Raw genomic sequence first — 57,671 nt, 5'->3', positions numbered from 1 at the left:
TCGACCACGGCCAGAACAGCGCAAACCTCGCTAAAACTTGGACAAACTTACCGCAAGAAGTTCAGCAACCTTTAAGTGCCATGCTAGAACATGTTGAAATTAACACCCAACTTGCAGAACTATTCTTCACGCAATGCGAACAAGCCATCGCAGAAAATAATTTAAACCTATTAATTAACAACATGCGTGCGCTTTCAGGTAGCAAAGCACAAGGGTTAAAATCTCAATTAGTCGAGCAAGTACTAGCAAGCGAGTTAGGCAACCAACCAGACGTGTTACTGACTCTAGCGGGGCGTTATTGGTTATGCTTTGAAAAACCAGAAGCCCTATTCAAGCTACTTGATTTAGCAGCTAATAATGAGCAAATGCCTGAGTTATTCCCAAGTATTTTTGCGGACTTAGTTGCAATTCCGTCACTTCGCCCACACGTACTAGGTATTCTTCGAGCAGAAAATCGCAGCGACACACTATCTCGTGCGATAGGTAGGTTATTCTCTTAATGGCAACTCTCTGGCTTTTTATTGTTATCGGCAGCGTTATCGGCTTTTTTTGGTATAGCCGTAAAATTGCAGAAGCCGCAAACGAACATGCACAAAGACAAGCAAAGCAATTACAAGTGCAGTTGCTCAGTGTCGCCTGTAAAAAAGTGCTACCCGGCATTTTAAAAAGTGGCCGTTTGGGAATAAAAAGTCAGTTTTTGTTTGAATTTAGCTCAGATGGCGAGAGTTTATATCAAGGTTATCTCTATCTTGAAAATGAAAAGCTGGTGCAAGCTGATATTCCACCGCATCGTTTGGGCTAACGCTAAAGCAACATATCTTCCGAGCAAGCTATAAAACCATGTAGCTTGCTAATACTAATCTCTTCAATGCCTCCCTTTTACCATTACAAGTGACTTCAAGTCTTAAATTTACAAGCGAATTCCTTGTTTCTGAAACCGTTTTATTTGTAGCTTTTTGTACGGATCAATTAACAAAACCGTAAGAATAGTTAACACTAGCTGCTCAATTTCAGTATCGAGATAAATGCAAACACTATTCAAATTATCTAAATAAACATGCATCGCAGCATAGTGCTTAAACTTAAAGGCAAATAAAAAGAATCAATAAAAGCCACTTTGAAAGCACTCAATTATTAGCAAGCGTTGTATGTAGTATATAATTTAAATTCTATGTGTTCGATTTCTGAAGTTGCATAAAAGAACAAGAATACTTATCCGCTTAACCAAGTGGACGATTTTAAGCAAGTTAGTAACAAAACGACATTTCGTAATTTTACAGCTCAATAAGGTAACGACCAACGCAGTTATGGTTAACAACAATCAGAAAAGCAAACAACATATTAATGGGGGGTCAGTTACATGACGCACCTCAACGGCGTTGCCTTGCTTTTATTTTTAATTAGCCTAACTGTGCTCCATTCTGAGGCCAGTGAAAACACTTCACCCTTTCTAAAAGTAACGCCAACGATTTGCATTATTGAAGGACAACAAAAAGTCTGCGAATTTAACATCACCATTAAATTGCAGATCACCCCTTATGAGCGCTTATGTCTTGTGATCACAAAGCGACCCGAGCTCACCCAATGTTTCGAAGAGCAGCAAGTTGTATCACAACAATTAACACTGAAAACCGCCATACCAATTGCAGTTAAGTTAATTAATCCAGAAGACAACAACATCGTATTACAGCAATTGCTATCAATCGCGAGTTACGAAGCGAAAAATTACAGAATAAAACGGCGCTTTGGTTGGAGTTTATAATGCAGCATCTATTTTTAATTGAAGACGATTTAAAGCTTGCAAACTTAATCAGTAAATTTCTGAACAAACAAGGTTATAGCCTTGATGTTTTTAACACAGTACACGCCTATTTAAACTTCGAGCAAACGGTGCAACCAACACTTATTATTTGCGACATCATGCTGCCAGATGGCGATGGTTTTGAACTGATGAACACGCTGAAACAAAAACACACCTGCCCGATTATATTTCTCACTGCATTAGACTCGGTCGACTCGCAAATAAAAGGGCTGAATATGGGCGCATACGACTACTTAGTGAAGCCCATAAAGCCCGAGTTACTGCTTGCCAAGGTGAAAAACATTATTGCGCACAATAACAAGTTAACCGAACCAGACGACACGCTTAAGATCGACAATCATAAGCAAGAAGTGTATTTGCTCGGCACCGCGCTCCAAGTCAATGAAAACGAGTTTGAGATCATTGCGTACCTTGCTAACAACGCACCAAAACCAGTATCGAGAGAAGTGCTTTTTGAACACGTAATTGGCCGAGAATACGACGGCCTAGATCGCGCCATCGATCTGAAAATCAGCCGTCTAAGAAAGAAAATCAAAGAGCTGCCGATAAGTGAAAGGATCAGCTTCGATATCAAATCAATTCGCGGCAAAGGCTACAGTTTGGATATCTCAAAACCATGAGGCAGCAATTTTTTAGGCTCTACTTAATTATCACAGTGAGTTTAATCGCCTTGGTATTAGCCTTTGGACAGCTCTACAACAGCTTTTTTACCGAACAACAGCCTAGTATCCAACTCAGTGTCAGTGAGCTTGCCCGCTTAGCGCAAAACAAACACAGTACGATTACCGAGCTAACCCAAGCCGATTTACTTTTGCCCGAACAACTGCAACACACTTTTGAACAAGACGGCATAATTTCGGTAGTAGAGAACACACAAACCGCCCTTTACCTCAAAACTGACAGCGAACTGGTGTTACGAATAAGTCCCATTGATTTAATCGAGCAAGATACCCACGACTGGTGGGCGTTTTTTAGCTTTTATACCCTGCTTGGCGTCTTGATTTTGGTTTTTATTCGCCCAGTATTTAAAGATTTGAATGTGCTACAAGCTGCAGCAAAACGCTTTAGTAAAAAACCGCAGCCTATAAAACTTGACATTAAATCCAGCTCTTCCATTGCGCCCTTAGCGCACACCTTTGTTACCATGTCTGAGCGTATCAACCGATTTATACAATTGCATGGTGACTTGTCTCGGATCTTATCTCATGAAATTCGCACGCCGCTAACCCGCATGCGATTTGCTTTATCGATTGCAGATTTACACTCAGAAGAAAACACTCAAATTGAACGAGATATAGAAGAAATTGAACTGAGATTAGAGCAATACCTGACATTTGCAAGGCTCGAACATCAGCATCATTTATTCAAACAACAGCCCTGCAATATCACAGAGTTAATTCACACCGAGATAGCAAAATTTAGCTTGTACAAAGAGCTTAACTTCTTGCCTGAATTGCAAACACAGAATGTGTTGTGTGAGCCCACTTTTCTCGGTATTGCCATTCAAAACCTGCTCATCAATGCCAGTAAATATGCCCAGCAAAACATTCATATCACCAGCACTGACAGCAGCAGCGAATACCAGCTCAGTGTGTATGATGATGGCCCAGGATTGCCCATCAATGCTGGGGTTCTGATCGAGCCTTTTCAGCAAGGTGAAAACGACAAATTAGCCAGTGGTTATGGTCTTGGTTTATATATTGTTCACAGAATAGCTGCTTGGCATGGCGGGACGGTCATGCTTGCCAATCATCCTCAAACAGGCGGGGCCGAGATAACCTTAAGTTGGCCTAAAAATGATAAGTGATCCCAGTAAACCCTGAAAAATAACCGTTTTTACTGATCATATGTGAGTTGGCTAAATTGCTGCCAAGCCAAGTGTGCTTTAAAGAAAAATCAAAACTAAGCTGCTCTGAGATTACATATTCATACGTTACTTTTACATGGTAGTTAATGTTGCTCTGAAGGGCATATTTGCGCAAACGCGTTTTACTCTCTTTCGGCGCAACCGTGTAATAGTACTCAATTAACTCACGGTTTTTGTAATTCGCACCGAGCTCGATCCCCACTTTGCCATAGTCAAACTCAAAGTCGCTATATAAGTTCACGAAGACTTCATGACCGTCGTGCACCTTAGTGACATCCTGCAAAACTGCGGTATTCACCCAAAGCCCTTGGTACAGGTTCAGCGCCCCAGAAAAGCCCGCCATGTATGATATATCACGTTGAATAGGAATTAGATTAATTGGCGTCGCAGAAGGGATTGTCGGCACACCAGGCCCGGCGGTTATCGCACCAGAGGCGAGTAACTTATCTACGCCATCTAGTTCGAAGAAAAACCCGTCATCGTTAAAACGGCCCAACAGATCAATGTAATATGTGGGTGTTTCATACAAGCTGTAGCCCAGCGAAAAATCGTTGAAGTACCAGTCTTCGCCGTAATAAGACAGGCTAGGTAAAATCGGAGTAGTCAGGTTTTCTGCATCTAGAACCGGGTTTTCAATACCACCAAAGCCCAGTGAAACGCTGGCATGTAAGGTCGATTTTTTAATAAATTGCCCCAGCTCAACGTCTGCTTGTGCCCAAGCAGTCGATGCACTGAAACAACATAAAAATCCACACCAGTATTTAACCAATTCTTTCACCTTTGAAACTTACTATGCGTTCGTATTCGTCGAATTAATCGAGAAGTAACCGCATTATACAAGCAATCACCTTATTTTCTTTACTTACTTCAAAGTAACACAAAGAGAAAAATATTAAATACCTTGTACATTTTGCTACAGAGGTAATCGTTGCCACTGCAGATTTGCAATCATTTATCTAAGAAACAAGCAGACATAAAAAAAGGGCCAAAAGGCCCTTTACTAGTAACATACCTAGAGGGAAATTAGTTACGTTTTGGGTTACGACGTCTTAAGCCTGCAAAACCAGCCATCAGCGCCACTAGCCAAGCTAATGAACCACTCGCATCGTCGTCATCAGAATCTGCTTCGGTTACAGACACTTCAACACTTTGCGAGACGCTTGTTGAGCCATCACTCACAGTCACAACATACAGATAGTCACCCGGCACTAATCCTGAGATTTGTGTACTCGCTTCATTTGCTGAAGCTATGTTACCCGGGCCCGTCCACTCGTAAGTCAGGGTATCTGCATCAATGTCTGTTGCAGTCACACTCAGCGTTGGCACTTGACCTTCACGTACATATAAGTGAGTTTCAGCAACTTCAATGACAGGCGCATCATTCACCGCATTAACCGTTAATGTAAATGCAGTTTGCGCAACCGCATTTGGTTCATCGGCATAAGCCACCATCACAGTTACATTAATATCACCATTAAAGTTCGCTTTCGGCGTCAGTTTCAGCATAGAACCAGACTCATGGCCCATCACTTCAACCTCTGCGTTTTCAGCCATCGCGCTGATGATAGTTTGCTTACCTAACTGGTTATCAAACTCAACCATCACTTCAGTGCTGTTATCTTCGTCCACCGATTGATTTGCGATTTCAGAGATAGCTAAACGCTCAGCTTGGCTTACCACTTTCACATTAACCGTTGCCGTAGATTCAAACTCACCGTCTGACACTGCGACAGTAAATACATGGTCGCCTGCACTTAGCCCAGTTACCTGAGTCACTGCCGATGATGGCGCTGCAATAGAGCCATTACCCGACCACTTAAAGCTCACGCTGTCACCGTCTGGGTCCATTGAATCTGACGCATCCAGAGTGATTGTATCGCCCTCAGTCACCACCATTTCAGTCGTAGCCACAGTTACCACAGGCGCATCGCTCACCCCAGTTACCGTTAGCATAAAGGTCGTGCTTGCCGCATCTGATGGATTCTCAATATCAGCCACCACAACCGTGACTTCAGTTTCACCGAAGAAGTTTTCGTTTGGTGTCACTGTTACTGTGTCGCCATCAACCGAGTAGCTAACATGCTCACTTTGCACTGAAATGGCATTTTTCGAGTTTTTCTCATCGATGTAATGCACATCAAAGCTCACAGGTGTTTCTTCAGCGGTCACCATGTCATCAAGTGCAATTACCGTGATATTACCCGGTACACTTAGTTCAGCCGTTTGCGTCATATCGCTTAAACCAGAAATACGCGCATTTGAAGTCACCGTTAAATTTTGACCTGCCGCAGAAGGTAATACTTCAGCCCATGCCGTTACTTCAAATTGAGATGATTCAGGACCCACGTAATCCATACAAACCACATAGTTGTCGCCTATCACTTCATCAAGATTGTTATACGCCACTTGCACACCACGATATTTATCTAGTGGACCACGCTCGTATTGTGCGCCTCTGAAACCTTGCAGACCGATACTGCCGTGCGGGCGTGTCGTACCAAAATCAATGTTGTCGTAGGCATAGTAAATTTCGTGCTCATTTTTACCGAAGCGTGTCTTAGTATTGAAGATCACCTCAAAGTCGAACGAGTTATCACGTTTAGTGTAAGTATATTTACCTGTTTCACGGTCAAGTACCGGATCGTCATAGTCCGCAGCGTTATCCCATTCGATAATACCCCAGCCTGTTGACGTACTCGCCAGTGAAATACCTTCGCTTGAAGATAACCCAACCGACATCACCGAGCGTAATAGACCTTGCTCACTGAACTCCCAACCACGCCATAATGGGCCCATGTTTTCATACGGGAATGACTCGTAAGGGAATGGGTTATGAACAGGGTAGAAATAACGGCTAGGGCCTAAGTTAACCGTACCCATACCGCGGATCTCTAAGAAGCTATTCTGAATATTTGTCAGCTCTGCGTTGTTATACAGGCTGTAAGTATCGAACGCGCCGTTAAAGAAGCTAGCGATTGGAATGATGTAACCATTTCTAAAGTTATATAGATTATTGTCATCAAAACCCGACAAGATAGGCATAATGCCAAACTCAGCGAGGTCAACATAACCACCTGGATTCGAATTACCAAAACTTGGCAAACGGCACATTTCGTCGGTTAAGTTATCAGTAACAATATAGTCAGCTTCAACATCACGCGTATCAGGCTGAGTACCTGTCACAACCACTTTGCCATCAACTACTTCAACATTGATTTCAGAGGCAGTCGAAACAAGCACGTTTTCTGGATTGACTTGAAGGCCTTCAGGCATGTTTAGCTCAAGGCTAAAGTCACGATCAAGACCCGAGTTATTCGCCAATACTTCGAACGTGTAAGGCACCATATCGCCAACTTTCGCGCCAGTTTGTGGCACATCTAAATGCGCTACATCTTTACCACGATTGATCTTAAATGGAATAGAGCCTAAGTTGCCCGGGTTAACCGCTGACGTACCTACATCAATTAGTGAGTAGTAAACGCCATCGGCATCAAACTCCATATCCCAATCAACTTGCATATCAACGGTGTGCATACCATCACTGCCTGGTAAACGCGCCGTCATGCCACTTGCAACCTCATCAGACACAACCGCAGTTGCAATCTTGAACGTTTCTTCTACAGCACCAACACTTGACTTGTTGCTGTTGTAAGCAACTACCCAGTAATCGCCCGCTTCAGGGTTGTTAATGTTACAGAAGTTACTGAAAATCTTATGATTTGATACACAAAGAATCTCATCTTGAGGCTGTACAATGCCGTCGTTATTATAATCTTTACCGATATAAATTAACGCGTTACCAACATTCAATGTGCCTTCTAATTCAGACTCCACGCCTACTTGCTCAGCAATGAAACGTTTGGTGTTTTCTGGAATTTGCACAAATTTAGTGAAAGTCGCTTCATCTAAAATGTCTTCCATAGCAACTTCTTCACCACGATTCATCGCCCAAGGGAAGGTACGTTCATCGTCTTTTGGCAAAGTCACTGTGGTGATATCGGCTTTCACTGGCTGATAGGCTCTTGCAACAGGCTCATCAACATTCGGTAAGATTAATCCTTTAGCAACATAAGAGCCTTTGTCAGAGTGCGCCGTTGTTTCTAAACGCGATGGTAAATCACCACGATCATACTTAAACGCCACTGGCCAATGCGCATCAGAAATACCTTCTTCTTGTGCTTCAAAGATTAAGTTTGTGTGTAATTCAACTTCTGAGTTACTAAACCAATCTTGCGTGTCCATAATCGACGCTTTAACAATAATGGTTTGCGTCTCGCCTTTCTTCAGAGAGAAGGTTTTCGGGAAGATCTCAATGTTTACGCCATTTTGCGCCGACTGAGAGTTAGTATCAAACGCCCAGTTCACCACGTCTTCATGACTTACCGACCATGTACCATCTTCAGTTGCGCGAATTGTTCTCACCCACTGACATTCAGGTGCACACGAGAAGTTAACCAAGTTCGGTAAGTTCAACTTATGCGGTGTACCGCCATTATATGGATCTGCCGCTAAGAAATTATCCGCCGTTTCATCCATCACAAAACCGGCTTTTGCAGCAAGAGCCACATTGATACGACCCGCACCTGCGCGGTAAATTTCAGCGGTATCAACCACATCATCTTTGTTATTTAAACGATGATATTGCACCACATTTTCCGCCGTCATTGACAACGCAGACTGAATTTCAGCCGCCGTCCAATCTGGGTGAATTTGGCGTAATAATGCCATCGAACCTGCAACATGAGGTGACGCCATCGACGTACCGCTGATCCCCGCATAGTCTTGACCATGAGGTGTCACAAACGGATGTTCATCAGAATACGCCGCATAAATGTTAACGCCCGGCGCCGCAAGGGTTGGTGCCAATACTTCGATATTCGAGAACGATGGACCACGAGAAGAGAAGTTCGCCAACCAATCAGCATCATCTTCGTTCACACGACGCTCAATCACCGTTGGGTTAATGGTGATCATATGACCTAGCTCTGAGTAGCTGTCTACCCAATCTTCTAAACCGTCATCTGGGTATACGCCATTCCACTGATCATAGGTAAAATGTACGCCAGGTAACGAATATGCTTCAGGAACCGTACCTTGTGAGCGGTCGCGGTTAAACATAATAAAACCATCTGCCCCACCCGCTTTAATGTGGTCAACTTTAGCAGTACGCGCATTCGCCGCGGCATCGGTTGGCGAGTGACGCTGACAGATAACAATGACATTGGTTGAGCCATCAGCAGCCCCCGGAATTTCAGAGCCATCTTTGAAGAAGTTGAAAGTATTTTCTGGATAATCTGCCGTACAGTAACCGTTGTAATCTTTCTCGCCATTCACATCAGCATAGTCTTTTGCCCAAACAACCACACCGGTGATTTCGGTATTATTGATTGCACCACCAACAAGACCCGTCGTCGACCAGCTTGGTACTTCAGAGCCCAACGACTCATCAATAAAGCCCGCATATTCAACTGCTGTTTCAACCGCAATAGAGCGGCCATGTGTGGTTGCTGCAACTTGTGCTAACCAAGGTGATGAGTTATCAAGATAGCCAAAACATTCAGCAGAACCACAAGCCTGACCACTATTACCCGCCGCTGCCGCAACATTAATGCCCGCTTCGCGCGCCGCTAAGAATGCCAACTGCACCGGATCGGCCCACACGTTTGAGTCTGCACCACCGATTGAGAAGTTAATAACATCAACGCCGTCTGAAATGGCATCTTCGATACCCGCCACCAGCGCTTCACCCGGGCAGCCCGCGTATTCGTTACTGCTTGGATAACAAACCTGATACGAAATAATATTCGCATGTGGCGCAACACCCGAAATTTCAGGGAATAGCGCTTCTTTTAACACTTTACCATTGGTGTCTTCGCCGTAACTTGGCAGCATATAAGGCACGTCTTTAACTACGTTACCCGCAGCCGTTGACGCAACATGCGAGCCGTGACCTTGGTAGTCTTCACCAATTGCAGGCCAACCGGGGATCATCGCATCAAACGCATCGGTGATCACATCGTAAGAGCGCACACCAATCAGTTTGCTATTACATTGAATTTCGTCAGGCTCTTGAACACAGTCACCCACATAATTGCCTTCGCCAAATGGGTTTGTGTGTTTATAGCCATCACCACCCACAGCCGCAAACGAAGGGTGATCTGAGTTAACACCTGTATCTATGATACCGACGATCTGCCCTTCACCTTTGCCCTTGATGCCATTTGGCACGCTTGTACCGTCCCACACTTGGTCTGCGCCAATGAGTTTTGGGCCTTCATCTGACAATAAATCGTATGTTTTCGAGCGCATCACCGACACAACCGAGCCAAGCTCAGCCACCGCTTTTGCTTCTAGCTCCGTCATTTTTACCGAGAAGCCATTGATGGCTTTGGTAAATTGGCGGCGCATTTCAGTACGGCCAGTCACCGCCGTAACGTGCTGCATCACCGTTTGCTGTTTGTTAAGTAGCTTGTTTTGATATTCAGATACCGCCGGGATCGTCGCTCGGCCTTGTTCGAATACTTTTGATACACCCTGCGATTTTAATGTGCGTGCCAATGGTGACTCAAAATCACGCGCTTCTAACGCCACCGCGTTGTCGCGTAAACGCACAATATAAATATGCTCACCGACTAAGCCTTCTTCTTTGAATTTTTTGCTTTGCGCGTTGAGCTGAACGTTTAAGCCGTCGTTTTGTAACATGCTGCTCGCGTCGCCTTGGTGGATCTCTTGGCTTAACGCTTTCACTTCAGCAAAGGTGATATTAGGTGCCTGTAATGTATGTTGTTGTTTGAGCTGGCTGTCGATGCCCGCTGCGTGTGAAGCCCCTGCGCTGTAAATAGCAACGGCAATCGAAACTGCCACTTTCTTCAACTGCATAAGTTTCCCCTGTTAGTTAATTAGTATAGTTATCAGCACACCTTAAAATTCCATTCGGCGGCTGTGCTTACTATCTAATCACAGGGGTAATCTGTACCTAGAACACATTTGTGTAGCCTTTTGTACACACAATTAACAAAAGCTTTACTCTAATTTTTAACCATGAAAATTAGTATTTAAAAGAGAAAGATAGCGTTATGTGGTTATGCTGAGCGTGACGAAAAAAGAAAATGAAGGGTTGGAGTTGAGGTAGGAAATAAGCCGCTAGCGGGTGGGGTGTTTTGTGATATATGAGATTAAACTGGTCTGAGCAAGGGGCGAGTTATGGTGATTTTTTGGGGTTAGAGCTGGAAGATAAATAGCATAAACCTCAAATTATTAGGTGGTAATAATTTGAGGTTTTGAGCAAAGTAATAGGTTTTTAATTGTAACAAGGTGAATAAGCCAAGCAGAGGCCTGTTAAATTGCACCAAGCAAGACCTACTCCCTCATTCTTAAACTACAGCCTCTTATTGTCATCCAATCCAATAATATAAAAATCAGCACCAGACGACCGTATTGCATTTTCAGCGCTAACTAGGAGCACATCTAATTGTGTCTTAATTTTATTTCCTGAATTTGTCAAATATACACTTTTTTGTGTATGTGGTTGAACCACTACAACTCGGGTTCTGGTATATTTGTTATCTTTTAACGAGTCAACAACGCTAAAAAAATCTTCTGCTTTTGCAGTATTTCCATCTAGCCAACACCCTTTATAATTAGAGGCTTCATGACGTTTCTTTAGATCTTCAATTAACGTTTTCCGAGAGCTGTACCTTAGATTTTTCACTGCTTGATTAAGTACTACATCGTGAACACCTACAGAGATGTTGCGATTAGGTGAATCTCCTTTTGCTGCTTTTACATGTATGAGTGAAATTAAGTGCATATTCTTGTGTTCAACATAATGGATAAAGTCTGCTTTTTCACCTGCTCCATCATCGCAATAAAGCCAGCCTTTTGGATTTTCTGTTGTATTAAACTCTTCAGAACTAAGCCAGTTTCCATTCCAACGTTTTTGAATCCAACAAAACAAAGATTTTTCTTTGCCAATATTTTGTAGCTTCGGTTTCTTTGGGTCTATACCTGGTTTTTCTTTTTTAATATTATAATTTTCATAATCTGCCCACAAAAACTTATTGTATTCAACATCTTGATAACCAGTTCTAAATACCATGCCATTTACTATTGCATGCCCTGACTCAAACCAACATTTAACTAAATCTGGGTAGCTAAAAACTCGTTTGTATAGTTCAAAGTGTTTTTTAACAATTGGATTTTCAGACTTGACCTTCAAAATAGCTTTGTAATCATCTACTCCAACTTCGAGAATGATATCCCCCACACGTTTATCCTTGTGAAAAAATTCAAGTGCTATATCACTATCGTTAAGTGTTGGAATTAATTCTGCTCGGTATTCATATTGTAATTTTTTAAGAAGTTCTTTTCTGTATTGCCCATCCTCTTCTGGTAAGAAGTCATAATCTACCAAGGAAAAATCATACGGACATTTAAGATCTGCTGGATGTGATATAGGGTAAGAAAGTATACCTATTGGACTCTCGGATTCTTGGTCATTTTCAGTTAAAGTATCAAGTATATCAATCACTCTATTTTCGAAAGTAGCCCAGTCTTTACAAGGCCCTCTCCATATTGATGATTTAAAAGGGTTTATACCAATCGAAACTTTAGTTTTTTTACCCCAAAGCTCGGTACGAACAGCAGACATCATATATGATTGATCTATTAGGGGGTCTAATGTATCAGCAACACTTTTTCCACCTAAAACTTTTGAATCTGCTTTAAAGTTATCTCGACCATTTATCCCCGAAAGCCACAACATCTTAATTTCATCTTCATTGATAAAATTACCATTAAGTTTACCAATTGGTATTGGAAATAAATTTGGCAACTGTTGTTTACCAAAATAGTCTTTGATCGAATCTTTCTTTCCTTTTTCAGAAAAGTAAAATGCAAAATGGTCTCGTACACAAAAACTTACAAATACGTGATGTTCTAAATCTTTTAAATCTAAATATTTAGCCCAGCTAGGTGTCTTTGATAAGCTGTAAGGAGTTATTTTAGCGATACCTATTTCACCTATTTTTTCTACAACAGTAGAACCAATAAGCATATCCTCTGAATATTCATCATGTATGATTTTTATTATGTTTTCATGAATAGTACATGGTTCAGAATTATCTGACTTAGCCCCTAATAAAATTGATAGATATGGAGCTACATTATTTTTTTCTATTTCTAAAATTTGATCCATGTACTCACCTAAAAATATAATAGTTTTTTCATAGAACAACACCTGACTCTGCCAGTGCGGAATTAGATATCACCACTCCAAATTTCGCTAACATTATATTTATAGTCTTTTAAAATCAATACATTGAGGGCAACTCAAAAATAAGTAACAACATGAATATTTTATTTTTATCAATAAACAACATTTGTGAATGTGAGGCACTTTAAAACGCGATCAACTCAAAATGAAATTGATTAAATTAAGAAAATGGGCAATACAAAGACTTTCGACACGCAGCTACTTACGGACAAATAATAAACATTAACGAAATAATGAAGTGTGAAAAATTAAGAAAAGAAAAATAAAACGCCAGAAAAAACTAAGGCGCAACATAAGTCGCGCCTAAAGTTGACAACATCCATGAGAGCTTCCAAAGCCTAAATCCTGTTTTATCTTCCGCTGAATGGTCGTCTTCCATAGACAACCAAAAATCCATTTAAAATCCTATACACGTCCTGTGTTCCAAATATCCTAAATCCACTTCGCAAAATCCTATGCGCTCCTAGTACACCCTGTACTCCATCCTCATCCTAGGTGTTGTCCTAACACCTTAAACCATCCTAGTTACCGCTTCACCCATCTTTGGGCTGTCCTCACACTCCTGTGTGTATCCTATTCCTGAGTGCAACACCGTTACACCTCATCCTGAGTATCCTGTTGAGCTTCTTGCCCTAGCACTTAATCCATAACCATGTGCTTTTTCCGTTTTTCCTATCCCTTTGCCTTCCTGACATGATTAAGTTTACGGTAATTTGCCGATTGCTAAAGCGACTTACGGCAATTTATTTATTGTCACATTATTTTAAAAATAAGATATTCTTTATTTTTCATAAACTTAAAAACAAAGCACAGCGAAAGCGAAGTGTTTAAAACACCAAAGCCCACAACCATATGGGAAATGTCTCACAGCTAATTTTCCGATCTGTCAGGTTCGGAGATTGCTGATTTAGTTACGACTGTTTGCTTTTTCGCTAAAACAGCCACTGAAAGTTAGAAACCCGACATAAAGTCGGTGCTACCGAAGAAACATTGAAGGTTAAAAACCAGCATAAAATCGGCATCACCAAAAAAATTATATACACAACCTCAAACCAAGCAGCCCTATGCACAAAACCAACAGGCAGCGCCTTTTCCCTTTTATCACACCCTGAAAAGAATTAATTGATGAGTAATGCGCTCGCATGGATGCGAGCCAAGCCATGCTTGTACATGGATGTACCTTCATGGCGTGTACGTTCATATCAATTTATTCTTTGAAGGATCTAGTGTGATGAAGGGCGCCGTGGGGTTCCAAGGGGCGGTCGGCGGCAACCGCCCTTTGGTTGCCGTCGCCAACGCGACAAAGAGTAAAATTGAAGGCAGCTTTTAAACCTGTCGCGCTAAAGCACGACCTACAAAATGAGCTCTTCAAAATAGTGGCATGGATGCCGATAGGCAAAGGCTTCAGGGATGAGTTTCTGCTCAGTATAAAATTAAAATGCTTATCCGCACTTTGGCTGCCATCGCCAACGCGACAAGAGGTTAAATTGAAGGCCTGCTTCAAAAGACGACATTAAAAGCGCGATATAAAATCGCGCCTACAACAGTGCCTGCATTAAATGTAGGTCGAGGCTTTAGCCCGACAAAGCACAGAGCCAAAACTCAAAATGTCACCATAAATGACGACCTACAAAAGCGGTTAAAATTACTCACTTCACATTGCGCAAAACCAACAGGCAGCACCCCTTCCCCTTCTATCGAGCCTGAAAATAAGCAATTGATGAGTAATGTTAGCGCATGGATGCGCTGCAAGGCTGATTTAGTCCATGGATGGACTATTCAGCCGTTTACGTTCACATCAATTGCGTATTTGAAGAAACAGCGAGATAGAGGGGCGCCGTGGGAGTCCAGAGGGCGGTCGGCGGCAGCCGCCCTTTGGTTGCTGTCGCCAACGCGACAAATAGTAAAATTGAAGGCAGTCTTTAAACCTATCGCGCTGAAGCACGACCTACAAAATGATCTCTTAAAAATAGTGGCATGGATGCAGACAGGCAAAGGCTTCTGGGATGAGTTTCTGCTCAGTATAAAATTAAAATGCTTAGCCGCACTTTGGCTGCCGTCGCCAAAGCGACAAAGAGTAAAATTGAAGGCCCGCATCAGAAAACAACATTAAAAGCGCGATATAAAATCGCGCCTACAACAGCACCTGCATTAAATGTAGGTCGAGGCTTTAGCCCGACAAAGCACAAAGCAAAAACTCAAAATGTCGCAATAAATGACGACCTACAAAAGCGCTTAAAATAGCTCATTTCACCTTGCACAAAAGTAACCTTGCTGCACAACGTGTATTTTGCACGATAAGTCGGTGCTACCGAAAAGTCATTTGAGGTGAGAAACCCGACACAATTGAAAAGTTAAGAAAGAAAAACCAAACGCCAGAAAGAACTAAGGCGCAACATAAGTCGCGCCTAAAGTTGACAACATCCATGAGAGCTTCCAAAGCCTATATCCTGTTTTATCTTCCGCTGAATGGTCGTCTTCCATCGACAACCAAAACTCCATTTAAAATCCTATACACATCCTGTGTTCCTACTATCCTAAATCCACTTCGCAAAATCCTATGCGCTCCTAGTACACCCTGTACTCCATCCTAATCCTAGGTGTTGTCCTAACACCTTAACCATCCTAGTTTCCGCTTCACCCATCTTTGGGCTGTCCTCACACTCCTGTGTGTTTCCTATTCCTGTGTGCAACTCCGTTACACCTCATCCTGAGTATCCTGTTGAGCTTCTTGCCCTAGCACCTATCCATAACCTTGTGCTTATTCCGTTTTTCCTATCCCTTTGCCTTCCTGACATGATTAAGTTTACGGTAATTGGCCGATTACTAAAGCGACTTACAGCAATTTATTTAATGTCATATTATTTTAATAATAAGATATTTGTTATTTTTCATAAACTTAAAAACAAATCACAGTCAAAGCGAAGTGTTTAAAACACCAAAGCCCACAACCATGTGGGAAATATCTCACAACTAATTTTCCGATCCGTCCGTATTTAATTTTTTATACATCAACTCACCCGACACTTCACCGAAGGTCATTTGCTCAATCACCTCATATTGGTGCTTTAAAAAGAAGGCTTTTTGCGCCGTTTGCGTAATGAATACCGCCACGCCTGTGATCTCTTCTTCGGCTAGATGCAGTTGTTCAACGCCATTCAATAAATAATGACCAAGACCTTGCCCCTGCGCATTCGGGTGAATGGCAATTAACGACAAATAAAAGCACTCGCCATATTGCTCTAAAGCCGCTCTTATTGCTTGCTCTTTGGCGACCAGTTGCTTGGTTTGAACATACCCTGCGCTAAGCATGAGTTTCAAACGCCAGTGCCAAAAACGCTGTGCCGATAAAGGCCCATTGGTTGCGATTGCACACGCAACTCCCACCAGCTGCTCGTCGATAAACGCGCCTAACATGGCTTGACCACTTTGTGAAAAAGTCTGTAACTCTTCGCGAATAAGTGCGCGAAGTTTTTTGGCAAATTCGTCGTCAGACTCTGCACTCAACACTTGCTTTAATAATTCATCATTTTGGTAAGCTTGAAAAAGTAAGCTCGCCGCAATGCTTATTTCTTCCGGCTCCAAATACTTTAGGCTCAGTTGCTCTGCTTCTACTGTTTTCATTATTGTTCCTGTTACCTAACTTTGCTTCTAAAACTTAGTCAACTATAGTTACTGAGTGATTTTTAAGCAAAAATGGGAGTGAAAAGATGGATACCTGCCAACACAATCTCAACACCCTATTCGCACAATTGGGACTCGCGAATAATCAAACAGATATCGATAGCTTTATTGAACACCATAAGCTCAAAAGCACCGAAAAGATCACCGAGGCCAGTTTTTGGAACACAGCCCAAAAACAATTTATCCAAGAATCTCTCGCAGAAGATGGCGACTGGAGCGAGATCATCGACACACTCGACACATTACTCAGAGAGTAAACTTGTTCTAATAAAGGTCAGGACCGAGCAATATCGCATTGCTTTGTGCGTCTGAGTTTTATGCTAGAATGCGTTTTATTTTGTTGAGTAAAACGCATGCATCCCGCTGTTCATTCTGCTATTGCAGCCTTAGTCGCTGAAAACAAAACACCCACTGTTGCTTTAACTAAATCTAAGCTCTCAGAGCCAGTACCTATGCCTTTGGTTATTGCTGGGTTGACCGCCTACAAAAATGATCCAAATTGCATCAACACTCAGCCTGCAGCAGCCCCAAAAGCCAAGGCTACAGAGCAAAGCCAGCTTGACCGCATTGAACAAAAACTTGACCGCTTACTCGCGCTATTAGAAAAAGATAACTAATTATGTTCGTTGTAGATTTAACTTTTGATTGTTACCAAGACACTACATTAGATGACGCAGAGCGCGCCATTAATCGCGTGGTGAATGCCCTACGTTTTAACGGACAGATCATCGGTGACGAGTTTCCGACCGTATTAAAAGACGGCTACTTTATTACCCGTGTTATGTGCCCGCTTGAAGATGCACTACACCCGCTTAATCACAGCCCGTTTGTAAAAAAAGCCATTGAGCTTTTACAAGATGCAGGCTTGCTGGCACCGAAAGTAAAGGTGATCGGTCAGGATATTCATGCCAATGGCGCCGACTTATGCGACGCTCCGTCTTCTTATATTTTATATACCACCTATGTGCATACGTGCAGCCCGCTGTATTGCGGCGATGACTTTCAGCCTGTGCCACTTTATAAAATTCCTGCGATTGCCAATGGCGATTACAAGGCTTTAATTAAGTGGCAAGAGGATTGGCAGGCATGCGATCAGATTCAGATCAACGGTGCCACCCGTTGTGAATTTGCGGCATTAGAAGAAATTTCTAGCACCGAAAGTGATTTATTCCGTCGTGGTATGGACTTGTCTAAGCGTATTCGTTACCTCACCAAAAAGCCGGTGTATTACTATTTGTATCGCGTTGGCGGTGAGAGCTTGGCAGCAGAGCAAACTCGAAAATGCCTAAGCTGTGGCGGTGATTGGAAGTTAGATGAGCCTTGGTTTGGCTTATTTGATTTTCGCTGTGACAGCTGTGAGCTGGTTTCGAATATCTCTTGGGATTTTCAGTGATCGCCGCTTCCCAAAAAATATACTAACTATAAATGGAAGTTACTGTGACAGATAAAATTCATGACGCAGAATTGTTGCAAGCAACACTTGCAAAACAAGTCATTACGCATAACGAATTTAATAGCATAGATACCGTTGCTGGTGTGGATGTTGCTTATCATGAACAATCTAATCAGGTTGTTGGCGCTATTTCTGTGCTTGACGCTAACACGCTAGAGTTATTAGAGACTCAAGTGAGCATTGAGGAAATTAGCTTTCCTTATGTGCCGGGGCTATTTTCTTTTCGTGAACTTCCGCCACTGCTAAATGCGTTTGGAAAACTCACAATCAAACCCGACCTTATTGTTTGTGATGTCATTTGGGATTAAATCACTTGAAAGGAGTTTTAGGCGACAAACTCGACGTAATTCTAACGGGTATTGGCCAAAACTTTAGAAAAATCTTAAGACTATTAAGTTTTTTTACGCCTGGACTTTAGATTGACTATGTGCGTTATTATAACGTGAGAATCAGACAGAGTAAAAGCTGATGATGGCTGTGAGATCTAGCTCTGTGTTTAGATGTAGCAATAAATGAATATACGCTATGACGATAGAGCTGAAGTGTTAACAGGTGTAAGACAAATTGCATTGAATTAATTTAAGTAAGAGACATCTTTTAACAAAAGTGTGTGCGCTCAACAGCTAAAAGCAGCTCGAAAAGAGTGCTATTTAGAAAAGATATTGAATAGCAATTAGTTTTCATGGTCTTGCCATGATGGTGTAAACAATCAGCCTGTCAAAAAACACCCGATTATTTAATCTCTCTTTTAAGCAGAACCAAGGTTTCTAACCTGTTTTTAGTGTTTAATTGCGTGTAAATTCTTTTTAAGTGATTACTTACAGTAAATGGACTAATAGAAAGCGCTTTTGCAATTTCTTTATCTGATTTTCCAACTGCGAGCTGTTTGCAAATTTCACGCTGTCGTTCACTTAAACAGTGCACTGGTAAAAGAACTTTATCTAAACTTAAAAAAACAAAGTTGTATTTAACAGTCGCATGTATCGCAAGGTTTTCCGTAAGATGGATAATACCATCAATTTCTTTAGAGACCGGCTCAAAAAGTGGTTTACTTAAATCAATACGACACGCGTTTAATTGTTCGATGAAACCTTGCTCAGCATCAAGCACATTGCCATAAAAATCAGCTATTGCATGATCCTTCTCGCTCGTGTCGCTACTTTTAAGTTGCTGAAGCAAATTAATACTAATTGCTTCAGCAAAATGCGGGTTTAAAATTTTCTTAATATATTTTTCTTTTGCGCTAAAAGGGATCAAGCTATGAAATCGATACAAAGACAATATGTGCACAATGTTAGTATGCTGCGTTATGTATAGAGTGGCTAGTAAATCTTCAAGACCATATTTTTTACAATGCTGTTGATACAAAGTCGTTTGATGGTAGCTTGCTCTATCTGGCCATATATCAAACACACTGACTGGTGAATTTGGATGCTTCATACCATATGCGCCAACTGGATCTTGAGCTAGTTTTTCCTGAGCAATATGTTTATTGTAATTTTCCATAAAGCCAATAGGTAACTTATATTGAAACGTTTCACTATCTGTAAATGTGTTATCAAATGCTCTTCGTGTTAGCCACACACCGGCATCAAAATCTATAAACCGGCCTAACTGTTCAAAACAAAATTGCCTAAAAGCTTGTATTTCTAGCTTCGTTGCTTGCTTGTAAACTTCTGCAATAAACTCCGATAAAGCAAGCTCTTGTTCAAAAGTCAGCATAATTAAAGTGCAAATAATTGAGTTCGTTTTGATATATTTAACTTACGATAAATATTAGTCAAATGATTATTAACCGTTGAAGCAGAAATATTTAGCTGTTGCGCAATTTTTTGATTGGTCATCCCGTTTCTCACTTTGTTCACAATAACTCGTTCTTGATAGGTTAATTTAGCCAAAAACCCAGAGGTGAAGCCATAAATGCATTGTTGTTCATTTTCAATAAGTAATGAAAAGCCTGCTTCAAAAAGCTTTTGTGGTCGCACCATCTTTAAGCCGTTCTCAGAATGCTTAAGAAAACCCTGTTCTAACGGGTGAGAAGATTCTAAAACCACACCTTCTCTATTGGTAATAAGATAAAAAGATGCAGAAAAATGATGCAAAGACATGTTTAAATTTAGCATTTGTTCAATATGAGGGAAAAACAGGTAAAAGCGCCTTTTCTGCGATTCAGATAAATGAGAAGAAAACAAAACTGCGTGTTTGTAAGTATGTGCGTTGGCCTTAAAAGTAACACCATATATGTTCGGTTTAACATGAGAAAAAGAACAACCTTTTTCACATATAGTATTCAGTTCTTTATTGTCACAGTACAGCGAGTTACTCGCAAGTAATGATAAATCAAGCGCATTCGTATTATATCCATAAAGCTGAACTTGAGTCTCAATGTTAGGTGATATACACCATGACAGAGCATCTGCCTCTAAAATATCTACCAGTTCAAAGCCAATAGCATGTTGCAGTTCCTCTCTTGATAGATGAGGGATTTTCGAATAAAGGTCAACTAACCTATTATTCACATACTGTAAATTAGTTTGACCCATCAGCATATTTCCATTCTTTTGCACCCGAATCTGTTACCAATTCGAAGTTACAACCAATAGCTAACAATACCCATATATTTTCAAATACAATTTTGTAACAATTTAATTGCACATTTCAAAAAAGTAAATGGTCTCAAAATGATTATATGCCTAAGAACTCTAATACACACAAGCGCATTGCTTAGTTTTTCAGTGTTCGCCAACTCTGGTCACAATTGGACAGTTGACAATCAAGGGTGCTGGGATGCCAAGCATTATGGTGGCGATAATTGCTTAACAATAGAGAGCAAGAATTTTTCTAAAGATAGTCTAAAAGTAGTTTACAAGAACACTTGCTCAGAGCGAATTTTTGCAAAGTTCTGCCATTTTAAAAATACGGGATATAACGATTGTGGTGCTGCTGGTATTAAAGCTGGCAACACCAAAACTTGGGTCACCCGAAGTGGTGCAACAGGTCATTTTAATTACATTGCAGTCGGCTCCGATGATAGCAATTATGATTGGGTCTGTGCCATTCGTTTAGCCGGAAAAAACTGGGATAATTTAGATAAATAAAAAAGCACACAGCGTTCATATGTTTAACATTTTAAACTCTATCAACACTTAAAAAGGATAAATCATGAACACATTAATTAAATTTTTTTCTTGCCTTTTAATAACGCTAACTTTGTCAGGTTGCTCGCTAACAGCTGAAGAGTGGGATGCTATCGCCAGAGGCCTTGACGAAGGCTTTAAACAAACAAATAGTGGCATGTACAACCAACAGCAAAGTACCATAAATCAATACTATCCAGGTAATAGTTGTACACGTTCTTGTGATGAGATATATGACTCTTGTTTTAATGTAGCGAATGATGGCACGGATTATGGAGACAATAGAATAGTGCAATGCAAAAGAGAGCGACATTCATGCAAACAGCGTTGTTAACTAATACTTAAAGTGACAATTATTAATTAAAAAAGTCGCAAAACTGGCATTTGAGAAAAAGAGACATCATTTTTGATGTATTAGCGCTGCAAAGCAAAATCACAAGTAGCGCTAAAACATCAACAAAGACTCAAACTTTAAAATATTGATATGGTTCTAATTATGAGGTTTTTAAAGCACTTTTTAGCACGGTTTAAAAGGAAAGAAAAAATCATTAACAATCCGCAGCTGCTATTCAAAATAAGAGACGCCTTCATTGAAGTAAAAGAGCAGAATAACCGCATTGTGGGCAATGTATATTGCACCTCAGGTTATAACAACCAAAGTTTAGTTGCGCATACCATTCAGTTTGTACAAGACTGTTTTGGGCAAGTACAAGGCCAACACCCAGATGATAAATTGATTGATGCGCTCATCGCACACATAAAACAACAACAAACCGTATTTGAACAAAGCAAAGATGACCCTGACGGCATTATTGCTGGCACATTAGTGGATGTAGAAAATGCTTTGAAAAACATTGCCACTAATCAAGCCTGTAGACATAACAAAGAGGTTAAGTAAATTATGAAAAAGCGAGTGTTTATTTTTAGTCTGCTTTTATTTGTTAACTTCACAGATGCGGTAGCAAATACCGAAAACGATACGAAGCTAAATAATAATTATAAAGAAGCGCACCACGCAAATGAAAATCAAGACTACCAAAGTGTATTGCTTAATTTAGAAAAACTAAAAATACGCTCACAAAGCCCACAGGCAAATTTGCAACTTTCAATTGCAACTAAGCGATACAAACAAAAGGACTTCCGAGGTGTACAAGAAGCCCTGCACAATATTCTGTCTTACTCTGTTAACATTAACAACGAGATTAGTAACGAGCTTTCAAATGACATTTTATTTTTGTTAATCGATCTCGAGTTAAACTCAAAGGTTAACAATGAGGTACCAATAATTACTCACACTGACGAAAGCTTAACCGCAACACAAGCATCACCTACTAGATCAGAACAACAACAGCGCCCACTGACTCCGGTAAAAGTAATCTCACCGCAATACCCTGCCATGTCCAAAAAAATGCAACATGAAGGGTATGTAACAATGCAATTTGACATCGACACTAACGGTAAACCAATCAATATTGAGATCATCGAACAACAGCCCCAACGTATATTTAACCGAGAGGCGATACGTGCATTTAAACAATGGCGCTACCCAGCAAACAACCCACTAACAGCACAAAAAGTACGTATTGATTTTCAATTACCCTAATTTGATTCTATTAAAAAGTGAAATGTCATTATCAGGAGAGTTATAAAGTGAAGCTAATGAAACATATATGGGTCGTGTTTTTATTAATACCCTTACAACTTAATGCTTTTGACGATGAGAGCATAATGAATTCGGCACATGTTGCCTACCAAAAAAAGAATTACGTTGATACTTTGCACTATTTTAAGTTGTCAGCAAAACAAGGTAATAAAAAAGCGCAGTATTACCTTGGCACCATGCATATGCTCGGGCAAGGCGTATCGCAAAACTACAATGAGGCAATAAAGTGGTTCACTAAAGCAGCACAACAAGAACATATAGGGTCACAAGCTAACCTTGGTAGGCTATACATGCTGGAAGGCGATCAGCAAGATTACAATCAAGCAATAAAATGGCTCAGTAAAGCCGCAAAACAAAAACATATCAAGTCGCGAGTGCTCCTTGGTAGGCTATATTTGCTAGAGGGTGAACATCAAAATATTTCTGCTGCAATAAGCTTGCTAACACTCGCTTCAAATCAGAAAGACCCAGAAGCCCCCTATTGGCTTGGCAAAATTTATGACGCTGGGTTGGTAGGTGTTTCGCAAGATCATAAATTCGCAGCAGAGTGGTATAGGAAAGCTGCGAAACTTGGGCATGTACAAGCACAATATTATCTTGGTCAGATGTATGAAAAAGGGCAAGGTGTTGGCTTAAATCACAAAAAGGCACTCCTATGGTATGGGAATGCTGCAAAACAAGAAAATATCAGTGCTGAGATTGCACTTGGAGATATGTATTTCGAAGGTAAAGGGGTAACTCAAAATGACATCGTTGCTTTTCATTGGTATCAAAAAGCAGCCAATCAAGGCAGCAAAGGCGCAATGTCGTTGCTTGGTTTAATGTACGAATACGGAGCGGGTGTAACACAAGATAAACAAAAAGCCTTGGCACTCTATAAAAAGTCCGACCCCGACAGATACAGCACCTTGAAAAGCCAGTTAAAGTTGCAAACAAGTAATTAACACGTTAAACCAAACTACACATAAATAAAATAGAGTGAATACTACTCTAGGTTAACAGACATGAAACTATTCAAAAAATTAGCCGACTTTTTTAACGTAGACCCTAACGAAATCGGGAATTCTAGCAGTTTTCTTGGCGATATACGCCATTTGATTGTACGTACCACAAGAGCACATAATAAAACATGGCGCAACACAGCTGAGCCTTCCAGCAAGGAGTTCGAAGCACTCACTGGTGAAACAATTGAGTTTGCCTTTGAGTGCCTCTTCCATGTAACAGGGAAGTATCAAGATAATGAAATCATAGACGCGTTACTTCATAAAATGGATGAGAAAAATTTAGAATTCGAACAGAAAATGAATGATTCTAGCGGTTTTATTTCATCTTTACTGCATGAAATAAAAAGCGAGCTAATGCAACACAAAAAACAGTTAACACATTAACCTTATCAATGCACCTTGTTGATACAGCTTAACGAGCCACTATGACAAACACCATTGAAAAGCAGACCGCAGAGCAATTTGCCGAAAACATGAAAAATTACAATGTTTATTGTGATTTTTCATTGCTCAGCTTATTGGTGGATATTGACCTCATATTAAACAACGAGGCCATTTTTAATAAACAAAGCAATTTACCCGACACCATAAAACAACAAGCCTACAAAAATGAGGCAGGGCTAGGTGCCTACATTGGTGAAAGTGTTTGCAGGCTTTATCAGGGAACATGGCAAGGCGTGTTTAACCCTAACAATGCGGCCTTTAACTACTATACTAGCGCAGTCATCTTTGGTGACTATGCCTTTTATCCAACCCATTTTATTAGCTATCATATTTCAAATAACAAACCCGGCGAACAAAGTGAAGGCACCTTTGCCGATTATTTACTGCGCACCTTGCCTTTTATTACGCAACAGCAAGCCCCAAAACGCGCCGACCAAAGCAACACGTTTTATCACAAAATTAAGCACCTCACATGCAGTGCACCCAACAGTAACGAGGCACCCTAATGCAGCATCACGTTCATACACTCCTTTTTAAGTTAATACTCGTCATGCTTACCCTATTAGTAACTCAAAACGCACAGGCCAATGCCCCCTTTAGTACAGTTACAAAGTTAGCTAATTCGCTTTGTAGTACTTTTACTAGCGACCCTAAAGAAGTTAAAGTGTTGATGAATCGTCAAGTTGAATCTTTTATAAAACAATACGAAGGCATCACCGCGCCTACCCGTGCTGATAAAATTCGCGTGCTCAATCACTATAAAAACCACCTGATTTGCCAAACCCGTGAAGGGGAAATCAACTACATACACCAAGCCCTTAATACTGGCAAGCAAGTTTCGGTTATCAATGGCTTTTTAATCGGCGAGCTGATTGGCCAAGGCGACCAAGGGTTGATTGACTTTAATGCGATTTCCATCATGAATGGTAAACGCATGACGGTACTCGATTACCTTAACTATCGTATGGAAAACTCAGACTGGTCTGAAGCTTCCTTACAGGAGCTTAAAAGCTTAAAAAAAATGCTCACCAAATATTTACACGCAAAGCCTTTAAGCGCGCTCAGTGACGAAGAAAAAGCCGCCTATGAAACCATGCTGATACATCGTGCTAAAACGCTGTACCCGCATGATTACACGCGCTCAACCAACTAAATCAAACTCAATAAGGCCCTAAAATGACGCGCTACTTTTACTCAACCCACGTTAAAATACTGTGCTGTGTACTCGCTCTATGCCTCACCGCACAGGCACAGGCACAGGCCGATGCGCCCATTAGTAAAACGCAAGCCGTTACAAATTTTGCTAACGGTATGTGTACTTCATTTACTGCTGACCCGTTGAAAGTAAAAGGTAGACTGAATAGAAAACTTGAAGAATTTATGCAAAAACACGAAGGCATCGCCGAGCCTACCCGTGCTGATAAAATTCGCGTGCTCAATCACTATAAAAACCACCTGATTTGCCAAACCCGTGAAGGGGAAATCAACTATATGCACCAAGCCCTGAATCTCGGCAAGCAAATCCCCGTTATTAATGGCTTTTTAATTCGCGACTTAATTGGCCAAGGCGACCAAGGGTTGATTGACTTTAATGCGATTTCCATCATGAATGGTAAACGCATGACGGTACTCGATTACCTTAACTATCGTATGGAAAACTCAGACTGGTCTGAAGCTTCCTTACAGGAGCTTAAAAGCTTAAAAAAAATGCTCACCAAATATTTACACGCCAAGCCTTTAAGCGCGCTCAGTGACGAAGAAAAAGCCGCCTATGAAACCATGCTGATACATCGTGCTAAAACGCTGTACCCGCATGATTACACGCGCTCAACCAACTAAATCAAACTCAATAAGGCCCTAAAATGACGCGCTACTTTTACTCAACCCACGTTAAAATACTGTGCTGTGTACTCGCTCTATGCCTCACCGCACAGGCACAGGCACAGGCCGATGCGCCCATTAGTAAAACGCAAGCCGTTACAAATTTTGCTAACGGTATGTGTACTTCATTTACTGCTGACCCGTTGAAAGTAAAAGGTAGACTGAATAGAAAACTTGAAGAATTTATGCAAAAACACGAAGGCATCGCCGAGCCTACCCGTGCTGATAAAATTCGCGTGCTCAATCACTATAAAAACCAACTGATTTGCCAAACCCGTGAAGGGGAAATCAACTATATGCACCAAGCCCTGAATCTCGGCAAGCAAATCCCCGTTATTAATGGCTTTTTAATTCGCGACTTAATTGGCCAAGGCGACCAAGGGTTGATTGACTTTAATGCGATTTCCATCATGAATGGTAAACGCATGACGGTACTCGATTACCTTAACTATCGTATGGAAAACTCAGACTGGTCTGAAGCTTCCTTACAGGAGCTTAAAAGCTTAAAAAAAATGCTCACCAAATATTTACACGCAAAGCCTTTAAGCGCGCTCAGTGACGAAGAAAAAGCCGCCTATGAAACCATGCTGATACATCGTGCTAAAACGCTGTACCCGCATGATTACACGCGCTCAACCAACTAAATCAAACTCAATAAGGCCCTAAAATGACGCGCTACTTTTACTCAACCCACTTTAAAATACTGTGCTGTGTACTCGCTGTATGCCTCACCGCACAGGCACAGGCCGATGCTCCCTTTAGTACAGTTACAAAGTTAGCTAATTCGCTTTGTAGTACTTTTACTAGCGACCCTAAAGAAGTTAAAGTGTTGATGAATCGTCAAGTTGAATCTTTTATAAAACAATACGAAGGCATCGCCGAGCCCACACGCGCTGATAAAATTCGCGTGCTCAATCACTATAAAAACCAACTGATTTGCGAAACCCGTGAAGGGGAAATCAACTACATGCACCAAGCCCTGAATCGCGGCAAGCAAAACCCCGTTATCAATGGCTTTTTAATCGGCGAGCTGATTGGCCAAGGCGATCAAGGGTTGATTGACTTTAATGCGATTTCCATCATGAATGGTAAACGCATGACGGTACTCGATTACCTTAACTATCGTATGGAAAACTCAGACTGGTCTGAAGCTTCCTTACAGGAGCTTAAAAGCTTAAAAAAAATGCTCACCAAATATTTACACGCCAAGCCTTTAAGCGCGCTCAGTGACGAAGAAAAAGCCGCCTATGAAACCATGCTGATTAATCGTACTAAAAGCCTGAATGCACACTAAACACAGGGTGTTACCCCAAATAACATTGAAAACAAGGCTCACAGGGGTTGTGTTTGCCGCGGCGATACTCTTGGGTTATCACGCTTGGCAGACATCTCGTGTACCTGTGGTATGGCATACCATTTCAGATATGAACGCCACGCTCGATGCCTTGCGCAAAGAGCCAAATAAAACTGCGGTTTACCGCAAAGTACAGGCCATTGCCACACAGTTACCTAGCATGCAAACGCATGCCAGAAAAAACAGCGAATACGATGCCGACTTGGCTTATGTGCTTAGCACATGGCAAAGCACGTTTGAAAGCCTTGCCATGTTTCACCCTACACTGCCTCAAGAATGCACTGCATGGTACGAAGCGTTACAATTTACTTGGGGTGAGCACCCCAGCCAGTGGGATGTTGAAACACAAAATTTATGGGATTTTGTGAGCTCATTTTGCCAAGTGGATGATGCCGATGGCCACTGATTACGCTGTGTTATTTATTCCCAATGCCCCCATAAGCCACCAGCAAACTAATTATGTAGTGAAGCAGTATTATCAGCTTGCTGGTCACGCTACTTATTGGCCTGTCATTTACCCAGACCAATGGCAGGCACTTAAAGTAGAAGAACAAGCACATGCAATGCAACAAGCCAAATGGGTGCTCGAAAGTGATAACCCATTTAACGGGACACTGCAAACGCACCATGGTGCGCTGTGCCAACGCGTTGATTATGCTAACGACGCACATTACTTTCAATTGCACACTCTGATGCACCCATCGGCGCTATCAAAACACCCAGAAATCAGCGTGTATCTCAGTAAGGAGTGGGGCTGGCATGATCAACATATTGGCCCTTGGGCACCCTATGCATCAGCGCATGATAAATTTGAAAATACGCAAATTTGGCAACAAAAATGGGCCGAAAATACGGCTTTTATGAAACTCTTTCACAATCAGTATTTAGCTGCCATTTTGTCATTAAAACGTTAATATTCTTTTTAGGTAAATTTTTTCTTTAAAAGACTTAAAGCAAACTACTGACAGTTAAAAGTGACTGAAATTTCTGGACAACCTATAAGCTTACTTACCTGCTTAACGTACTCTTAAAACTCAACCGCTTGCAAAAACTCTTCTAAGCTATCAGCCAAAACATGATGTGCCTTTTTGCCGACATACTCTAACCAGACTTTGCCCGTTTCAAGTTCAACGGTGATCAACAAATCATCTTGCTCGGTTAACCCGATAAACACCGTATCTGCATGTTTGAGCTTACGCTTCATCAATACATGACCTGTAATATTTTGCTGTAAACGCACAAAGTCATCTTCATTCCACGCTTGTAATAACTCGATTTGATGACCTTCTACTTTGCCTATGATGTTGCCTGCATAAAAGCTGCTGTAGAACTCATTCAACGCATCAGGAAAAGTGCACTCTAACGCGCTTGCTAAATCACTTAGGCTATTTTTTACTGGCTGTAGCACGGCTTGCCACTGAATTTGTTGCTCGCTGAGCACTTCTCCAACTTCACAAGGGCTTGGCCAGTCAGCATCGTGATACATGCACGGTAAAGTGCCATGTTGTTGCTGATAGTGAGATTGAAACTTATCGTGAAGCTCTGATAAAAGCGGCTTAATTGTCATACTGTTAACCTGTGTGCGATACGCTATAATACGCGCCATTGTAACCACTATTGGTGAAACATGACAGATTACAACAATGCACCTGAGCTGAAAGAGTCAGTGTTAGGTAAAACGACCGAGTACGCGTCGCAATACGATGCAAGTTTATTATTCCCGATTGCAAGAAAGCTAAACCGTGACCAAATCGCGGTAGATGAGCAGAGCTTGCCATTTAAAGGAGAAGATACTTGGACTGGCTATGAGCTATCTTGGCTGAATAGCAAAGGTAAACCACAAGTGGCGGTGGCGACATTTGTGTTCCCATGCCAAAGCTCTCATATTATCGAGTCTAAGTCGTTCAAGCTGTATTTAAATAGTTTTAACCAAACTAAGTTTGCCAGCTTTGACGAAGTACAAACTATTTTAACCAATGATTTAAGCAAAGCAGCACAGACTGACGTCGAAGTGACGTTATTCAAAGCTGAAGACTATGCCTGTATTCCATTCACGGCCATGCCGGGCGAATGTATTGATGAGCTTGATATTGAGGTTGATACCTACAGCCCGCAAGAAGGCTTAATCGTGGTAAAAGATGGCAATGAAGTGACTGAAACACTGCATAGCCACTTACTTAAGTCGAACTGTTTAATTACTTCTCAGCCAGACTGGGCGAGTATTGTGATAAGTTACACGGGCAAGCCTGTGTGCAAAGAGTCACTGCTTAAGTATCTTATTTCGTTTAGAGATCACAATGAGTTTCATGAGCAGTGTGTGGAGCGAATTTACTGTGACTTAATGCGTGAGTTAAAGCCGAGCAAGTTAGAGGTATATGCGCGCTATACAAGACGCGGTGGCTTAGACATTAACCCTTACCGCAGCAGTGAAAGCGATAAGACGGCTTATCAAATTCGAACAAACCGTCAGTAAATAATTAACCTGGACTCTGGATAATAAATCTATCTCCAGCGGCTACTTTTAACGCTAACATTGTTGAATTCACTTGCAATAGGCCAGCTATTGACGCGTAAATTCGCCTTGTTATCCCTAAAAGTCTCCGGCTGCAGACTTAGAAAAGAGTTACCTCTGATTATCAAAGTATTCGAAAATCTCTTAACCAAAGTTCAGGTTAATCGCTTTTAATTCAGGCGTTTGGTCGGGATAGATACCGAGCAAACGTCTGTATGATTTGGCTTGTCGATAAACCACTCGCTTGGGCGGTTTTTACGAGATTCAATCAACTCTTTAAAATCTTCTGAGCTGGTATCAAATACCGCAAAAGCACTGTTATCTTCACTCGCAATATCACTTAACACACGCACTTGGCTGATTGGGTTAAACGGCTGACCTTCTACAGGTGTACGTAATAAACGCTGTGCATGCTCCATGCCTTCTAGCACTCGACCAAATACCGTGGTGTTTTTATCAAGATAACGCTGTGGCGCTAAGGTGATATAAAACTCTGTACCGCCGCTGTCGATTTCATTACCGCGCGCCATCGCGAATGTGCCCGTACAATGGGTCATCCAAGTCTTTTTGCCATCGCTGTTTTGCGCTACTGCAAAGCCATTCAAAAAGCCGGTTTTATCAGCGTAGCCGTCAACCGCATTAATTGGAGTGATCTCAAGTGGGTTTTCGGTGGTTAAGAACATCTCGCCCGCAATGCCTTTACTGCCTTGCGTTGGCTGTTTTTCACCGGTCTGATCGCCACCTTGTGCGACAAAGCTTTCAACAAAACGATACACATTCAAGCCATCATAAAAGCCTTCTCGCGCGAGTTTTTTAATATTATCGACATGGCCCGGTGCAAGTTGCGGGTTAAGCTGCACGTAAACGCGGCCTGTTGGTAAATCAATTCTTAACACATTGTCGTTGTTTACTTGTTGCCATACATCGGCTGACGCTGAGCTAATAATGGTACTTGGTGAGCGAACTTCAGATTTGTTTGGTGCTGATCCAGTATTTTGCGTGCTGCTGCAACCAGCGAGCAATACACAAGCTGTTAGGCCAAAAGCGCGTAAAAGCATTTGTTTATTTTCCTTGATTATTGTTATACCAGTATTTTTTTGTATGAATGGGTGCACTGGCGGGGAGTAAAGTATTTACGAGGGTAATTTTTTGTCGTTTTTCTAATGCTAACTTAGCCAATTCATCAGCAAAATGGCGGTTAAATAAAGTATCAAACGAGCCATCAGCAATGGCATTATCTAAGCCCGATTTCAACTTTTGATATAAGGCTTTATTGTTTTTATTAACGAAGAAATAAACCGCTGAAGGATAATAGAAGACATGCGCCGGATCGATTGCTAAGTCAGACATACTCTCAACATGATCAGCAAATAAAGCATCAATTGGCAGCACATCAATACGTGACGCTTCTAACAAGTCATACCCAGCATTTTCTTGAGAATATTCTAAAACGTTAAAGTCGTTATCTTTAAAGATAACGCTGTCAGGCCAGTCGCTCCTGAGACCGAACCGCAAGCCTTTAAGCTCGCCGTCATTCTTTAATTTAGAAAAATAATCTACACGTGATTTTTTAACAACGCCCAAGCGATAACCCAGTACCCCTTTTACAATGGGTATTCTTATGGCTAAAGCTTGTTTTTCTCTTTCGTCAGAGGTGACTGACCAAAATACGTCAATGCCATCTTTATCGCCAAGCAAGCGAATTGCGCGATTTTGGGTCGGTATGTTGTTAACAAAGTCTAAAGTGTGGCTTTCGTTTTGGTAGCTAAAGGCATGATTTAAAAGCTCAATAACATAAGGATCGGCCCCTGCGGTTATACGTACCGTCTCTTCAGCACAAGCCGAAAAGCAAAAACAAGTATTTAAACACAGAGCTACAATCCAAGACTTCATTCAGGATCCCAATCAAATTGATAGAGTAAGTCTATACTATCGTATAAACCACTTGTTGCTTCAATATATAATTTTGTAAACACCCTGTAACGAATGGCAATTTCATTCATGGCTTCGAACACCCCTACCCGATAACTTACTTGCACGCTTGGGGTAATGTAGCCAGATAATTCAACTTGCGTGTCATCACCACTGCCTTTAGCACTCACGCTGACATCTTCAATGCCAATTTTTTTACCCGCTTTGTTAATAAAGCTTTCACTAAAATTAATACTCTGCGCCAGCAACATCTGAGACAATAGAGCGTTGTTATTGTTTTCACTTTTATCGAGCGGCTGGCCATTTAATAAATACGATAACGCATGGGCTTGGTCCATGGCTGGTTGCGAAAATATATTCAAACTAGGATTACTCGCACTGCCCGTTAATTCAATGCCTGCAATGACATCATCGGCGGTTACTTCTGGGTTACGTATCGCTCTGACATTCAAATAAGGTCGCGATAACGGCCCATTAAAGCCAACTTGACCTTGTTGAATGAGTAAGTCTTGACCGAGTGCTTTATATACCCCTTCTCGCAGACCAAACTCCCCACTGGCTAGTAATGGCGTGCCCGGTGTTTTATCTAAGCTGATCTGGCCAAAAACATAACTATCGAGGCCAAATGCAAATACTCTAAAATCATCTTGTAACGCCACTTCTAAATCGAGCGTATATGCGAACGGCAAACTGCTTTGAATTTCAGATTCAGAATCAACGATCACTTGGTCATCTGATACCGCTACCACTTGCTCAGGCAATTGCGAGATTTTAATGCGACCTTGGGGAATATCGACACGCCCTGTGAGCGACAGGTGTTCATCTTTGAATTTTAAAGACAGATCAGGAGAGACTGAAAAGCTCATATCTTGTTGCGGGTTAACCCTTATTTGCTCGCCAGACACCGCTACCTCAGCGCTTAATTGCTGTTGCCAATCGAGCTTACCAACAAGATTGAGTACGCCATTTTCATTGGTATTTAATGCGCCATTTAAACTGGCTGTTTGGCCATTCAAATCAAGTTTCAGTGATGAGTCGACAAAACTGACTGGCAGCGCTGACTGCTCTATGCCAAATGATGATAAGTTTATCTCACCCACGACATTGGGTTGTTTTATATCACCCGATAAGGCCAGTTTTGAAGATAGCTGCCCGTCTAAATTAATTGGCTGCGGTAAAAAGCGATTTGCCAATTCGCCAATTGGTTTTAAAGCCAGTGCATGCAGTTCAACTTTGGCTGTCGGTGAATGCAATTGATTGTCTTGTACTTGTGCAGCCACTTCACCAGATACGTCACCTAATAGTGACGAGGCAAGTTGCCAGTGACCTAAAATAGCTTGGCTGTCTCCGCTAAGATTAATCTCTATTTGTTCTATTGGAACTATTGCCTCATCGTTAGCATCAGTATTGGCTTCGGCGTGCGCAACAGCAACGTTTTGCAAACTCGCTTTTGCAGTAACTGCACTGAGCTTTTTATCACGCCATGACAATGCTGAATTCACACTGGTTTTACCTGCTAGCCTAAGCTGTTCAGGTAAAAAGGTTTGTAGCGAAGCTAAATCAAAGCCTTGGATGTTCATATCGAACTGCCCTTGTTTGCCTTTTTGCTCGGCTTGCAAGCACCAAGGTGACTGATTTAGCTCACCGCATAATTTACCGGTTTGCCATTGCAACGCACTAGAAAATTTGAGTTTGGTTTGATGCTTAAAACGTGTCGCAAATTGTTTGTAGGTAATTTGCCCTGATGCGATTTCGCCCTGCCAGGTTTGTGCGTTTAAACCACCAAGAATATCTAGCTCTGCGGTTATGTCTCCGTGACTTGATAACTGAGCGCGATGTGCTGTTTGATCGCCCGTGAAACGCAACTCAATATGATTCAGTTGATGCTCTGGAACGACGAGTTGCTCAATAGATAATAAGGTCTTTGTATGCCAGTTATTGGCCAAATCAACGCTGGCATCGAGCTTGCCCCCTTTGAGGCTAATGTCGTTATTTTCGAACGTTGAAATCGTTGAGTTAAAGCTGATTTTAGGTTGATGATGGTCGCCTTTAATCTGCAACTCGCCTTGCGCATCAACATCAAAAGGCAATAACGCTTTCGCATTTTGTGAATTGTTGTTATGTGTAATAGCAAAGCGCCCAGATAAATCTAGCTCTTGTTGCAGTGAGCCCGACAACTGCAAATTGCTCGAACCGAGTTGCATTTTTAGCTTATCGACTTGACCAAACAGCTGCTCGTTCAGTCTAAAACTGGCATCGAGTGCTAAAGGAAGGTCTGAAAGTTTGCCATCGACATCTACATCTGGAATATCAATTTGCCATCCCTCGGTTTGCTGTTTAGCCAACACACTCATTGCGCCGTTTAACACTGACTGCTGGTCGATAAAAAACAGCGGTAACGCGTCCATCACTAAGCGTAATTGCGCGTCAACGCCTTCGGCCCACGCGAGTTTACCGGTCAAATTGGCACTGCCTTCTGACGCGTTCAAACGACCAGCAAGCTCTGAAATTGCCGTTAAACTGCCTTTTCCCGACACTTTTGCACTAAGCTCTGTAAGCTCTTTTTGCTCGGCAATGACATCAAGCTTCAACTGATAATCATCGGCATTACCTTTGAGCTCAACTCGAGCCTGTTCCATCAAGGCATCGTAGTCTTGTCCGCGAATTTTGTACGAAAAAGGAAGATTGTAGACCTGCGCTGATACATCAAACGGCCAGTTTGTTTGGTTAAGATTTAGATTACCTAACACGGCAGCCTGATGTTGACCTTCGGCCTTTAAATCAATATTTAAATCTGAAAAGTTGCCACTTAAATGTAACCTGACGAGTTCTTCTTCTGTTGTCAGCGTAGTAATTGATTTTATTGACGCTAACGGCTGCTTGATAGCTTCGGCTCTCAGCTCACCAAAACTGCGTAAAACGAACTGCTGATATTCTAAGTATAAATTTTGCCACTCAAGTTGTTGAGAGGTAATGTTTGCCGCGACATTAAAGTGTTTAATGTGTTGCGAGCCAGTTGGCGTTTCGTACTCAAAAGACCCCAGAGCCAGTTGTGATACTCGAACATCAAGACCGTTTGGCAAAATGATAGCAGGTATGGCCGCTAGCTCTGTAAGTGCTTGGCTTTGCGCTTCTTTTTCTCTTTTATCAGTAATATGAATGCGCTTTATTGAAGTATCATGCAACCTTGCTGCAGCGTCAATTAATTGAGCTGATGATTTTATGTCCGATATTTGAACTCTCAAATCACCTTGTTGAAACTTGATATTAGCCACATTCAACTTAGCGATGGCGATATTCACGGGTAATACAAAACTACCTTCTGACTCGTCATCTAGCTCTGTTTTAGTTTCGGCTAGGGTTTCTTCAGTGGCTTTATTTGTAGGCGAGTTAGCAAGTTTTACATCTATTCTGTCAGCAGTTATTTCTACACACACTGTGGCACAAGTAAACCAATTGAGCTGCGGCCTAAAATTACTCAGCGATAAATTGAGCCCCTCGCTGCGCCAAGTGACATCGAGTCTTTCACCTGCGAGTAAACGACCTTGCTCAAGTTTAATATTTAAGCCATCAACAGACTTATTTAAAACCCATAAAAGGCTTTGATGTCCCACACTGGTAAATACTAAGCAAAATAGAAAAACCAGCGTGCCTAAACCAATATTTAGAATTCTTTTTGTTATAGGGTGTAAGCGCATTAAATCTCCGGCCCAATAATAATACTTAGACGTGTGCTTTTACTTTCTTTACTTAGCCCCCAGGCGTGATCTAAACGAATAGGCCCAACAGGCGTGATATAGCGAATACCAAAACCCGCACCCACGGCCCATGATTCTGAAAAGTCATTGGTTGCCGTGCCCGAGTCAACAAATAAAGCCAGTCGCCAATTCGGCATAAATTGATAGTTATATTCTATCGAAGCCGTTGCAAGGTATTTACCACCGATAATTTTGCCCTCTTCATAAGGGGCAACAGATTGATAGGCAAAGCCGCGAATACTCTGATCACCCCCAGCAAAGAAGCGTAAGTTAAATGGCACTTCGTTAATGTCGTCAGTGACAATGGCACCCGCATCCAGCCTCGCAATAAACCAATGCTTAAGCGCAAACTTTCTCAGCCAAGCTTGCTCCAGCTGCACTTTAAACAAAGAGGTTGATGAAATTAAATCTTCACTGGCGAATTCCAAAGAAATCAATGTTTGCTGCCCCCATGAAGGGGTAACACCGCCAACCGCTTGTTTTTTTGCATAGCTAATACCAGGAATTAACATTTCTGTTTTATCGGTTGCGCCATCTTGTGTTGTGGTTTCATGCTCTCTTTTTAAGAATGCCGTGCGTATCCAGTTATTACTGGTTAACCATTGGCGTTGTAACTGTACGTTCCAGATTTTACTGTCAACGCCCTCTGTCAGTTCATCTTCAAGGGCATAACCTGTTGTCACTCGCCATAAATCATCGTTTGGGTTACTCACCGGAATACTATAGCTGCCTGTGACACGCTGTTGTTTTTCAGCAACAAATAAATTGCCATCAAAAAAGTGGCCATCTTCAGTGATCCAAGGCTTTGACCATTTAAATCGTGCTTTTGCACCTATCTCTGTACTAAAACCGCCCCCCACTTCAAACGTATTGGCAGGCTTATCGACCACCTCAATGCGGATAGGCACGAGATTATTCTTGCGGTTTTGTAATTGTGGATACACTTTAATGGCGCTGAAATACGGGGTTTTATTGAGTGCGAGGTTATATTCAGACAGTAAAGTTTCATCGTATAAGGTGTTTTCATCAAATGGTGCAAGTGATTGAATATATTTTTTCGCCAGACTTTGTCTGCTCACTTCAACTTTACCAAAACGATAACGATTGCCCGAGTCTAGTTTTAACTTAGCTACCGCAAAGTTTTTTTGTTTATGGATTTCTAGGCGATGATTGAGCCATTTAAAATCAAAATAACCTTTCGAGATCAGGCTTGATTCTAGCAAACTCTTTGTCTGCTCATAATTGTCATGATTTACGATGCCATTTGCTTTTATCGGAATGCCAGACAACACTTTTTGCAAAAATGAGTCTTTATTAGCCTCGCCTTTTATTTCAATTTGGATCGACTTCCAACGGATAGGCTCACCAACCTCTGCATCTATTTTGAGCGTACTGCTTTGCTCTACACGAGATAAGGTGATATTTGCTTGATAATAGCCAAGCGCCTGTAAAGCTCGCTCGGTCTGAGAAAGTAATTTGCTTTCTAACGACTGTGTAAAAGGTTGATTGAGTAACGGCTTCAACGTGCCATTGATATTTTTACTCAGTTCATCGGGCATTTCGCCAAATTCAATGGCCTCAACTTGCCATTGGGTTTCAGCCTGTGTTGATAAAGAAAAAGTTAAACACCAACAAATAACAACAATCGCAAACAGTTTCAAATACTTCCCTCCCATACCGAAGCGCCAGTGTAGCATATTTCAAATCAACAATAGATGAACAATAAATCTCGCTTTAAAGCTTTTTATTTTTGCTAATTTCACCGACAATACACCCAGTTAAAAATACTGGGTAAAACTATGCAATTTCCTGATGACGATAACGGCCAATTATTAGCTGAAATGGCTGCTGAAGGCATTAACTTAAACCAAATGCACATGGTCGACTTTTTCATTTTATTTGAACAAAAAGATCAAGCTGAGTCTTTTGCCAAAGCAATTTCTGAAGATGAGCTTGCGCCAAAGACCGAACTACAAAAGTGTAAAGACACTGGTGTATGGGAAGTTGTAACAACCGTTGAAATGGTGCCAGATCATCAGCTTCTAAGCCAAACTGAACAATACCTAGAAAGCATTGCCAATTCACACGAAGGCTATGGCGATGGCTGGGGTATTATGGCTGATACTGAATAAAGAAAATCAGTTTGAATTTTTAAAAGGTGCGATACGCGCCTTTTTTATTGCACAAAATATAGCGAGAAGTTAGAAAGTTAGAAAGTTAGAAAGTTAGAAAGTTAGAAAGTTAGAAAGTTAGAAAGTTAGAAAATAGTAGTTTTTAATAGGATTAAAAAGAAAAAGTTTTGAGAGAATAAATGGTGCCCGGGGCCGGACTTGAACCGGCACGTCATTACTGACGAGGGATTTTAAATCCCTTGTGTCTACCAATTCCACCACCCGGGCATCGGGCTGCTTTCGCATGTGGAGAGTTATCTTTCGATAATGGAGGCGGAACCCGGAGTCGAACCGAGGTAGACGGATTTGCAATCCGCTGCATGGCCACTCTGCCATTCCGCCTAAATGTCCCAAATAAATTGGAGCGAGTAACGAGGTTCGAACTCGTGACCTCGACCTTGGCAAGGTCGCGCTCTACCAGCTGAGCTATACTCGCATTCCATTATTTAGAGAAAATGTTAAGTTGGAGCGAGTAACGAGGTTCGAACTCGTGACCTCGACCTTGGCAAGGTCGCGCTCTACCAGCTGAGCTATACTCGCGTTCCATGATGCTTTTTAATTCAGATGAGATAAAAACAAGGTCGCGCCTTTCTCTTTATCTGCAGAGCTATACTCGCATTCTTTTTAACATTTTTAAGTTAAAGATAAGTTGGAGCGAGTAACGAGGTTCGAACTCGTGACCTCGACCTTGGCAAGGTCGCGCTCTACCAGCTGAGCTATACTCGCGTTCCATAAATCTTTAACATTAAAACCAATTTGGAGCGAGTAACGAGGTTCGAACTCGTGACCTCGACCTTGGCAAGGTCGCGCTCTACCAGCTGAGCTATACTCGCATCAAATTGATTCTAAAATCAATGGTGCCCGGGGCCGGACTTGAACCGGCACGTCATTACTGACGAGGGATTTTAAATCCCTTGTGTCTACCAATTCCACCACCCGGGCATCGGGTTTTGCGTTGCAGATAAAATCAAATTGGAGCGAGTAACGAGGTTCGAACTCGTGACCTCGACCTTGGCAAGGTCGCGCTCTACCAGCTGAGCTATACTCGCGTTCCATGTTGCTTTTTAATTCAACTGATAGAAATAAAGGTTAAGCCTTTAACTTTTAACAGCTGAGTTATACTCGCATCAAATTGATTCTAAAATCAATGGTGCCCGGGGCCGGACTTGAACCGGCACGTCATTACTGACGAGGGATTTTAAATCCCTTGTGTCTACCAATTCCACCACCCGGGCATCGGGCTGCTTACGCATGTGGAGTGTTGAGAAATGGAGGCGGAACCCGGAGTCGAACCGAGGTAGACGGATTTGCAATCCGCTGCATGGCCACTCTGCCATTCCGCCAACGTATAAAAGTTGGAGCGAGTAACGAGGTTCGAACTCGTGACCTCGACCTTGGCAAGGTCGCGCTCTACCAGCTGAGCTATACTCGCATTCCAAAGTAAGTTATTCACTCACTTCTTTTATCGTTTTGAGGCATACTGCCCTCTCAACACGGACGCATTCTACAGATCTTTAATAATGCGTCAATATAAAAAATGAATGTTTTTAATCGTTTGCTCAATTTTTATCTAAACTGCTGCCTATATAGCCGTAAAATATCAAGATTTAATCAATTCTGACTTTGCCGCGTTCAAATATGCCAGCATTGAAGTCACAGTTAATAGTGTTGCAATTGCTAAAAGCGCATAACTTAACATGGTCATCCAAGGCGCATATTGCCAAATCAAACCAATAATGGCTAACATTTGTGCAGCGGTTTTAAACTTACCCATATTACTAACCGCTACATTGCCACGTTTGCCTTGCTCGGCCATCCACTCTCTGAGTGCGGAAATCACAATTTCTCGGCTAATAATGATAAGCGAAGCCAAAGTAATAAAGATGTTTTGATAATGGGTTGCTAGAACAACTAAAGCCACACTCACCATGACTTTATCAGCCACGGGGTCTAGAAATGCACCAAAAGGCGTTGATTGGTCGAGCTTGCGTGCCAAGTAGCCATCAAGAATATCGGTTACTGATGCTAACCAGAAAATAAAGGCGGCAGCAAAAAAGGCCCATGAATAAGGCAAATAAAACACCACTGCAAAAACAGGGATAAGTAACAATCTAAATGTTGTTAGGGTATTAGGAATATTCCACATAACTACTTTGTGTGTCTTTTTTTATAATGTTGCATGATCAATTAGGCTTTGTCATGCAAATGGTTAAATATCTTTTCAGCCATATCTTGGCTGATCCCTGGCACTTGGTTTAACTGCGCTATAGTAGCCGATTTTACGCCTTGCATACCACCTAAGTATTTCAACAAAGCTTGTCGGCGCTTTTGCCCTACCCCTTCTATTTCTTCTAACAACGATTGAGTTCGCTGCTTTTGACGTTTATTTCTATGCCCTGCTATTGCAAAACGGTGTGATTCATCACGTATGTGTTGAATTAAATGTAAAGCAGGTGAATCTGAGTCAAGGTTAACCGTTCGTCTGCCACCATCTATTAATAAAGTCTCTAGACCGGGCTTTCGGCTTGTACCTTTCGCAACACCGACTAACAATGGCATTTTGCTGTGCGGCCAATCTTCAAAAAATGCTTCTGCTTTATTGAGCTGCCCCTTACCACCATCTATAAAGATAACATCTGGGATCTTCTCTTCATCTTTCAACTTGCCGTAACGCTTATTCAATGCAAATGCCATTGCCGCATAGTCATCACCAGGTGTGATCCCTGTTACGTTGTAACGGCGATATTCTTTATTGTTCGGACCACTGCCATCAAATACCACGCATGAAGCAATTGTGTTTTCACCCATGGTATGACTGATATCGAAACATTCCATGCGGTTAATATCGCTCAGTTGTAATGCTTCTTTTAATAATGCGTAGCGTTTGGTAATCGAATCTTGCGCATTTTGTTTTACAACAATGCTATTGAGAGCATTTTTATTTGCCAGCGCTAAGTATTGCGCACGTTCAGAACGCACCGAAGCCTTTAGCTCCACTTTTTTGTCAGCCAGTTGCGACAACGCAGTTATCAATTCACTTTGCTCTTGCAATTCAAAAGGCAAGACGATTTCTTTTGGGATCTGACGTTGCGTGCCCGCGCCTACATAATATTGACCAATAAATGACGTCACGATTTCATCTTGCTGTGAGTCTTTAGGCACCTTAGGAAAATACGTTTTACTGCCTAGTACCTTATGGTCTCGCACCATTAATAGATGAATAGCGCAAATGCCGTTTTGCTGCTGAAAACCAATGATGTCTATTTCACCTAAGTTTCCGGCCACAAACTGCTGCTCTTGCATCTGCCTCAGTATCGCTATTTGATCTCGGACTTTTGCCGCGAGCTCAAAGTTCAAGGCCATGCTGGCCTGTTCCATCTTTTCAACTAAAGTCGCGATAACTTGATGTGATTTGCCCGATAAAAATTGTTTGACCAGTTCAACTTGCTCTTTGTATTCATCATCAGAGACTTTGCCTACACAGGGAGCTGAACAACGTTTTAACTGGTACTGTAAACACGGGCGACTTCGGGCTCGATAATAAGCATCTTCACATTGTCGGACAGGGAAAATCTTTTGCATTAAGCGGAGGCTTTCAGACACAGCTGCACTGCTTGGATAAGGGCCAAAATAATCCCCTTTTTGTTTTCTGCTTCCTCGGTGAAAAGCTAACCTAGGATGCTTATGCCCACTTAAGAAAATATAAGGATAAGATTTATCGTCTCTTAATAAGATGTTGTATCTGGGTTGATACTGTTTAATGAGGTTATTTTCGAGCAGCAGTGCTTCGGTTTCAGTATTGGTTAGCGTTACCTCTATATTAGCAATGTTACTTACCAGTACTCGGGTTTTAGCGTCGGGGATGTTGCTTCGAAAATAGCTCGAAACACGTTTTTTTAAGTTTTTTGCCTTACCAACATAAATCACCTGGTGTTGCGCATCGTACATACGATAAACACCAGGCTCTGTAGATAATGTTTTTAAAAAGGCTTTTGAATCAAATACTGCCATTAAGAAATGATTAGTTAGAAGTGTCTATATCTATCATTTTATGGCGAATGGCTAAATGTGTCAGCTCTACATCTCCGCCTACATTTAATTTTTCGAACATACGGTAGCGATAGCTGTTCACGGTTTTCGAACTTAAATTCAAACGTTCAGCAATATCTTGCGCTTTTTCACCTTTGGTGATCATCAACATAATTTGCAGCTCACGTTCAGATAAAGACTGAAACGGGTTTTCATCGTTGCGACCACTAAACTGCGCAAGTGCAATTTGTTGGGCAATTTCAGGGGCAATATATCGCTGTCCTGAGTTTACAGCACGTATCGCATTGATCATTTCATCTGAGCCCGTGCCTTTGGTTAAATAACCTTGTGCACCTACTTGCATAACTTTGCTTGGGAAAGGATCTTCACAATGTACCGTTAACACAATCACCTTAATATCAGGGTTGTATCGACATATTTTCTTCGTTGCTTCAAGACCGCCGATACCTGGCATATTCATGTCCATTAGAACAATATCAGGGTTATTTTCACGACAGAACTTTACTGCCTCTTCACCCGTTTTAGCTTCACCTATCACTTTAAAGCCACGAACATCATCTAAAATTCGTTTGATGCCGGTTCTTACTAGCTCATGATCATCAACTAATAACACATTAATCAATGGCACACCCTCACTGAATATTTTGGTAATCGCATTCACATAATACCAACCCTCATTAATACTTAATGATTTTGAGGGACTAAAACTGACGCTAGCTTCGTTAAAAATTTCTTATTTAGAACAACTAAATAGCAAAATTCTAGCCTCGCTATCGACAATTTTCCTTGCCTCAAAATAGATCACTTAATTAAAAGGACTGGTATAAATAGCAATCCGAGATTAACACATAATTATGTAAATAATAACGAATAAACTTTTGTATTAGTTAAAAAATCATACTAAAGAACCAAAAAAGGCCAGAATTTAACTTCTGACCTTCTTGATTCATTTTGCTTGTAAAATTTAGGCTTTTTGCTCTGAAAATTTATTTACCCATAAAGCAATTACACCGTCGCCAGTAACATTACATGCTGTACCAAAACTATCTTGCGCAAGGTATAGTGCGATCATAAGGGCCACTGCACCCTCAGAAAAACCGAGCATTGAAGTAAGTAAACCAAGCGCAGACATCACAGCTCCACCCGGTGCGCCTGGGGCTGCGATCATCACCACGCCTAACATAAAGATAAATGGCAAAATACTGGTAATGCTTGGCATTGACATCTCTGGTGACAATAACATCACCGCCATAGCACACGTCACTATTGTAATGGTTGAACCTGAAAGGTGAATAGTTGCACATAAAGGCACCGAGAAATTCGCCACTTCTTCTTTTACACCATTCGCTTTACTCGCACGAAGAGAAACAGGAATAGTAGCTGCACTCGACATGGTACCAATGGCTGTAAAATACGCTGGCAACATGTTTTTGACTAATTCAATTGGGCTACGCTTTAACAAAATACCTGAGCCAATGAATAAAACTGATAACCACAACCAGTGCATTACAACCGCGGCAACTAAAACAATACCAAATGTGCTTAGGGTATCAGCTACTGTGCCAGCAACTGCCATTTCAGCAAATACACCAGCAATATAGAAAGGAAGTGCTGGAATAATCACTTTCGCAAGTAAGGCATCAATGACATCACGACCTTGGTCAACCACATTTTGTAGGTCTTTTAGTTGTAACTGACTTATTCCTATACCAAAAATAAATGCTGCTGCAAGTGCTGTCATTACGCCCGTAAGTGGGGGTATTTCAAGATTAATAAAGCTTTTTAATTCTGTTGCTTGAACAGCCTGATAGGTTGTTGAACCTTCAAAGAAAGGCACAAACGCGTTTACTAATAAAAATGCCAAAGTACCCGCTAAAATTGTTGAACCATACGCAAAACCCACTGTTTTACCCAATAGGTGACCTGCATCTTTTGGTAAACCCGCGATACCAGAAGCAATAAAAAATAAAATAATCAAAGGAATGGTAAAGCTAATTAACTGACCAACAATCACTTTAAATGTATAAAGTAGCTCCACAAGCGGTAAAGGTAGGTATGAGCCCACTACAATACCTGCCCCAATACCGGCAAGTAACTTCAAAATTAACGACATGAATTATCCCTGACAAAAAACCCTGATAAAAACGATGCGCCGTTTTAACATGTTTTACAGTGAATTTGTTATAAATTCGTTATTCTTCGAAATAATTTTACTAATAGGTACATAATTACTCACTTAACTTAAAAATAAGTGCCTCTAACGATTAAGCATTGTTAACAAACCTAGAGTGCTATTTAATTTATGCTAATTTATCGTGCTACAAACTTAACGCTACAATGCTAAAAACATCTCTTGCTTTGCTTTCATCTGCTTTTTTGGCAGTTTCAGCACACTCATACGCTAATGAGTCATTTCCATATTTAGATGCAACTGCCACTATCGATGGCAAATTAGATGAAGCCGTTTGGCAACAAGCTAAAAAAATAACAATCAATAACGTTACATGGCCGCAAGAAAACACCGCAAGCCCAGTTGAAACAACTGCCTATGTGTTTGAAAACGGTGACTCTCTATTCATTGCTTTTGATGCCAAAGACCCTAATCCTGAACTCATCCGTGCATTTTATCGAGACCGTGATACAGCTTGGAATGATGATCTGGTGGGTATCAAAATCGACTCTTTCAACAACAGTCTAAGTGCTTATCAGTTATTTATTAATCCGTTAGGCGTGCAACAAGACTCGATTGAAAATGAGTTAACTAAGAGCGAAAACAGCTCTTGGAATGGCATTTGGGATAGTGCCGGTACTATTCATGAGCAAGGCTATTATGTTGAAGTTGAGATCCCACTTCGTGTTTTAAACTTCGATGACAGCATTGATCAAAAAACCATGGCGATGGAATTTTTGAGATTTTACCCTCGCGATCAACGATTACGCATCTCAAGTATGAAAATTGAGCATGCTAATAATTGTTGGATCTGCCAAATGCCTGAATATACGGGCTTTGAAAAAGCAAAACAGGGCAATAATTTCGCGCTTATTCCCTCTTTGGTAACCAGTAAACAACAAACGCGCGACATTGATGGCAATGAAGTAGGTGAATGGGTTGATGACAATAATGTTGAGCCCAGCTTAGATGTGAAATGGGCAATCACCCCAGATATGACTTTGAATGCCACACTGAATCCTGACTTTTCTCAAGTTGAAGCAGATACTGGCCAATTAAGTGTGAACAATAGTTTTAGTTTGTTCTTTCCTGAAAAGCGTTCTTTCTTCTTAGATAACGCCGATTACTTTTCATCGCATTTAAACCTTATTCATACGCGAAACATTGCTGCACCAGATTACGGGGTAAAATTTACCAGCAGTAAACAAGGCCACACCGTAGGCGCGTTTGTAGCAAATGATGAAAAGCTCAATGTAATGATCCCGGGTAACTTAGGGTCTAATGTGGTTTCATTTGATCAAAAAAGTGAAAACCTCGCTTTGCGTTATCGATATGATTTCAACCAAAAACTCTCTGTTGGCAGCACAACAACAGCAAGACAAAGTGATGATTACAGCAACCAAGTGATCAGTATTGATAGTAAATACAAACTGACAGATAACGATGTATTTAAAGCACAATTAATTGTTTCTGAAACTGATTATAGCCAAGCCTTTATCGACGAGTTATGTGATGGTGAACAAGGTGATTGCCAAAAACCAACTACACCTGACTGCGAAGCACATGGTGACTGTGATTTAAATGAAAGTACCCTGCGAGTGTTAAATGGGGAAGACAAAAAGGGCTTAGGCTACTTTGTTAACTACGAGCACAATGAAAAACACTGGCGTGCATTCACCAGTTATCAATATCGCGATAAAGGCCTACGCTCTGATTTAGGGTTTATGTCACAAATCGATTTCAATAAGTTTTTAGCGGGTTACGAATATCGTTGGTATGGCGATGAAAATACTTGGTGGAATCGAGCTAACTGGTACACAGACTGGGATATTACCCATAACGACAATGATGAACTGTTAGAAAAAGAGGTGCAGACAAACTTCTCTATCAATGGTCCACTGCAAAGCCATATTAATACCGGCATTGAGCACAGAAAACGGACTGGTTTGCGTCATAACCAAGCAAGCCTTGCTGTTGATGGCAACACCGACTTATTTACCGAAAATAATCTGTGGACCTATATGGAAATGAAGCCAGTTTCAGGTGTATTCACTAGCTTAAACATCAGTACAGGTAATAAGGTTGACCTTGCCAATAATCGATTAGGTGAAGAGTTTAGAGTTCGCCCTGTCGTGAACCTTAATATTGGCAAGCACTTAGAATTACGTTTTAGACATACTTATCAAACACTCGATGCTGATGGCGCACAAGTGTACACAGCAAATTTGACTGATGTTCGAATGACTTATCAGTTTAATTTAAATAGCTATTTAAGACTGGCTGTGATTAAAACAGATATCGAACGTAATCCAAGTAACTATATAGACTCGGTTGATGCCACTTATAAAGGTTTAAGCACCCAACTGCTTTATTCTTATAAGTTAAATCCAAAAACGGTGTTCTTCGCTGGCTTCTCAGATAGCGGATATCAAGATGATGAGTTAGAGGAAATTACAAAGGATTCAAAGACTTTCTTTATGAAATTTAGCTATGCTTGGTTAATGTAATGTAAAGCATATAAAACAAACTTTTTATACTTTTCGGCTATAAGCATATTTGATATATCTTATAGCCAATCTTTCCTTTCGTTTTTACGTGCGCTCAGTAAAGTGATAACTAATTAAAATCTAGATCATGAAAGAGAACACAATGTCTAAAATCTTTGCAGATAATAGCCTAACTATTGGCAACACTCCGATCGTTAAATTAAACCGTGTTACCGGTGGTAACGTTTTCGCTAAAGTTGAAGCACGCAACCCAAGCTTCAGTGTTAAGTGCCGTATCGGTGCTTCAATGATCTGGGAAGCTGAAAAAGCAGGTACTTTAACTGAAGGCAAAGAAATCATCGAGCCAACTTCAGGTAACACTGGTATCGCGCTTGCGTTTGTAGCTGCATCTCGTGGTTATAAACTTACACTAACTATGCCAAACACAATGAGCCTTGAGCGTCGTAAGCTACTTAAAGCATTAGGTGCTAACCTAGTTCTGACTGAAGGCGCTAAAGGTATGAAGGGCGCGATTGAAAAAGCGAATGAGATCCTAGCGAGCGATCCAGAAAAGTACGTATTACTTCAGCAATTCGAGAACCCAGCTAACCCGAAAATTCACTTCGAAACAACGGGTCCTGAAATTTTCGAAGCGATGGAAGGTAAAGTTGACTTCTTCGTAGCGGGTGTTGGTACAGGTGGTACAATTTCTGGTACTACACGTTACCTTAAACAAGAGAAAGGCCTTGACGTAAAAGCTATTGCGGTTGAGCCTGTTGATTCTCCTGTTATCACGCAAACACTTGCTGGTGAAGAAGTTAAACCTGGTCCTCACAAAATCCAAGGTATTGGTGCAGGCTTCATTCCAGGTAACCTAGATCTAGAACTTATCGACGGTACTGAGCTAGTTTCAAATGAAGATGCAATTGAAATGGCACACCAGCTAATGCGCGACGAGGGTATCCTAGTAGGTATTTCTTCAGGTGCTGCTGTTGTTGCAGCTAAACGCCTTGCTGAGAAGCCTGAGAACGCTGATAAGAACATTGTTGTTATCTTACCAAGTGCAACAGAGCGTTACCTATCAAGCCCTCTATTTGCTGACCAATTCAGCGATCAAGAATTAGTTCAGTAATCGAATACTGACTTTTCTAACTTATCAGAAAGCCGACTGTTGTCGGCTTTCTTTGTTTTTATACCACCCCTTTTAATTAAGCGTTCTATTTTGAGGCAAGAAAAACTGTTCGATAGCTAGGCGAAATTTTGCTATTTAGTTGTTCTATATGAGAAATTTTTAACGAAGCTAGTGTTAGTTTTAGTCCCTCAAAATGATTGAGTATTATTGAGGGGTGGTATTACCTTTGCGTTTTCATCTTGGCTACCTAAACTTAGAATTAAGTTTTTATAAAACTGATACCTTCATGCGACTATTTATTTTTATACTACTTCTATTCAGCTCTTATTCGGTATCGAGTATGAATGTTGGATATTTCAAAGACTCGATTTACCAAGTCGTGCCAGGTAAACAGTATAAAAATGGTTGGTTGTTTAATAATAATGACAATAAAAAACCTATCCATATTGTCACTTTAGACTGGCCTCCTTATATAGGTAGTCAACTTTGCAATAAGGGCTGGGTGTTTCAATTTACTGTGGCCCTACTCGTTGAGCAAGGCTATAGCGTATATATAGAATTCTTACCTTGGGCAAGAGCTGTAAGAGCCGCTGAATTAGGCAAAGCGGATATTTTAATGCCTGAGTACTACATAGAAGATTCGGCCCCTTCTGATACCGTTGAAGGCAAAACTAGGCGAGAACTTCTCGCACTCTCAAACCCTTTCCCTGGTGGTGAAATTGGCTTTTTAAAACGCAAAGGAGATCCTGATAGATTTAATGGCAACTTATTGTCTTTAAAAGGGCAAAAAATTGGGGTTGTCAGGGGCTATCAAAATACCCCTGAATTTGATGCCATGATGGACAACAATGAATTCACCATCATTGAAGCAGTAGACGACCTGCAACTGGTTAAGTTATTAGTTGGTAAGCGTGTCGACTTAATCATTGGCGATCCGAAAGTGCTTAAGTTTACAGTCAGTTACTCTGAATTGTCGCGACCTGAGAAAGCCACATTACTTCGTAATATTGAAAGAGAAACACATTCCTTACAGTACAATAATTTGTATTTTGCGTTGAGCAAGAAATCTGGAAATTGGCGAGAGCTACTAGGCAATATCAACAAAAGCCTTTATCAATTCAATAACAGTGGTGAAACAGACAGAATAGTCGATATGGGCATTACTGAGTGTTATTAAATTCCATATTTATTGATATTTAATTCGAAAAAAGTTGTCATTAAATACATTTTCATAAATTTTTATTTAACTTTAACTATTCATTATTTAAACTAACCAAAATTTCAGTTTAATAGGAATAGTATGAAAAACTTTCTGGTTATTTTCTCACTGATCTTACTTTTATTTGCAACTAGCTTCGATGTAGAAGCTCGTAAAAAGTTTGGTTCAAAGAAATCTGGTAAAACGCATAGCACATCAACAACCCAACAAAAGCAACAAACTGACACCACGAGCATTCCTGCTAAAACGGCTCCTAAATCGTCAAGCAAGAAAGGAATTATGGCCGGTGTACTTGGTGGTTTATTAGCGGGTGGTTTAATTGCAGCTATGATGGGTGATGATTTCGAAGGCTTCCAGTTCTTAGAAATGATCTTATTAGCGATTGCTGCATTTGTGATTTTCAAGCTGATCAAAGGCATGATGGCAAAGCGCCAGCAGCCACAAATGGCGGGTGGCCCTCAATTTGGTCAACCACAACAATTCCAACAGCAGCCACAGCAGTTTCAAGCACAGCAGCCTATGCAGTCTTCAGGCGGTTTCGGACAACAAAATGATGTGCCGTTCAACTTGCCAAAAGATTTTGACGTTAATGGCTTTTTACAAGGTGCCCGTGAGCATTACCACACTGTTCAAAAAGCTTGGAATGACAAAGACTACAACAAAATGGCTGAATACCTAAGCCCAGCATTAGTTGAAGAATTTAAAGCTGAGCGTGAACAACATGACAGTGTTGCAACTGAAGTAATGTTTGTTGATGCACAACTTGTTCGTGCAGACACGCACCCACATGTTTGGGAAGTGAGCATTATGTTTAAAGGTAAATATCGTGACCTTGGTGACAGCCAAGAAGAGCCAATTCATGAAATTTGGCACCTAGAGCGTCAAACTCAAGGTGATGCGCCTTGGTTAATCGTTGGTGTTGAGGACCTGATTGATTAATTTATCAATAAATACTGGAAACGCCTCTTTATATGAGGCGTTTTTTTATGCCTGAATTTTAGGTCTGCTCTAGTCATTCAACTCTTACAGTTCGTTATTCTATGTTCTAGCTTTTAACTTATAGCTTTTAACTTATAGCTTATAGCTTATAGCTTCTAGCTTTAAAAAATAAAAAACCCCAGCTTGCGCTAGGGTTTTCTTTATAAATCAGGTGAGACTAGATAAGCTATTCTTTGCTTGTTCCCACTTCTACACGTGTCTTTAACTTCTGCCCAGGGCGGAAAGTTACAACACGACGCGCAGAGATTGGAATATCTTCTCCAGTTTTAGGATTACGTCCTGGTCTCTCTTTCTTGTCTCTTAGATCAAAGTTGCCAAAACCAGAAAGCTTTACCTGCTCTCCTTTTTCCAGCGCTGAGCGGATTTCTTCAAAAAACGCTTCAACTATGTCTTTGGCATCCTTTTTGTTCATCCCCAATTTTTCAAATAGGTGTTCAGCTATGTCTGCTTTAGTAAGCGCCATATCTAGTCCCTCAACGATGCATTAAATTTGTTGGCAAGTTCTGCCACCACGTTTTCTACAAGCGTGTTGATATCATTCTCTTCGAGCGTTTTATCAGCCGCTTGCAATGTAAGAGCAATCGCTAGGCTCTTAAAGCCCGGCTCAATACCTTTGCCCTTGTACACATCGAATAAGTTTAGGTCAACTAATTGATTTCCGCCAACTTTCTCAATGCTATTTAAAATATCGCCTATTTTTACGTCATCCGCAACTAAAATAGCAATATCTCTGCGATTTGATGGGAATTTTGACACGCTAACCGCTTCTGGCAGCTTACGAGTAACCAATGCATCTGCTTCAATTTCAAAAACAAACGCCGTATTGTTTAAACCAAGAGACTTTTGAAGTTGAGGGTGAACAGCACCAATAAAACCAACTTTCTTGTCATCAAGGTAAATCGCCGCTGATTGACCTGGGTGAAGGCCATCATTTGCTTCAGCTTTAAACGAGAAACGACTTACGTCATTTGTTAAAGCGATCAGCGCTTCAACATCGCCTTTAGCGTCAAAGAAATCAACTGGCTTAGACTCAATTGACCAATGCTCGTTATGTGTATTACCGTAAATAATACCGCCAAGAACCGCGATTTGACTCACACCGTTTTCTGCAGTCTCATCTTTTAAGAACTTTAAGCCATGCTCAAAGAAGCGTAAACGTGACTGCTGACGGTTTTGGTTATATACAACCGTATTGATTAAACCTGTCAGTAAGCTTACACGCATTGCCGACATTTCAATCGAAATTGGGTGCGGTAATACTAATGCATCGCTTTGTGGGTGAAGTTGCTGTTGTACTTTAGGGTCAACGAAGCTGTAAGTAATCGCTTCTTGGTAGCCACGTGCAACTAGCTCATTTCTGAATTTAGCAACCGGAAGCTTAGCTTCTTGATGCGTCGTCATCTTCAGTGATGCTTTTGGCGCAACATTTGGAATGTTGTTATAACCAAATACACGTGCTACTTCTTCGATTAGGTCTTCTTCGATGCTGATATCGAAACGGTAGCTTGGCACTTGTGCGCTCCAAGTATCGTTTGCAAATTCAACCGTTAGACCTAAGCGAGTTAGGATATCTGTTACCTTAGCATCTTCAATGTGATAACCGATAACACGGTCTAAACGCTCACGACGAAGTGTTACTGATTTTTCAGCAGGCAAGTCTGCTTCAGATACTGCTTCAACAACTGGACCTGCTTCACCACCTACAATCTCAAGAAGTAATGCTGTTGCACGCTCCATGGCATCGCGTTGCAGTTTAGGGTCAACACCACGCTCATAACGGTGTGATGCATCTGTGTGTAAGCCGTAGCTACGCGCTTGACCTGCAATCGCCAATGGTGCGAAGAATGCACTTTCAAGTAAGATGTCTTGCGTGCCTTCTTTTACGCCAGAACCTTCACCGCCAAAAATACCCGCCATTGCTAACGCTTTGTTTTCATCAGCGATAAGTAACGTTGAAGGGTTAAGTTTTGCAGTATTACCGTCAAGTAACACTAGCTCTTCATTTTCGTTTGCGTTACGAACCTTAATACCACCTTCAATAGCTGCTAAATCAAATGCATGCATTGGGTGACCAAGCTCTAGTAATACATAGTTTGTTACGTCAACAACTGGGTCGATTGAACGTACGCCTGAACGACGAAGCTTTTCAACCATCCAAAGCGGTGTTGTCGCTTCAAGGTTAATACCTTTAATGATACGGCCTAAGTAACGAGGACAAGCTTGGCTGTTTACTAGCTCAATATTAATCGTGTCTTCAATTGTTGGCTCAACTGCAGCAATCTCAACTTCTGTTACGTCTTGACTGTTCAATACACCAACTTCACGTGCAAGACCTTTAATACCTAAACAGTCACTGCGGTTTGCTGTTAGGTCAACGTCGATTGTCACGTCATCAAGGTTAAAGTATTCACGAATACATTGGCCAATTGGTGCGTCTTCTGGTAGTTCTAAAATACCGTCAGAGCTTTCAGCCATGCCTAGCTCTTCAAACGCACATAACATGCCGTGAGAAGGTTGGCCACGAAGCTTTGCTTTTTTAATTTTGAAGTCGCCCGGTAATACTGCGCCAACTTTAGCAACCGCAACTTTTAGACCTTGGCGACAGTTTGCTGCACCACACACGATGTCTAGCAGCTCGTCTTCACCTACATTGATTTTTGTTACACGTAATTTGTCTGCATCTGGGTGTTGACCACATTCAACCACTTCACCAATTACAACGCCACTGAAGTCACCAGCAACAGCGTCTACGCCATCAACTTCAAGGCCGGCCATTGAAAGTTGTTCAGAAAGAGCCTCGGTATCGATAGCTGGATTTACCCACTCACGTAACCACTTTTCACTAAATTTCATATTTCTTTTCGCTCTTATCTGAATTGGTTAAGGAATTTCATGTCATTTTCGAAGAACGCACGTAGGTCGTTCACACCGTAGCGAAGCATAGTTAAACGCTCAACGCCCATGCCGAATGCAAAGCCAGTGTATTTTTCTGGATCAATGCCAACAGACTTAAGTACGTTTGGATGCACCATGCCGCAACCTAATACTTCTAACCATTTACCGTTTTTACCTTTTACATCTACTTCAGCTGAAGGCTCTGTAAACGGGAAGTAAGATGGGCGGAAACGGATTTCCATATCTTCTTCAAAGAAGTTGCGTAAGAAGTCGTGCAAAATACCTTTCAGTTCAGTAAAGCTCACGTCAGTATCAACCATTAGGCCTTCAACTTGGTGGAACATTGGCGTGTGTGTTTGATCGTAGTCGTTACGATAAACACGCCCTGGAGAGATAATACGTAGTGGCGGTTGTTCAGTTTCCATAGTACGGATCTGTACACCACTTGTTTGCGTACGTAAAACCAACTTAGGGTTAAAGTAGAAAGTATCGTGATCAGCTCGTGCTGGGTGATGCTCAGGAATATTCAGTGCATCAAAGTTGTGGAAGTCGTCTTCAACTTCAGGACCAGATTTAACAGCAAAACCTAACTCACCAAAGAAAGTTTCAATTCTTTCAATTGTACGAGTTACTGGGTGAATGCCACCTGTCGGCATTACACGACCTGGTAAAGTCACATCAATTGTTTCTGCAGCGAGTTTCTTTTCAAGCTCAGCAGCAACCAGTGCTTCTCTCTTTTCGTTGATTGCGTCTTGTACTTGCGTTTTAGCTTTGTTGATCACTGCACCTGCGTCTTTACGCTCTTCTGGTGCCAATTTACCTAAAGTCTTTAAAAGACCTGTGATCTCACCTTTTTTACCAAGGTATTTTACGCGTACATCTTCTAGATGCGCAATTTCGCTCGCGCTCGAAACGGCTTCAAGCGCTTCGGCTAAGATATTCTCTAAGTTCATTTTCTACCTGATCTTTATTGAGGTAATTTGCTGTTTATTAATCGACAATGATAACTGAAAGCAAGGGCTGGATTCTAGCCCTTCTACAGTTTTAAAGTGGCTTTTATGAAAGGAATTGTGAGTTTTCTTTGTGCAGCCATGGATGCATGATCGAGTCTGTCTAAAATATCGAGTAAAGCGCGCATATCACGGCTTAATCTAGTCAGTAAAAAACGCGCGCATTCATCGCTTAATTCAAGGCCTCGCATATTGGCACGTTTAACTAATGCTTCAGCCTTATCATCATCACTCATAGAGCGAATTTGGAAAGTTGTGCCCCACTTCAAACGAGACTCTAAATCAGGTAGGTTGATGTGTAGCATATCTGGCAACAAGTCTGCCGTGACCACTAAACACTTACCTTTTTCATTAAAGCGATTGAAAAAGTTAAATAGCGCTTTTTCCCACACTTCAACACCTGCAACTAAATGCACGTCATCGATACACAACACATCTAAAGACTCTAAGCCTTCTAATACTTCAGGGCCAAAACTTATGACTTCTCGCAGGCTCAAAAGCATGGTCGATAAACCTAGCTCTTGCGCTGCAATACAGGTGGCATAAAGTAGGTGAGACTTACCTGAATCAGCTAAGCCGCATAGATAAGTAAACTGAAAATCTTCATTGCGATTTTCTAATGTCGCCTTTAAATGATTTACCTCAAGTGACTCTTCCCCGCCAAAATAGGCGCTGAATGTTTCATCGTCAGGTAAAGTCACTGGCAAAGCCATTTGCATTGGCTCTAACTGCATTATTCGCCTACCCAAGAATACTTAAGGTTATGGCTATCTTCTAACTGATAAAATGCTCTCGGATCTACAAATGGTGTAAAGCTTCGCTCGAGTTTTATCGCTTTAACCAAGTCAGTGACATCTGAAGTGTGTTCAACTAAAAACTTCACCGCATCATTTGTGCGCTCAATAACATCTACTTCTACCACAGTACTGATACTAATAAGCTGTCTTCTCGCCTGTTCTATGGTTACAAAGTCAGAGAGTTTATCGACAGTCAGTACTGAACTTGCTGAGGCATACGTTTTATTTGGATCAATAGCGAATTGCTTCACCAAAGCATCTGAGAAATGATTAACCATTTGGATCAGCACCTGCTGCTTATCGCCAACCAGTTGATTTGACTCAAATAGTTCAGCATCGGTGTAACGCCACTCTAACTGCCAGAAATCGCTGCCTTCAGGCTTAAACATTCTCGCAGTGATCACACGCTCAGCTTGATAGCGCATAGACGCTATTTCAACTGGTTCAGAAAAATTCCCCCAAACCTCAGCAATACCGACTTTGCTTCTATCTTCTAAATCCATCAGTGGCACAACCACTGGCACGCCCCAATCTTGTGCTGTGTCGTAGATAAGGCGCTCTAACTGCGGATAACTCTCTTGAGTAACAAACTCTCGACGCAAACCATCCTCAATTGCAAGCCAAATAGCAATCTTAGGCCTTCTATTTCCCCAAAGTGGCAAATTGGCATCACGAACAAGTTCTTCAACTTTTTGCGCTTCAAATTTTACTTTGATTTGCAGTTCGCCCTCGCGCGTTTCTAAATACTCATATTTCAACATATAGTCAGAAATTGAGTTTTTAGCTTGGCGGATCAAAGGGTGTGAGCTTATTTCAGACTTACCAGTCAATTTTTTAATGACATTACTCAGAGCCGCTTGACTAGCCTCTACTCGACTAGAGCGTGTTTTATCATTAATGAAGAGCGTACTTTCGTATAAATCAAGTACTTCGATGGCTTTCACCAAGCTCGGAGAAAGCAATAAAAAAAGCAGAAACAGTCTTAAAATCATATCAAGATAGTTAGGAAACGTTTGTATTCGATCCTAAAGCAACTAAAAGATAAAGCAAGTTAAACCTATTGTTCATGACTCATGGCAAAATGAACTTGATTCTTACCTTTGTTTTTAGCCTCATATAGCGATTGGTCTGCTTGATGCAATAGGTTTTCAGCCGTGAATTGCTGGGTATAATTTCCTGCGACTCCGATACTGCAGCCACAATTCACTACTTGCCCATGATCTAAAGCGATAGGCTGCTGAATACTACGAAGCAGCCTTTGGCAAAGTTGATCTAACACGCCAAAGTGGAGTGGCTCCATGAGTAATACCACAAACTCATCACCACCAATTCTAGCAACCAAATCATATCCTCTTACTTCGCTGGTCAACCTCTCTGCAACCGTTCTTAAAACTATATCTCCACTTTTGTGGCCAAATTCGTCGTTTATGGGTTTAAAATCATCTAAATCTAAATATAAAACATAGACTTCTATTTTATTTCGCTCTGACTTAGATGCTAAACGAGATAACTCTTTAAAAAGGTACTTTCTATTTGCTAGGTTAGTTAAATTATCGTGAAGCGATTCATATTCTAGCTGTGCTTGAAGCTTTTCACTTTTCTCAACCTCATGCTGCAAGTCTTCTAAGCTTTGCTGAAGCTCTTTGGTTCTCGCGGCAACATGTTTTTCAAGTTCAGCTTGATAATCTTGTAAAGTCTGATTGGCTTCTAGCAATGCCTGTTGGTTATTAAATGCATCAAGCGCAGAAGAAATAACATGGCTAATGGTGTAAAGTACATCGACGATCACCCCTGAGTATTCATCATTACGACGGTAAGATTGGATGATAAAAGCACCCAAGAAGTGGTTGCGATTATTAAGTGGAAAACAAAGCCACTGCTGCGGCACAGTTCCAAGTACTTGCAGTGCACCGGAGTCAATTAACTGGTTAATCTCTACGTCAGTAAAGTTACAAATTGTCTTTTGCTCAAGCGCATAGGCTGTGAGCGTTTTTTTGATCTGCTCAAACTTAATGTCTTCTAAGTCTTCAGCCCGAATATCATCTTTAACATCATGGAAGTAAGGAAATGACAACTCCCCATTGCTTTTAAAAAGCACAACGTAGAAATTATCTGCATAAGTTACTTTTTGTAAAATACAATGTATGTCGAGTAAAAAGCGTTGAATGGAGTCGCTGGTATTCAAACAAGCAACAATATCAGCCATGCTGTCTATTACATTGTTGTTGGTCGCAATTGTTCCTTTGGTCATCAAAAAACCTTTCATACTTATCTAGGCTATCCGAAATAAGTATAGTCCGTTAAGCTAAGCGTATTTTATTTAAGTTAGAACATTTACCTGATTTTTCAATCAATGAGATAAATTACTTACAAGTAAATGTTTAAAAATCAATTAATCAGTTAAGGGAGTGGTATGGAATTCTTACATACTATGGTGCGAGTCAATGATTTACAGGCGTCTTTATCGTTTTATTGCGACTTATTAGGCCTGCAAGAAATTAAGCGTTATGACAGTGAAGCCGGTCGTTTTACTTTGGTGTATTTAGCGGCCCCCGGCCAATTAGAAATGGCCAAAGATACATTTAGCCCCACTATCGAGCTGACCTATAACTGGGATACCGAAGTGTACACTGGCGGCAGGAATTTTGGTCATTTAGCTTTTGCCGTTGAGAATATTTATGAACTGTGCCAAAAATTGATGGATGCGGGTATCACCATAAACCGCCCTCCGCGCTGCGGACATATGGCATTTGTAAAATCCCCAGATGGAATTTCTATAGAGCTATTACAAAAAGGGGATGCGCTAAAACCATCACAGCCATGGGTTGATATGCCTAATGAAGGGGCTTGGTGATAAACAAGCAAGAACCAGCCGAAGGCAAGTAACAAAACTTTATTAACAAGTTTTGCTTCTTCTAGAAATACTATGAGCGGCTTATCAAGCTAGAATTGAATAA

Annotated in this window: 51 protein-coding genes and 11 tRNA genes (1 of these 62 cut by a window edge); 30 read left to right on the top strand and 32 right to left on the bottom strand. The window is 41.2% G+C overall.

The annotated features are described in order from the left end of the window. The 5 genes from ACH784_RS05385 to ACH784_RS05365 form a co-directional block, all read left to right on the top strand. Positions 1 to 500: the 3' portion of a DUF3549 family protein gene (locus tag ACH784_RS05385; protein ID WP_404393952.1), read on the top strand. 529 nt of this gene lie to the left of the window's left edge; only the last 500 of its 1,029 coding nucleotides appear in the window; its start codon lies beyond the left edge, outside the window; it ends in the stop codon at positions 498 to 500. Beyond that, the gene (locus ACH784_RS05380) at positions 500 to 802 is read left to right on the top strand and encodes a DUF3301 domain-containing protein (protein WP_058030532.1); all 303 of its coding nucleotides are present in this window, start codon (positions 500 to 502) and stop codon (positions 800 to 802) included. Before ACH784_RS05385 ends, ACH784_RS05380 begins: the two co-directional genes overlap by 1 nt. 558 nt (positions 803 to 1,360) lie before the next feature. After that, a complete protein-coding gene (locus ACH784_RS05375) occupies positions 1,361 to 1,762 on the top strand; it encodes a DUF3019 domain-containing protein (RefSeq protein ID WP_404393949.1) in 402 nt (133 codons plus the stop codon). Beyond that, complete coding sequence (locus ACH784_RS05370) at positions 1,762 to 2,442, top strand: response regulator transcription factor (RefSeq protein WP_404393948.1); 681 nt, start codon at positions 1,762 to 1,764, stop codon at positions 2,440 to 2,442. Before ACH784_RS05375 ends, ACH784_RS05370 begins: the two co-directional genes overlap by 1 nt. Beyond that, entirely contained in the window at positions 2,439 to 3,629 is a 1,191-nt protein-coding gene (locus ACH784_RS05365) for an ATP-binding protein (protein ID WP_404393947.1), read from the top strand. The genes ACH784_RS05370 and ACH784_RS05365 overlap by 4 nt, the downstream gene beginning before the upstream one ends. Here ACH784_RS05365 and ACH784_RS05360 read toward each other — a convergent pair. The 3 genes from ACH784_RS05360 to ACH784_RS05350 form a co-directional block, all read right to left on the bottom strand. Then, positions 3,613 to 4,458, bottom strand: a complete 846-nt coding sequence (locus ACH784_RS05360) for a MipA/OmpV family protein (protein ID WP_404393945.1) — start codon at positions 4,456 to 4,458, stop codon at positions 3,613 to 3,615. The genes ACH784_RS05365 and ACH784_RS05360 overlap by 17 nt on opposite strands. Before the next feature lie 254 nt (positions 4,459 to 4,712). Next, on the bottom strand, positions 4,713 to 10,568 hold the full coding sequence (locus ACH784_RS05355; RefSeq protein WP_404393943.1) for a S8 family serine peptidase: 5,856 nt from the start codon (positions 10,566 to 10,568) through the stop codon (positions 4,713 to 4,715). A gap of 499 nt (positions 10,569 to 11,067) precedes the next feature. Next, a complete protein-coding gene (locus ACH784_RS05350) occupies positions 11,068 to 12,885 on the bottom strand; it encodes a hypothetical protein (RefSeq protein WP_404393941.1) in 1,818 nt (605 codons plus the stop codon). A 2,112-nt stretch (positions 12,886 to 14,997) separates the two neighbouring features. On the opposite strand from ACH784_RS05350, the gene ACH784_RS05345 reads away from it, so the two are divergent. Then, entirely contained in the window at positions 14,998 to 15,207 is a 210-nt protein-coding gene (locus ACH784_RS05345; protein WP_404393940.1) for a hypothetical protein, read from the top strand. Between the two features lie 729 nt (positions 15,208 to 15,936). On the opposite strand, the gene ACH784_RS05340 is transcribed toward ACH784_RS05345, so the two are convergent. Further along, entirely contained in the window at positions 15,937 to 16,587 is a 651-nt protein-coding gene (locus ACH784_RS05340) for a GNAT family N-acetyltransferase (RefSeq protein ID WP_404393938.1), read from the bottom strand. An 86-nt stretch (positions 16,588 to 16,673) separates the two neighbouring features. Between ACH784_RS05340 and ACH784_RS05335 the strand changes: the two genes are divergently transcribed. From ACH784_RS05335 to ACH784_RS05320, 4 genes are all read left to right on the top strand, one after another. Then, positions 16,674 to 16,904: a DUF2789 domain-containing protein gene (locus ACH784_RS05335; RefSeq protein WP_404393937.1), complete on the top strand. Its 231-nt coding sequence runs from the start codon at positions 16,674 to 16,676 to the stop codon at positions 16,902 to 16,904. Between the two features lie 96 nt (positions 16,905 to 17,000). Beyond that, positions 17,001 to 17,264, top strand: coding sequence for a hypothetical protein (locus ACH784_RS05330; protein ID WP_138633930.1), 264 nt, complete (start codon positions 17,001 to 17,003; stop codon positions 17,262 to 17,264). A 2-nt stretch (positions 17,265 to 17,266) separates the two neighbouring features. Next, the gene (locus ACH784_RS05325) at positions 17,267 to 18,040 is read left to right on the top strand and encodes a Zn-ribbon-containing protein (RefSeq protein WP_404393935.1); all 774 of its coding nucleotides are present in this window, start codon (positions 17,267 to 17,269) and stop codon (positions 18,038 to 18,040) included. 44 nt (positions 18,041 to 18,084) lie between these two features. Next, on the top strand, positions 18,085 to 18,408 hold the full coding sequence (locus ACH784_RS05320) for an endonuclease V (RefSeq protein WP_404393934.1): 324 nt from the start codon (positions 18,085 to 18,087) through the stop codon (positions 18,406 to 18,408). Positions 18,409 to 18,832: 424 nt separating this feature from the next. Here ACH784_RS05320 and ACH784_RS05315 read toward each other — a convergent pair whose 3' ends face one another. Both ACH784_RS05315 and ACH784_RS05310 read right to left on the bottom strand, forming a co-directional pair. After that, on the bottom strand, positions 18,833 to 19,822 hold the full coding sequence (locus tag ACH784_RS05315) for a LuxR C-terminal-related transcriptional regulator (RefSeq protein ID WP_404393933.1): 990 nt from the start codon (positions 19,820 to 19,822) through the stop codon (positions 18,833 to 18,835). A gap of 2 nt (positions 19,823 to 19,824) precedes the next feature. Next, on the bottom strand, positions 19,825 to 20,643 hold the full coding sequence (locus ACH784_RS05310; RefSeq protein WP_404393932.1) for a helix-turn-helix transcriptional regulator: 819 nt from the start codon (positions 20,641 to 20,643) through the stop codon (positions 19,825 to 19,827). Positions 20,644 to 20,781: 138 nt separating this feature from the next. Between ACH784_RS05310 and ACH784_RS05305 the strand changes: the two genes are divergently transcribed. The 13 genes from ACH784_RS05305 to ACH784_RS05245 all read left to right on the top strand — a co-directional run bounded on the left by ACH784_RS05305 (position 20,782) and on the right by ACH784_RS05245 (position 28,497). Then, complete coding sequence (locus ACH784_RS05305) at positions 20,782 to 21,198, top strand: hypothetical protein (RefSeq protein WP_404393931.1); 417 nt, start codon at positions 20,782 to 20,784, stop codon at positions 21,196 to 21,198. Between the two features lie 64 nt (positions 21,199 to 21,262). After that, positions 21,263 to 21,571 carry a hypothetical protein gene (locus ACH784_RS05300; RefSeq protein ID WP_404393930.1) on the top strand — a complete coding sequence of 103 codons (309 nt, stop codon included), beginning with the start codon at positions 21,263 to 21,265 and terminating at the stop codon, positions 21,569 to 21,571. A 162-nt stretch (positions 21,572 to 21,733) separates the two neighbouring features. Continuing rightward, a complete protein-coding gene (locus ACH784_RS05295; RefSeq protein WP_404393929.1) occupies positions 21,734 to 22,135 on the top strand; it encodes a hypothetical protein in 402 nt (133 codons plus the stop codon). Positions 22,136 to 22,138: 3 nt separating this feature from the next. Continuing rightward, the gene (locus ACH784_RS05290) at positions 22,139 to 22,840 is read left to right on the top strand and encodes a TonB family protein (protein ID WP_404393928.1); all 702 of its coding nucleotides are present in this window, start codon (positions 22,139 to 22,141) and stop codon (positions 22,838 to 22,840) included. Positions 22,841 to 22,896: 56 nt separating this feature from the next. Next, entirely contained in the window at positions 22,897 to 23,844 is a 948-nt protein-coding gene (locus ACH784_RS05285) for a hypothetical protein (RefSeq protein ID WP_404393927.1), read from the top strand. Between the two features lie 60 nt (positions 23,845 to 23,904). Further along, positions 23,905 to 24,288: a hypothetical protein gene (locus ACH784_RS05280; RefSeq protein WP_404393926.1), complete on the top strand. Its 384-nt coding sequence runs from the start codon at positions 23,905 to 23,907 to the stop codon at positions 24,286 to 24,288. 41 nt (positions 24,289 to 24,329) lie between these two features. Next, complete coding sequence (locus tag ACH784_RS05275) at positions 24,330 to 24,854, top strand: hypothetical protein (RefSeq protein WP_404393925.1); 525 nt, start codon at positions 24,330 to 24,332, stop codon at positions 24,852 to 24,854. Then, complete coding sequence (locus ACH784_RS05270; protein ID WP_404393924.1) at positions 24,854 to 25,501, top strand: hypothetical protein; 648 nt, start codon at positions 24,854 to 24,856, stop codon at positions 25,499 to 25,501. Before ACH784_RS05275 ends, ACH784_RS05270 begins: the two co-directional genes overlap by 1 nt. A 23-nt stretch (positions 25,502 to 25,524) precedes the next feature. Continuing rightward, a complete protein-coding gene (locus ACH784_RS05265; RefSeq protein ID WP_404393923.1) occupies positions 25,525 to 26,187 on the top strand; it encodes a hypothetical protein in 663 nt (220 codons plus the stop codon). 23 nt (positions 26,188 to 26,210) lie between these two features. Continuing rightward, entirely contained in the window at positions 26,211 to 26,873 is a 663-nt protein-coding gene (locus ACH784_RS05260; RefSeq protein WP_404393922.1) for a hypothetical protein, read from the top strand. Between the two features lie 23 nt (positions 26,874 to 26,896). Continuing rightward, positions 26,897 to 27,523 (top strand): hypothetical protein, encoded by a 627-nt coding sequence (locus ACH784_RS05255; protein ID WP_404393921.1) that lies wholly within the window; start codon positions 26,897 to 26,899, stop codon positions 27,521 to 27,523. Further along, the gene (locus ACH784_RS05250) at positions 27,513 to 27,989 is read left to right on the top strand and encodes a hypothetical protein (protein WP_404393920.1); all 477 of its coding nucleotides are present in this window, start codon (positions 27,513 to 27,515) and stop codon (positions 27,987 to 27,989) included. The genes ACH784_RS05255 and ACH784_RS05250 overlap by 11 nt, the downstream gene beginning before the upstream one ends. Beyond that, positions 27,979 to 28,497, top strand: coding sequence for a hypothetical protein (locus tag ACH784_RS05245; protein WP_404393919.1), 519 nt, complete (start codon positions 27,979 to 27,981; stop codon positions 28,495 to 28,497). Before ACH784_RS05250 ends, ACH784_RS05245 begins: the two co-directional genes overlap by 11 nt. Before the next feature lie 113 nt (positions 28,498 to 28,610). Here ACH784_RS05245 and syd read toward each other — a convergent pair whose 3' ends face one another. Then, on the bottom strand, positions 28,611 to 29,150 hold the full coding sequence (gene syd / locus ACH784_RS05240) for a SecY-interacting protein (RefSeq protein ID WP_404395199.1): 540 nt from the start codon (positions 29,148 to 29,150) through the stop codon (positions 28,611 to 28,613). A 60-nt stretch (positions 29,151 to 29,210) separates the two neighbouring features. Here syd and queF point away from each other — a divergent pair, with 60 nt between their 5' ends. Continuing rightward, entirely contained in the window at positions 29,211 to 30,056 is an 846-nt protein-coding gene (gene queF, locus ACH784_RS05235) for an NADPH-dependent 7-cyano-7-deazaguanine reductase QueF (RefSeq protein WP_404393918.1), read from the top strand. Between the two features lie 209 nt (positions 30,057 to 30,265). Here the strand turns inward: queF and ACH784_RS05230 are convergent, their stop codons facing one another. From ACH784_RS05230 to ACH784_RS05215, 4 genes are read right to left on the bottom strand one after another with little or no spacing between them, the layout of a single operon-like run. Beyond that, positions 30,266 to 31,153, bottom strand: coding sequence for a peptidylprolyl isomerase (locus tag ACH784_RS05230; protein ID WP_404393917.1), 888 nt, complete (start codon positions 31,151 to 31,153; stop codon positions 30,266 to 30,268). Positions 31,154 to 31,157: 4 nt separating this feature from the next. After that, positions 31,158 to 31,988, bottom strand: a complete 831-nt coding sequence (locus ACH784_RS05225; protein WP_404393916.1) for a substrate-binding periplasmic protein — start codon at positions 31,986 to 31,988, stop codon at positions 31,158 to 31,160. Then, positions 31,985 to 35,725 carry a translocation/assembly module TamB domain-containing protein gene (locus ACH784_RS05220; protein WP_404393915.1) on the bottom strand — a complete coding sequence of 1,247 codons (3,741 nt, stop codon included), beginning with the start codon at positions 35,723 to 35,725 and terminating at the stop codon, positions 31,985 to 31,987. The genes ACH784_RS05225 and ACH784_RS05220 overlap by 4 nt, the downstream gene beginning before the upstream one ends. After that, positions 35,725 to 37,446, bottom strand: coding sequence for an autotransporter assembly complex family protein (locus tag ACH784_RS05215; protein ID WP_404393914.1), 1,722 nt, complete (start codon positions 37,444 to 37,446; stop codon positions 35,725 to 35,727). The genes ACH784_RS05220 and ACH784_RS05215 overlap by 1 nt, the downstream gene beginning before the upstream one ends. 138 nt (positions 37,447 to 37,584) lie before the next feature. On the opposite strand from ACH784_RS05215, the gene ACH784_RS05210 reads away from it, so the two are divergent. Beyond that, a complete protein-coding gene (locus tag ACH784_RS05210; RefSeq protein ID WP_138560966.1) occupies positions 37,585 to 37,917 on the top strand; it encodes a ribonuclease E inhibitor RraB in 333 nt (110 codons plus the stop codon). 180 nt (positions 37,918 to 38,097) lie between these two features. Here the strand turns inward: ACH784_RS05210 and ACH784_RS05205 are convergent. The 15 genes from ACH784_RS05205 to ACH784_RS05135 form a co-directional block, all read right to left on the bottom strand. Further along, positions 38,098 to 38,184, bottom strand: a tRNA-Leu gene (locus ACH784_RS05205). A gap of 40 nt (positions 38,185 to 38,224) precedes the next feature. Beyond that, a tRNA-Cys gene (locus ACH784_RS05200) sits at positions 38,225 to 38,298 on the bottom strand. Positions 38,299 to 38,316: 18 nt separating this feature from the next. Then, a tRNA-Gly gene (locus ACH784_RS05195) sits at positions 38,317 to 38,392 on the bottom strand. 28 nt (positions 38,393 to 38,420) lie between these two features. Then, positions 38,421 to 38,496, bottom strand: a tRNA-Gly gene (locus ACH784_RS05190). Positions 38,497 to 38,606: 110 nt separating this feature from the next. Next, positions 38,607 to 38,682, bottom strand: a tRNA-Gly gene (locus ACH784_RS05185). A gap of 31 nt (positions 38,683 to 38,713) precedes the next feature. Beyond that, positions 38,714 to 38,789, bottom strand: a tRNA-Gly gene (locus ACH784_RS05180). 22 nt (positions 38,790 to 38,811) lie between these two features. Then, a tRNA-Leu gene (locus tag ACH784_RS05175) sits at positions 38,812 to 38,898 on the bottom strand. A 31-nt stretch (positions 38,899 to 38,929) separates the two neighbouring features. Next, positions 38,930 to 39,005: transfer RNA gene (locus ACH784_RS05170), tRNA-Gly, on the bottom strand. 99 nt (positions 39,006 to 39,104) lie between these two features. Then, a tRNA-Leu gene (locus tag ACH784_RS05165) sits at positions 39,105 to 39,191 on the bottom strand. A gap of 34 nt (positions 39,192 to 39,225) precedes the next feature. Continuing rightward, positions 39,226 to 39,299: transfer RNA gene (locus ACH784_RS05160), tRNA-Cys, on the bottom strand. Positions 39,300 to 39,312: 13 nt separating this feature from the next. Beyond that, positions 39,313 to 39,388, bottom strand: a tRNA-Gly gene (locus ACH784_RS05155). Between the two features lie 168 nt (positions 39,389 to 39,556). After that, entirely contained in the window at positions 39,557 to 40,102 is a 546-nt protein-coding gene (pgsA, locus tag ACH784_RS05150) for a CDP-diacylglycerol--glycerol-3-phosphate 3-phosphatidyltransferase (RefSeq protein WP_404393913.1), read from the bottom strand. 41 nt (positions 40,103 to 40,143) lie between these two features. Continuing rightward, positions 40,144 to 41,967 carry an excinuclease ABC subunit UvrC gene (uvrC, locus tag ACH784_RS05145; RefSeq protein ID WP_404393912.1) on the bottom strand — a complete coding sequence of 608 codons (1,824 nt, stop codon included), beginning with the start codon at positions 41,965 to 41,967 and terminating at the stop codon, positions 40,144 to 40,146. A 10-nt stretch (positions 41,968 to 41,977) separates the two neighbouring features. Then, complete coding sequence (uvrY, locus tag ACH784_RS05140) at positions 41,978 to 42,628, bottom strand: UvrY/SirA/GacA family response regulator transcription factor (RefSeq protein ID WP_404395197.1); 651 nt, start codon at positions 42,626 to 42,628, stop codon at positions 41,978 to 41,980. Positions 42,629 to 42,970: 342 nt separating this feature from the next. Further along, complete coding sequence (locus ACH784_RS05135) at positions 42,971 to 44,119, bottom strand: dicarboxylate/amino acid:cation symporter (protein ID WP_404393911.1); 1,149 nt, start codon at positions 44,117 to 44,119, stop codon at positions 42,971 to 42,973. 224 nt (positions 44,120 to 44,343) lie between these two features. Here ACH784_RS05135 and ACH784_RS05130 point away from each other — a divergent pair, with 224 nt between their 5' ends. The 4 genes from ACH784_RS05130 to ACH784_RS05115 all read left to right on the top strand — a co-directional run bounded on the left by ACH784_RS05130 (position 44,344) and on the right by ACH784_RS05115 (position 49,952). Further along, a complete protein-coding gene (locus tag ACH784_RS05130; protein WP_404393910.1) occupies positions 44,344 to 46,683 on the top strand; it encodes a DUF5916 domain-containing protein in 2,340 nt (779 codons plus the stop codon). Between the two features lie 142 nt (positions 46,684 to 46,825). Continuing rightward, the gene (cysK, locus tag ACH784_RS05125; protein ID WP_138562184.1) at positions 46,826 to 47,794 is read left to right on the top strand and encodes a cysteine synthase A; all 969 of its coding nucleotides are present in this window, start codon (positions 46,826 to 46,828) and stop codon (positions 47,792 to 47,794) included. Positions 47,795 to 48,080: 286 nt separating this feature from the next. Further along, positions 48,081 to 48,971, top strand: coding sequence for a substrate-binding periplasmic protein (locus tag ACH784_RS05120; protein WP_404393909.1), 891 nt, complete (start codon positions 48,081 to 48,083; stop codon positions 48,969 to 48,971). Between the two features lie 123 nt (positions 48,972 to 49,094). Further along, complete coding sequence (locus ACH784_RS05115) at positions 49,095 to 49,952, top strand: Tim44 domain-containing protein (protein WP_404393908.1); 858 nt, start codon at positions 49,095 to 49,097, stop codon at positions 49,950 to 49,952. A 226-nt stretch (positions 49,953 to 50,178) separates the two neighbouring features. Here ACH784_RS05115 and ihfA read toward each other — a convergent pair whose 3' ends face one another. The 6 genes from ihfA to ACH784_RS05085 all read right to left on the bottom strand — a co-directional run bounded on the left by ihfA (position 50,179) and on the right by ACH784_RS05085 (position 56,965). Continuing rightward, complete coding sequence (gene ihfA, locus ACH784_RS05110; protein WP_058030549.1) at positions 50,179 to 50,475, bottom strand: integration host factor subunit alpha; 297 nt, start codon at positions 50,473 to 50,475, stop codon at positions 50,179 to 50,181. Between the two features lie 2 nt (positions 50,476 to 50,477). Then, complete coding sequence (gene pheT, locus ACH784_RS05105) at positions 50,478 to 52,865, bottom strand: phenylalanine--tRNA ligase subunit beta (protein ID WP_404393907.1); 2,388 nt, start codon at positions 52,863 to 52,865, stop codon at positions 50,478 to 50,480. A gap of 14 nt (positions 52,866 to 52,879) precedes the next feature. Beyond that, entirely contained in the window at positions 52,880 to 53,860 is a 981-nt protein-coding gene (gene pheS / locus ACH784_RS05100) for a phenylalanine--tRNA ligase subunit alpha (RefSeq protein ID WP_058030551.1), read from the bottom strand. Positions 53,861 to 53,943: 83 nt separating this feature from the next. Next, the gene (gene hda / locus ACH784_RS05095; protein WP_404395195.1) at positions 53,944 to 54,654 is read right to left on the bottom strand and encodes a DnaA inactivator Hda; all 711 of its coding nucleotides are present in this window, start codon (positions 54,652 to 54,654) and stop codon (positions 53,944 to 53,946) included. Next, positions 54,651 to 55,706, bottom strand: coding sequence for a DUF2066 domain-containing protein (locus ACH784_RS05090; RefSeq protein ID WP_404393906.1), 1,056 nt, complete (start codon positions 55,704 to 55,706; stop codon positions 54,651 to 54,653). Before ACH784_RS05090 ends, hda begins: the two co-directional genes overlap by 4 nt. Before the next feature lie 65 nt (positions 55,707 to 55,771). Then, complete coding sequence (locus tag ACH784_RS05085) at positions 55,772 to 56,965, bottom strand: diguanylate cyclase (RefSeq protein WP_404393905.1); 1,194 nt, start codon at positions 56,963 to 56,965, stop codon at positions 55,772 to 55,774. 162 nt (positions 56,966 to 57,127) lie between these two features. Between ACH784_RS05085 and ACH784_RS05080 the strand changes: the two genes are divergently transcribed. Next, positions 57,128 to 57,568, top strand: coding sequence for a VOC family protein (locus tag ACH784_RS05080; protein WP_404393904.1), 441 nt, complete (start codon positions 57,128 to 57,130; stop codon positions 57,566 to 57,568). Positions 57,569 to 57,671 lie beyond the last annotated feature (103 nt).

The sequence above is a fragment of the Pseudoalteromonas phenolica genome (genome assembly GCF_044788725.1).
GTDB classification, from domain to species: domain Bacteria; phylum Pseudomonadota; class Gammaproteobacteria; order Enterobacterales; family Alteromonadaceae; genus Pseudoalteromonas; species Pseudoalteromonas phenolica_C.
The sequence above is the reverse complement of the archived record's forward strand: the minus strand, read 5'-3'. Positions and strand labels throughout refer to the sequence as shown.

What these genes read in the sequence shown, in the direction of transcription:
- ACH784_RS05380 (WP_058030532.1), top strand. Translation starts at nt 500, where the DNA reads ATGGCAACTCTCTGGCTTTTTATTGTTATCGGCAGCGTTATCGGCTTT.
- ACH784_RS05375 (WP_404393949.1), top strand. Translation starts at nt 1,361, where the DNA reads ATGACGCACCTCAACGGCGTTGCCTTGCTTTTATTTTTAATTAGCCTA.
- ACH784_RS05370 (WP_404393948.1), top strand. Translation starts at nt 1,762, where the DNA reads ATGCAGCATCTATTTTTAATTGAAGACGATTTAAAGCTTGCAAACTTA.
- ACH784_RS05365 (WP_404393947.1), top strand. Translation starts at nt 2,439, where the DNA reads ATGAGGCAGCAATTTTTTAGGCTCTACTTAATTATCACAGTGAGTTTA.
- ACH784_RS05355 (WP_404393943.1), bottom strand. Translation starts at nt 10,568, where the DNA reads ATGCAGTTGAAGAAAGTGGCAGTTTCGATTGCCGTTGCTATTTACAGC.
- ACH784_RS05350 (WP_404393941.1), bottom strand. Translation starts at nt 12,885, where the DNA reads ATGGATCAAATTTTAGAAATAGAAAAAAATAATGTAGCTCCATATCTA.
- ACH784_RS05345 (WP_404393940.1), top strand. Translation starts at nt 14,998, where the DNA reads ATGCTTAGCCGCACTTTGGCTGCCGTCGCCAAAGCGACAAAGAGTAAA.
- ACH784_RS05340 (WP_404393938.1), bottom strand. Translation starts at nt 16,587, where the DNA reads ATGAAAACAGTAGAAGCAGAGCAACTGAGCCTAAAGTATTTGGAGCCG.
- ACH784_RS05335 (WP_404393937.1), top strand. Translation starts at nt 16,674, where the DNA reads ATGGATACCTGCCAACACAATCTCAACACCCTATTCGCACAATTGGGA.
- ACH784_RS05330 (WP_138633930.1), top strand. Translation starts at nt 17,001, where the DNA reads ATGCATCCCGCTGTTCATTCTGCTATTGCAGCCTTAGTCGCTGAAAAC.
- ACH784_RS05325 (WP_404393935.1), top strand. Translation starts at nt 17,267, where the DNA reads ATGTTCGTTGTAGATTTAACTTTTGATTGTTACCAAGACACTACATTA.
- ACH784_RS05315 (WP_404393933.1), bottom strand. Translation starts at nt 19,822, where the DNA reads ATGCTGACTTTTGAACAAGAGCTTGCTTTATCGGAGTTTATTGCAGAA.
- ACH784_RS05310 (WP_404393932.1), bottom strand. Translation starts at nt 20,643, where the DNA reads ATGGGTCAAACTAATTTACAGTATGTGAATAATAGGTTAGTTGACCTT.
- ACH784_RS05305 (WP_404393931.1), top strand. Translation starts at nt 20,782, where the DNA reads ATGATTATATGCCTAAGAACTCTAATACACACAAGCGCATTGCTTAGT.
- ACH784_RS05300 (WP_404393930.1), top strand. Translation starts at nt 21,263, where the DNA reads ATGAACACATTAATTAAATTTTTTTCTTGCCTTTTAATAACGCTAACT.
- ACH784_RS05295 (WP_404393929.1), top strand. Translation starts at nt 21,734, where the DNA reads ATGAGGTTTTTAAAGCACTTTTTAGCACGGTTTAAAAGGAAAGAAAAA.
- ACH784_RS05290 (WP_404393928.1), top strand. Translation starts at nt 22,139, where the DNA reads ATGAAAAAGCGAGTGTTTATTTTTAGTCTGCTTTTATTTGTTAACTTC.
- ACH784_RS05285 (WP_404393927.1), top strand. Translation starts at nt 22,897, where the DNA reads ATGAAACATATATGGGTCGTGTTTTTATTAATACCCTTACAACTTAAT.
- ACH784_RS05280 (WP_404393926.1), top strand. Translation starts at nt 23,905, where the DNA reads ATGAAACTATTCAAAAAATTAGCCGACTTTTTTAACGTAGACCCTAAC.
- ACH784_RS05275 (WP_404393925.1), top strand. Translation starts at nt 24,330, where the DNA reads ATGACAAACACCATTGAAAAGCAGACCGCAGAGCAATTTGCCGAAAAC.
- ACH784_RS05270 (WP_404393924.1), top strand. Translation starts at nt 24,854, where the DNA reads ATGCAGCATCACGTTCATACACTCCTTTTTAAGTTAATACTCGTCATG.
- ACH784_RS05265 (WP_404393923.1), top strand. Translation starts at nt 25,525, where the DNA reads ATGACGCGCTACTTTTACTCAACCCACGTTAAAATACTGTGCTGTGTA.
- ACH784_RS05260 (WP_404393922.1), top strand. Translation starts at nt 26,211, where the DNA reads ATGACGCGCTACTTTTACTCAACCCACGTTAAAATACTGTGCTGTGTA.
- ACH784_RS05255 (WP_404393921.1), top strand. Translation starts at nt 26,897, where the DNA reads ATGACGCGCTACTTTTACTCAACCCACTTTAAAATACTGTGCTGTGTA.
- ACH784_RS05250 (WP_404393920.1), top strand. Translation starts at nt 27,513, where the DNA reads ATGCACACTAAACACAGGGTGTTACCCCAAATAACATTGAAAACAAGG.
- ACH784_RS05245 (WP_404393919.1), top strand. Translation starts at nt 27,979, where the DNA reads ATGGCCACTGATTACGCTGTGTTATTTATTCCCAATGCCCCCATAAGC.
- syd (WP_404395199.1), bottom strand. Translation starts at nt 29,150, where the DNA reads ATGACAATTAAGCCGCTTTTATCAGAGCTTCACGATAAGTTTCAATCT.
- queF (WP_404393918.1), top strand. Translation starts at nt 29,211, where the DNA reads ATGACAGATTACAACAATGCACCTGAGCTGAAAGAGTCAGTGTTAGGT.
- ACH784_RS05230 (WP_404393917.1), bottom strand. Translation starts at nt 31,153, where the DNA reads ATGCTTTTACGCGCTTTTGGCCTAACAGCTTGTGTATTGCTCGCTGGT.
- ACH784_RS05225 (WP_404393916.1), bottom strand. Translation starts at nt 31,988, where the DNA reads ATGAAGTCTTGGATTGTAGCTCTGTGTTTAAATACTTGTTTTTGCTTT.
- ACH784_RS05220 (WP_404393915.1), bottom strand. Translation starts at nt 35,725, where the DNA reads ATGCGCTTACACCCTATAACAAAAAGAATTCTAAATATTGGTTTAGGC.
- ACH784_RS05210 (WP_138560966.1), top strand. Translation starts at nt 37,585, where the DNA reads ATGCAATTTCCTGATGACGATAACGGCCAATTATTAGCTGAAATGGCT.
- pgsA (WP_404393913.1), bottom strand. Translation starts at nt 40,102, where the DNA reads ATGTGGAATATTCCTAATACCCTAACAACATTTAGATTGTTACTTATC.
- uvrC (WP_404393912.1), bottom strand. Translation starts at nt 41,967, where the DNA reads ATGGCAGTATTTGATTCAAAAGCCTTTTTAAAAACATTATCTACAGAG.
- ACH784_RS05135 (WP_404393911.1), bottom strand. Translation starts at nt 44,119, where the DNA reads ATGTCGTTAATTTTGAAGTTACTTGCCGGTATTGGGGCAGGTATTGTA.
- ACH784_RS05130 (WP_404393910.1), top strand. Translation starts at nt 44,344, where the DNA reads ATGCTAAAAACATCTCTTGCTTTGCTTTCATCTGCTTTTTTGGCAGTT.
- cysK (WP_138562184.1), top strand. Translation starts at nt 46,826, where the DNA reads ATGTCTAAAATCTTTGCAGATAATAGCCTAACTATTGGCAACACTCCG.
- ACH784_RS05120 (WP_404393909.1), top strand. Translation starts at nt 48,081, where the DNA reads ATGCGACTATTTATTTTTATACTACTTCTATTCAGCTCTTATTCGGTA.
- ACH784_RS05115 (WP_404393908.1), top strand. Translation starts at nt 49,095, where the DNA reads ATGAAAAACTTTCTGGTTATTTTCTCACTGATCTTACTTTTATTTGCA.
- ihfA (WP_058030549.1), bottom strand. Translation starts at nt 50,475, where the DNA reads ATGGCGCTTACTAAAGCAGACATAGCTGAACACCTATTTGAAAAATTG.
- pheT (WP_404393907.1), bottom strand. Translation starts at nt 52,865, where the DNA reads ATGAAATTTAGTGAAAAGTGGTTACGTGAGTGGGTAAATCCAGCTATC.
- pheS (WP_058030551.1), bottom strand. Translation starts at nt 53,860, where the DNA reads ATGAACTTAGAGAATATCTTAGCCGAAGCGCTTGAAGCCGTTTCGAGC.
- ACH784_RS05090 (WP_404393906.1), bottom strand. Translation starts at nt 55,706, where the DNA reads ATGATTTTAAGACTGTTTCTGCTTTTTTTATTGCTTTCTCCGAGCTTG.
- ACH784_RS05085 (WP_404393905.1), bottom strand. Translation starts at nt 56,965, where the DNA reads ATGACCAAAGGAACAATTGCGACCAACAACAATGTAATAGACAGCATG.
- ACH784_RS05080 (WP_404393904.1), top strand. Translation starts at nt 57,128, where the DNA reads ATGGAATTCTTACATACTATGGTGCGAGTCAATGATTTACAGGCGTCT.